Source organism: Paenibacillus hemerocallicola, from assembly GCF_006265175.1.
Classification (GTDB): Bacteria; Bacillota; Bacilli; order Paenibacillales; family NBRC-103111; genus Paenibacillus_AB; species Paenibacillus_AB hemerocallicola.
This window is the reverse complement of record NZ_VDCQ01000065.1, coordinates 1-48,044: the sequence shown is the minus strand read 5'-3', so window position 1 is coordinate 48,044 and position 48,044 is coordinate 1. Positions and strand designations below refer to the sequence as shown.

The window sequence follows — 48,044 nt, the reverse complement described above, 5'->3', positions numbered from 1 at the left end:
AAGGAGATTCCGATCCAAGCGTCTCTCTCACTTCCTTGGCTCTCGAAGCCATCAATGTGCCGCCCTTCGAATTTTCGATAAAAAATTCGAGCGAGGTCCAAAACTTGATCGCTTCCATTGCCGCCTCTTTATGCTCCGAAAGCGAAGTGATGCCGAAATAATTGGGAGAAACTTGCGAGCCGACTTCAGTCAGGCCGGGTAAAACCGGATATGAAACCATGTCCCAATCGAGCGCCGAAAACTCTTTCGTCAGTGCAAGCGGAGCGGCTGCCGTGTACAAAAGCATGGCAACGCTGCGCTCCTTGCTAAACGATGACCAATCCGGTATTTTCCCTATTTCCTTGTATGCTTTCGTAAATACGGGATTTAAAACTACGGTTTGGATCAGTGTCTGCCATTGCGCGCTTGTATGAATCGTCGGAGTTCGCTTGGTCCCGTCCACCAAGGGCAAAGAATAGGGATTCCAGCCGATCATCGCCCCCGTTCCATGGCTGCCGATACCGTAATATTGCACGCTGCCGTCCAAACGTGTCATTCTGTTCGCCAAATCGAGCGTTTCCGCCCATGACATCCCGTCTTTCGGGTAGGACACTCCGAACATATCGAAAAGCGTCTTGTTATAGTAGAGCAGCAGGCTGTTCATCTTGACCGGCAGGCCGTAAAGCTTTCCATCGAACATCTGCCTCATCGATTCGATGGCCGTCGGCTCCAGATGGCCGATATCGACGTTATGTTTGCGGATCAAGTCGCTCATGTCATACTTCAGATCGTAATCGAGCAGCGTCTCCTCGAAACCTCCCCGCGAATTGGTGTACAAATCGAACTTGACGCCGGCCGCCAGCAGTTCGGGAATCGTCGTGCCGTCGGCCTTCGATGTTTGAATGTACCGCAAATCGAGATGAGGGTATTTTTTGCGCAGCGGTTCCAAATAAACCACTTCCATCTCTTCTAGAGGGGAAATGGACACCAACGTTAACGGAACCCGTTCCGCCGGATTTTCCTTAGCCGTTTGAGGAACATCGGCTTCCTCTATCGGCCCTCCGCTGCAAGCGCCAACAATAGCGGCTGTCCCTGCTAGAAGGATTAGCAACCTTGCTCTCTGTTTGAACATATGGACACCCTCGCATTTTATTATTCTGGTTTAACCCCCGCATCCTTCAACATGCGCTCGGGTTGCATTCGAGAAGCGGCGATTCGCTGATCGATTAACTTGGTTGGATGTGTGATTAATGCGTCCCGCTCTTATAGATCCCCATATCCCATACGTTTCCTCTCGAGTTGCCATCGTAATCGGATGAAATATCAATGGACTGTCCATCCATCAACACAAACTCCGGGATGGCTTTGCCAGCACCTATGGCTGGGCTTCCCGCTTCCAGATGCCAATTCCCTTCGGCCAAGTCGGAAAAATCCGGATCTGCATATACGCCGTTCAGTTCTTGCCCGGCAGGCAAGCTCGTGTTGTTGTAATAGAGGTTATAGTCGTGTACCAAGTTAACCGGCTGCTTGGTACCAGCCGCGATGACGGCCTTGTCCGTTGTATTCATGATGATATTGTTCATGAACACCGGATTTAAGTTGTCCGGGTCCCAATCCCAACCGACCTGAGGCAGAGTGCTTCGAGGGCTGTACAAGAAAATGCCGTTCCTTGTGCCGATCACAATATTGTTGTAAGCCGCGCTGTCCTTTGAGCCCACGAAGCCAATGCCGTTGTTGATACTGGGTATCCCGTTCCGTGTTTCGGCCACAACGACATTATTGTACACGACCATATTCCAGGCTTCGTAACCGTTTACGCTGGGATCGCGAGCCGAGTCATGGCCGGTAGATCCGCCCATGTAAATTGCTCCTTCCGCCATGTTCACGTTATGGTTATGGACATAGTTGTTGTACACCTCAATATCCGACGAACCGCCTTTGGCCAATAGCCCGACGCGTCCAACGTCATAAATCTCATTGTTTCGAATGGTGCTGGATTGGACGTTGACAAAATCGATGCCTTCGTGACCCATATCGTAAATGAGGTTTCCATCGACCAAATAATCGGAAACGAGATACCCTTTTACCCCTTCTTCAAAAGCGTTGTGAATTTTATTGCCAATAACATGAACGTGATTAGCCCCTTCTCGCACCTGGATGAAAATATCAGACGTATTCGTTCCCCGCTGATCTTGCGTCATTTCAAAATCTTGCAGCGTAATATAAGGAGTGCCGGTCAAGATAACTTTGGGGGATGGTAAATTCCGAAACTGAATGACCGCTTTATGTTTGTTGCGTGCCTTGAATACAATTCGTTCGTCTGCGGTGCCGCCTTGCTTGAAAACGGCCGGGCTAAACTCGATATAGTCGCCGTCCTCAAATATAACCGTGTTCCCTCGCTGCGCCAGCCGGGCCGCTTTAGCCATCGTCTTCCACGGCTTATCTTCGGTTCCGGGGTTCATATCGGAGCCCCTCGGGGAAACATAGTATGTCTCGCCCGGCACGGTGCCGGGATCGGGTTCGCCCGCCCCCGCGGGCGCATCGATTTTCGCTACACTTATATCGTCGATCTGTATATCCGACTGGTAAAGCGCTGCTGCAATTCCTCCGTTCTGCAGTTGCCCGTCTGACCCGGCCAACTCCAGCTTGCCGTTTAAGTAAACCTGAATGGCAGTTCCATTTATAACCAAACGTACATCGGTCCATTCCCCGATTGACGGATGCCATTCCTTCTCCTCCAGCGGGGTGACGACGCCGGCAACCTTTTTTTTCAGTCCGATGTAGCCTTTCTCCGGACGGATCTCCAACAAGTAATAGTTATTGACATCGGTGTACCGGGCATACAACGATAACCAGCCTGACGGATTATAAGACTGAACGAACTTCACCCTTGTGTCCATCCGATAACTTACCCAACCCATAGACCCTGCGTAAGAGCGGGATATGCCGCTGCTTGAAGATGCATTCGGGTCGGTAAATACGCGATTGCCTCCCGGTGTTTCTTCTACTATCCCCATTGTTCCCGTCTGCACGGTCCAAGCGCCGCCTCCACTTTCAAACTGCTCTGTGAACAAAATCTCTCCCACCTTCGGTACTGTATTTGCATAAATCCCCATATGCACAGGTGCTGTTCGGACATTCCCGTTAGCATCCAGGTCGACGTCCAGCGTCTCACCGTAAAAACCGGTAACGTTCAGAGCAGTTCCTGCACCGGCAGCCGGGCTGTCTTCCCGCAGATACCAGTCATGGTACGGATCAGTCAGCAGCGGATCCCCGTAGATCCCATTTGACTCGACCGGAGCATTCGCACAGTTGTAGTACAAGTTGTAATCGTGCGCAGAATCGATTGGCGGGTTTACCGTGTGAATGGCATTCCCGGTGCAGCCCGAAAAAATATTGTTGGCAAATGTCGAAGAAGTCGGGACCGGCGCCCATCCTGTTGTCGCCCCGCCCCCATTGGAGTAGCTGACCCCGTATTTGGCATCGACGACGATGTTATGATAAACAGCGCTGTCCACGCTCCCGATAAACGCGAACGCAGTATCGATCAGCCCCGGCTGTTCCGCAACCAAGGTGTTGTTCCAGGCAACCGCATAATAAGCTTGGTACCCGTACGTGTCATACGCTACTGAAGGGGGATAACTTCCGCCTAAAATAATGCCGTTCCTCATCAATTTGTCGATGGCACGTATGCGGTTATTGGAGATTTGGGCGCTGCGTGTGCCTGCCGGCACCAGAATGGCGGCACTGACCTCGCGAATCTCGTTGTCTGCGATGACTGGCCGATCGATATTCGCCAAAACGACGCCGAAGTTGACAAAATCGTATATTTCGTTGCCGACCACCTCAATCCGCTCGCCTTTTAAGGCTTGCACAGCCTTGCCGCCGGCACCGTGAATGGAATTACCGCTGACGATACAGTGAGAGCAGTCGCTCATGTCGATGAATACATCCCCGCTTGTTGTTCCACTGACTTCCTGGGTTATTTCAAAATCGAAGATGGAGATGTACTGCTTATTCGTCAACACGATTTTGGATGTTGTATTCAAATTGGAAAATAACAGTTTCGCCTTCTGTTTATTCCTTGCTTTGATCGTAATCGGTGCATGTTCCGCTCCGTTATTCGTAAACCTGGTCTGAGTGCTCACGTAAACGCCATCCTCAAAGATCGCGGTATCGCCGGCCTGTAGCGTTGCCGCAGCCTTTTTAAGCGTTTTCCATGGCGCCGTTTCCGTACCCGGGTTGGCATCGTTGCCAGCGGGAGCGACATAGTACGTATTGCCAGCCGCGTAGACTTCCCGGGTATCGGCGATTGTCATGCTTGCCAGCATGACGACCACGAATGCAAACAGAAGTACACATCCGGCTTGAAAGATTCTGTTTCGAAATTCCTTCATTCTACCAGCCTCCCTATGTAAGACTATTGATTCTTTTTGTATTCCTCGATCGCGATGTTCGCTTGATCCTCCGCTTGCAGCAAAGCGCTGTTGATGTCCAGTTTTCCTACATTTGTTTGTGTGAAGAAAGTACTGTACGTGTTTACGATCTTGGCATCATAAGGCGTTCTTTCCGGAATCGGTGCGAAATCATTGTAAAATACAGCTTTCATATTCCGGTCCCGGTAAGGAGACTCCTTGCCAAACTCCCGTTTGACTTGTTCCTTGTTCAGGACGGGCATAATGCCTTTGCGCGCCAGACTGGATTGGAATTCGTCGGAAACCATAAACTTGAGCACTTCCATCGCAGCGTCTTTCTGTTTGGCCATCTTCGTAATCCCGAAATAAGACGGGTACGATTGCGAGCCAATCCCGGGTTTAACCGTGGGCAGGGAGACGATATCCCAGTTTACTGCTTTCAGTTGTTCTTCCCATACATAGATCAGACTCGACAGGTACATCATCATGGCAGCGTTTTGATCTTTGACAAAAGCATTATTATTGTTAGGAACAGTTCCGGTTTGGGTCAACAGATTCGTATAACCAGACTCGGTTGTCGGACTCTTGAAGTAGGTTTCGTAGAACGTTTTCCAGCGCTCATCTTTATAAATGGTTGGTTTGTCTGTTTTGGCATCGATATTGGGGATCGACATCGGGTTCATGCGAATCGTGTGTGACGGAGAATGAACAAATCCCAAATACTGTCGGTTGCCGTCGTTGCGAGAAAGCCGAAGCGACAGCTTGACCATCTCTTCCCACGTCATGCCGTCTTTCGGGTATTCAACCCCAAATTTATCGAATATATCCTTGTTGTAATACAAAACCAGATTATTCGTTTGTACCGGGAGCCCGAATAGTTTGCCTCCCGAAGCCTGCCTCATCGCTTCGATGATCGTCGGCTCAAAACGTTTCAGATCGACCTGATGCTTGTTGATCAGCTCAGACATGTCGTATTCAATGCCGTAAGGAAAAGCCCATTCCTCGAAATTGCCGATCGACTGGAAGAAAATATCAAACCGCGTTTTGTTGGCAAGCAATTCATCCAGGTTGGTTCCTTGCGTTCTCGTGATATACTTGATGGAATAGTCAGGAAACTTCTGACGAATCAGGTCACCATACCGATAATCAAAGCTTGCTTCGGAGTCGCCGTTATTGGTGTAAAACACGATTTCCACAGGATCCCCTTTTTCGTTTTTGGGGCCGGGAGAATCCGGGGATGTTCGGGAGCCGTTGTCGGCATCTGCCTGTTCGGTTTGTGAACCGTTTCCTTCCGCTACGGTATGCGGTTTTCCGTTACAAGCCCCCAGCAAGGGTGTCAACGTCAGCAAAAACAAGAGGCACTTCAGAAAAGCGGCCTTTTCTTTCAACTTGGAACACCATCCTTTTTGTAATCGTGATAGATATCAATCGTAATGTTAGCGCTTACAATTTGAATTGCATGTTTTATTTTTTCCTCCGAAAGTTCAAAAACTAACGTTGTGTCGAACAGCGCTTTTCAGAAAGCGTTCCTGTAGGAAGCAACACTGGCTCATTTCTTTCCGCTTCCTCCCCCCTTTCTTTTGTTCAGCCCAATCAGCTCTAAGTTTTATGCAGAATAACAACGACAATCTTGACTCTCATTGAGAGTATATAGTATATTTCTGACCAAATATATGAATATTCCTGTTGAATACATACACAATTGTGTTAAGATTAGCTCATTTAACAAGCGATTTGATGAACTAAAAAAAGGAGATGCTGATTGCGACGTGAACCTGCTCCTCGCAGACAGCAGCCATATTGTCATGATTACATTATCGGGCTTTAATGGATCCAATATCGCGGATCTAGCCAGAAACGGCAATGATCATTACTTCACGGTTAATTCCTGCGGATATGAAAAGTTCATGACGAAAAATGTCAAGAAGCTGAGGGAAAATGGACGGCCAGATTTTCAAGTGATTTATATGCTGAAAGGAACGGGCCATTTTTGGATAGATGGCCGGCAGACCGAGGTAACGAAGGGGCAGATTGTGCTATTCCATCCGGATGAAAGACAAGAGTATGCCTATGCTGGCAAGAATTCTCCGGAGCTGTACTGGATTCATTTTTCCGGATACGGAGCGCTCCAGTGGCTGGAAAGAGTTGGACTTTCCAAAAAACGGATTTATCATGTCGGGAAAGATCCGCAGGCAATCGAGCTGTACAAAAAAATCATGGTTGAACTTCAAATCAAAGCGCCACTGTTTCAATCCGCGGTCGATTCGTACACCATGTCGTTGATGTCGTTATTCGGAAGAAAGGCGAGTCTCATGCAGAAGCCGGAAGCTTATGTAAAGGACCCATCCATCTTGCAAATTATGACTGAAATGCATGCAGATTGCACCAAGAAATGGACCGTAGCGGACATTGCAAAACAATGCGGTTTGAGTCCGAACCGAGTCATGCATAAATTCAAAGAGCAAACCGGCAGTTCGGTCATTGGTTACTTGACCCGTATCCGGATGGATAAAGCCAAGGACATGCTATTGAACACCTCATTGAGCATTAAGGAAATTTCTCATCTCATCGGATACGACAACCAGCTCTATTTCAGTCGATTGTTCCATAAAACGGAGAGCATGTCCCCGAGAGACTACAGGGCAGGGGAGTTCAGACAACTCTAGAAACGTGCTGTTGGCATTCCTGGCATTAGACGCGCGGTGAAAAACATACATTGATGATGTCTTAGAAAAAAGGAGCTGCCTTGTAGCAAGCTCCTCTACTATCGTACCTTTCTTCATGGGGATCTCCTCTCGGAATTGTGCAACAGATCGGAACTCGTTATAAATCCGCGTATGCCGCGGATCCGTAAAGATATATGTTCTCGTCCTCCTGCAACGTTGCTGATGCGCCACTCCCCTCAACGTTCCATCGCGTTCAACAAATCCATCTTCGCCCCTTCGCTGTGCGCGTGAACGACCTGCACCAGCGCCTCGGCATCCTGATTTTGCATGGCGTCGATCATCTGCCCATGCTGGCTGATCATATCGGCCAGACGCTCGCTGCCATACCCGTGCTTTTTCCGCAGCGAACCGATTAACCCGACATATTTCTCATAAATTTGCATACCTTCCGGATTGTTGCTGTTCTCATAGATCTCTAAGTGGAACTGCCTGTCAAGCTTGACCAGTTCTTCGGGCAAGACGCCTTCGCCAATCATCGACTTCATCTGCCTGTTCAGCTCCTTCAACCGATTCAGACCGGACAACGTCAGATTTGGCATGCTTTGCCTGGCCAGAAGCCCTTCCACAACCCCGCGAATCTCGTAAATATTGGCCACATATTGCGGGGTTAACGACAGAACTCTTGCGCCTTTATGGGGAAGCAGTTCAATAAACCCTTCCCCTTGCAAGATTTGAAACGCTTCCCGTACCGGCATTTGGCTGACGCCGTATTTTTGCACGATTTCCGCGATGGTGATGCGCGAGCCCGCCGGAATTTCCCCGGAAAGAATGCTCTCTTTGATCCATTCCTTCACCTGCGTATAAGCGGTCACCTTTGAGCTATTTGTCACATTCGCACCTCCATTTTCAAATCATCAAGACCGCATGCCTTCCTCTTTCTCGTACAGGGCCACAGCGATCTGCTGCGGCGCCAACGAATGAGGCATGGCGGCAGCCGCTTCCTGGGTGGTGGATACCTCGATCAATCGGTAGCCTGCGGCCTCGATCCGAACATCCGCAGCGCGGGGGGTATCGTTCCATAAGGCGATCGCGAGCAAGCGATCCTTATGGTAAGCTTTGGCGATGATCGCCGGATTCCGGTTGACGATGCCCTCGACGTCCCGGAACTCGCCGTAACCGAGCACATGCCAGTACTTGGCGCGAAGCTCCGTCACTTGTTTCGCATATTGGCGATCGTCCGCATAATGGTCCGCCAGCAATTCGTTCCGGTCGTCCTCGTAACGGATTTCAAGCTCGTACCGCAGGCCGAATGCGAACGCGTAATTCGCCACGCGAGGCGCGATGTACGGAAACGGGTTTCGGATCGTCACAACCGTCTCCGGGAAGCAGTATCGGAACAATTCCGGGTAATTGATCTTCTCGGCAATCTCGCCGTTCGTTTCCGTATCCAGGCGATTGGACTCTCTCGACGGAGCGGCCGACATGCCGTGGAGACAATCCACATAGCCGGAATAGAGGTCCGTCACATGTTCCGTGAAAAACGCATATTCGCTGTCGATGGCCTTGGTGCGGGATTGAATGCCTTCGAGCAGTTGCATTCTGCCTTGGGACATGGACAGCGAAGGCTTGCCTTGCGCATGCGGATGCCGATCGTCAAAGCAAGGATAAGCCGGCATGCCGCCAATCTGGTCGAACAATACGCCATCTGCGCCGAAAGCAGCGATAAAGTCCACCTTGTCCTTCATCAACTCCTGCCACTCCGGACAAGACGGGCACGAGATCGAGAAAGATTTGCTCGTATAGTTGGCCTGGAAGGAACTATGATGCGACTTATTGTAAAATTCAAAGTACGGTGCATTCCAGCGGCTTTTGGACTCGAGCCGATCCCCGCCGTTTTTGTAAAAATCGGACGAGATGTCGATCAGATGTCCTTGCTGATACAACGTGATCTTGCCGCCGGCGTCCTGCACGGCCTTGATGTTCGACCTGAGCGCCTCGGCGCCGCCCAGCGATTCGCCTGCCTGAACATGCGGATATTGATTGTCATGGCCGCTGTCGTACCATCCGAACAATCCGAGTGTATCGCAGCCGTGCGCCCGGGCGATGTCGTACAAGCGGGGCAATTCGTCGTATTTCCACATTTCGGTCCCGTACTGCTGCTTGTTAATAACGAGAAAATATCCTTTCATATCCTGGACCCACTGCGGCTTCTCGGTTCGATAGCGCCAAGTGCCGGACCATGCCGCATATTCCCGGGCGCTGTGGTGCCAGCTGCCCGTGTACAGCTTCAGAATGGAACGGGGCGACGTCCAGGTTTCATTCTGCTTCACGAAAGGCATTTTCTCAAATGTAAGGGTGATCGCGCCGGGGTCGCGCCTGCTTCCCATGACGAGCAGCTCGGATGTATAAAAGTCGGAGTCGCGGCCCGAGAGGAACAGCGTTTGATCCCCGTCGACCAGCGCCATCCACTGCATGCTTCCGCCGTGCGGATGACCGCCGGGGTAATTCAGTCGCACGGTGTTGGCATGCTTCCCGCGGGTTTTCGGCATATCCGACAAGTACTTGCCGATATTCGTTATTTTCTGGCCGCATTGCTGCGGCCACAGCAACGCCGGTTTCCCGCCCGCCAGCGAATGAATGACGCCGATATTCGGATATTCGAAGTCGGTAATCAGGACATCTTCGCGGTTGTCGATTTCCGCTCCGAATGCCAAATCTTCACCCTGCAAAGCTACGTGCAGCTTGATGCCGATATTCGCGGTGAAGCCGCGAACCTGTAGCGTGTCGGCGGCAAATACGAGACGGTCGCCCTTGTGCTCCACGCGAAAGGACTGATCGTTGGCGTAGACGGGATTCTCCCAATCTTCGCCTCTTTTAAATACGAGCTTGAAGCTTCCGTCGGATGGCGAGGCGATCACGTTGCCTGCGCCGCTTTGGCGGTTGGAAAGCCGGATCAGTCTTCCCCAATCGTCAAATGCTGCGCATAGATAATCGTTCTTCAATTCGTACATTATGCATCACATCCTTCTAGGAGTCTATCCGATGAACCGTTGTTGGCGTAAAACTCGATGCCACTCGGTATCAAACTGGCGAATTTCGCCTGTTTGATACCGTTTTGACGTCGCATATCCCCGTTACGTTACTCCGTCGGACAGACTCCTAGAAGTAAGGCAGCGTTTCCGGCGGGCGGATATCGGTCAATTCGCCGTTGTAATGCCGCAGTTCTTTCGGTTCGTAAGGATATTTGCGCGCGGCGTCCTCATGAAGCTCGATGCCTAACCCCGGACGATCGGGGATGTGCATGTAGCCATCCTCGAATACAAGCTGTTCGTTCGTAATTTCTCGGCGCCACGGCACATCCGTCTCCATAATCTCCAAATAAAAAAAGTTCGGCGTGCAGGCCGCAAGCTGCAGCGTTGTCGCGTTGGCGATCGGTCCGCTCGGATTATGCGGCGCGAATGGAATATAGTAGCTTTCCGCCATCGAGGCGATTTTACGGCATTCGAGCAATCCGCCGGCATGGCTGACGTCGGGCTGGATGAAATCGAGCGCCCGTTTTTCCAATACTTCCCGGAACGCTTGCCGGGTATACAACCGTTCTCCGCCTGCGATCGCCACGTTGGACTTCAGTTTCACCTGGGTCATCGCGTCCAGATTGTCGGGCGGAATCGGCTCTTCGAACCATACCGGCTTGAACGGCTCGATCTCGCGCGCGATCTGGATGGCGGCAGGCACGTTGAAGCGCCCGTGTCCTTCGATGAACAAGTCGACATCCGGTCCGACGGCGGAGCGCACGGCGTCGATGCAGGTTAACGCCTTGTCCAGCTCCGCATTGGAAATCGTCATGTACGCTTGGCCGAACGGGTCCCATTTCAAGCCCCTGAAGCCCCGCTTCACCGCCCTTTGCGCCGATGCGGCGAACTGCTCCGGCTTGGAGGCGCCGGCAAACCAGCCGTTGGCGTATACTTTCACCTTATCGTGGTACTTCCCGCCCAGCAGGCGATGCACCGGGACACCGAGCGCCTTGCCGTTAATATCCCATAGGCAGGTCTCGACCGCGCTCAGGGCGGACATCAGAACGGCGCCTCCCCGCCAGTAGGCGTCGCGGTACATATGATGGTAGTGAAGCTCGATTCGGGTCGGGTCTTTGCCGATCAAATACCGCTTCAGATGCTCGACCGCGCCGGCAACGGCATGCTCCTTGTACTCCAGCGTCGCTTCTCCCACGCCACTAATCCCTTCGTCCGTCGTCACCTTGACGAAGGTCCAGTTTGTACGGTAACAAAAAACCGTATAAATCTCCACATCCGTAATTTTCAAAAAGATCCCCTCGCGATCTGTAAGTGATCTATCTGTAATAAAGTCCTCCGTTGACGTCAATCGTAACGCCCGTCAAGTAGCGCGCTTCGTCGCTGGCGAGGAAGATGACGGCCGCCGCAACATCGTCCGCCGTTCCAAGCCCGAGCGGGACGGTGCCGGCCAGCTGCTCCAACCGGGACGCCCCATGCGTGCTCCGGAGCAGCTCCGTATCGATGATGCCCGGAGCTACCGCGTTCACGGTGATGCCGTGAGGCGCGGCCGTGCGCGCCAACGACTTGGAGAAGCCGAGCATGCCGCTCTTCGTTGCCGCATAATGAACGTGTCCGTATACCGCTCCCTGATGGGCCACGACCGAGCTGATCTGGATAATTCGCCCGGTCGACCGCGGGATCATTCGTTCCATGGCGCACTTCGCACAGAGGAAGCTGCTGGTCAAGTTCGTATCGATAATATGGCGCCAGCTTGCCAAGTCCGTCTCAAGAATCGATTCCGATCGGGAGGTCCCTGCATTGTTGACCAAAATATCCAGCTTGCCGAATTGCCGGTCGATCCGATCGAACATACTTCCGACGTCTTCCTCGATCGTAACGTCCGCTTGAATGAAAGCCGCCCTTCTCCCGAGGCGTTCGATTTGCTTCACCGTCGCTTCCGGCTCGTCCTCGTCAGTATAGGAATTGAGGATGATATCCGCGCCCGCGCGCGCCAGTCCCAGGGCAATGCCTTTCCCGATGCCTTTGCTTGAGCCGGTCACGAGCGCCGTTTTCCCCTTTAGCTCGAACAAACCGTATGCCCTCCCCCGTACCATTTCGATACAATCCTTATGATTGTATACCATTTATTCTAATTTGCAATTCAATCATTCCATGGCGGCTTCCGGATTTTCGATTGGCTGGAAATTGCCTCAACTACTGTTACTCAAGTCCGTTTACGCTCAAATCCAACGCTTTTGTCGTGGGGAACGGAGAAGGCGTTTGGTACGGCTCTACGAGCCATAGGGTGAACCCGTACGGCTCCAGAACCGTGGCAATGTCAACGCCCTTCTCGGACCCCCTCACCCATTCATTCCAGCGGTTGGTCAATCCCAGCTCGGTACAGACGGGTCCTGTCAAACGGTTGTTATACAGGGCGTCTACCCGATATTCGGTAATCGTAACTTTGTCGTGCGGAATGTCGCGCAGCATCAGATCGACCGCCATCGGCTTGTCGCTCGGATTCGTAGCGAGCATGGCGTATCCCGTGGCGTCTCCGGTAGCGATGACGCGATGCCGGTGCTCGCCCAGCATCTCCAGCTGGTCCGTCTTGAGCATGTGCAGCAAACGCATCGCGTTGCCGTTGGGCGTGGAGGCAAATTGACCGTCCTCCAGCAGCAGGTACTGGGTGAACGACATTTGATAGGACGGGTTATGGAACGTGCACCAAGGAAAAATATGCATGCCGGGCAGATCGGTGGACAAAAAGATCGCCGACAAAACGCCCGAAGCGTTCTTCAAACTATCCGTCCATACGCCCGTCGTCTGGGTGAAGCCATATTCATCCACGAAAATCGGAAGATCGGGCAGGCCCAGTTCCTTGATCCAGGCATGATGCATCTCGTAAAAGACCTTCATCCGCTTAGGATGGCCGTTGTAGTCGTGCATGGAATAAAAATCGATTTTCCGCCGCTCATCCTTATCGTTGGCCAACTGCTGCAAAAACTGGCGCCATAAGTGCGGGCGATCCATTACCGCGTTCATTGCGATCCCGCCGATTTCCAGCGGAATCTCGTACCGATGGCGTTCGTTCAATCTCCTAACGGCGCGACAGGCTCGGGTATACAGCTTGTAATAATGTTCGGTGTCGATGCCGCCGAAGCATACGTAGTCACTCTCGTTGCAAGGCTCGATATAGCGGACGTTGGGGTACAGGTCTTTGTAATACTCGATCACCCGTTCAACCACTTCTTCGTATTTATCGAGAGAGACGATCCCCAGCTGCGTTTCTTTTTCATACCTGCGGAGGTTCAGCAAAATTTCCTCGCAATGCTCGCTGTGGGCAGCCAGATAGGTTTGGATGCGCACCTCGGACGGGACGGTTGACCCCCAGTCGTATTCATGATGATGAGGATCGTCTTTGTACCGGTTGACGCCGATTTGATAGTTCCAGAAATATTCGTCCGTACGGTAATCCCAAACTTCGTCGAGCGTCACCCAGCAGCGCATAATCTTGGGACGGCTGTGCTTCTCGGACCAAAATGCCGGGAAATCAGCCGGAGGCGCGAAGCGCAATGTCGAATTTTGATACCGCTCCACGCGCGGCCATGTTCTTACCGCCTTTGATGCATTGATTTTCACCTTTGTTCTCATCGTTCTCCTCCTCGGCATATGGCAGTCCAGAACTGCGCGCTTTCCCCTTTTTTCAAGCGAATATAACCGTCCCGGCGGTTTAGACCGTTAACCGGGCCGCTCTGGGGCTCAATGCATAAGAAGTCTTGATCGCCGCCTCCGTTGAACAGCACCCACTGCGTGAAGTTATCGGATGCGCGGTAGCCGTAATCGCCGATTAGCGCCAGATGTCCGGCCGCCGTATAGAAGCCGGAGATCGGCAGTCCGCGGGGACGGCATCCCTGCCGGTATTCTTGCTCCTGTTCGGTCAGCTCCAGCAATCTCCCTGTCGGAATATGTCTTTCATTCGTTTCCCACCGCTTCCCGATCGGCACGCTGAACGTTTCGGGCTGAAGAAACGCGGTATGGAAGCCAAGCATGACGGGAATATCGGCATTCGAACAATTGGCGATATCGACCTGTTGGTAAAATCCTTGCTCATCCAGCTTGCTCGTTACCGTCATTCGAAAGCGGAACGGATACCGCTCACCGTCGTTTTCATACACAGAGGTCGCCTGGCTTTCGCTTAACTGCTTGAGCAGAAACGGAGCATCCGCCATAAAACCGTGAATATGGTTGCGATGCCGCGGTTCATTGATCTGCAGCCGGTAAGCTCGACCGTCAAAAGCAAACGTTCCGCCTTCGGTTCGATTGGGCGGCATCAATAGCGGCATCCCATACAGGTACGGGGCCGCTCTAAGCTGCTCCAGCGTTTCGGGGAAACGAAGCAAATCTTTGTCCCCGTGCCGAAGACGAACGGTATTGGCGCCGAAGCTTGGGAGAATGACGGCGCTCCAGTCCCGGTAAGTCAAATGCACGCTATGCTCCAACATCTGCTATCACATCCTGTAAGCATCGGGTTCTCTAGAAGTATTATAACTCTAGTGATTATATCAATTTAGTTAGATTATATACAATTTCTTAATTTGTATCAAAGATTAATTTATTGTATAAATGCAATAGGGCCACATTGACCCAAAACGGTCTTGAAAAATAATACAATTACAAAGGGTGAGACGTTTGAAACGAAAAAAAGGAATGTATGCTCTGACGATCATGACGCTGGCCGCAAGCTTACTGACAGCTTGTTCCGGGGGCAAAAGCGAACCGGAGGTCGGCGGGAACGCAGCGGCGCCCGCGCCGTCGAACGAACCGGTCGAACTTTCGTTCTGGCTTTATGTCGGCTCCATTACGGATAACGAAAGGTTTATGAATGCGTTCGGCGACAAAATCAAAGAAAAGTTTCCGAATGTCACTCCGAAGTTTATCGCGCCGGGGAAAGGGGTTAATCTCAAGTCGCTGATCGAGTCGCAGCAGCCGATCGATATTATTTACGACGCTTACGGCCAGCTGCATCAAAATTTGCTCGAATACGGGATGCAGTACGACATATCCGAGCTGCTCAAAACGTACAAATACGATTTGTCCAAGCTGGAGCCTACATCCGTAGCGGCCATGCAGGAGCTAGCCAAAGGCGGCATGTACGGCCTGCCGGTGTCGGTCGACTCCGTCAACATTTTGTACAACAAAGGGCTGTTCGACCGGTTCGGCGTTCCGTATCCGACGGACAACATGTCCTGGGAAGAGATGTACGACTTGACGAAAAAATTAGCCCGCGTCGAAAACGGAGTCAGATATATGGGACTGGGGATGTCGCCGATGCATGTAACGATTGCGGATCAGACCGGCCCCGAATTTATCGATGCGGCTAAAAGTCAGGGGCTGCTTTCTTCGGATACATTCAAAAAAATGTTCAAAACGCTGACCGACTTCTATATGATTGCGAACAATCATGTCGACAACACGTCTTGGAACTACAGCTCGATGCAGCTGGATCTGTTCAAAAAGCAGCAAATTGCGATGCTGCTCACTGTCAGCGCTACCGGACCGCGCATTATTGCCGATAATGTGCCGGGGCTGGAATGGGACGTAGCGGCGTACCCGCACTATAAGGAGATGAAGACGGTCGGTCCGCAGCTTAATCCCGGATATTTCTTAGTCCCCGTTACGAGCAAGCATAAGGATATGGCGTTTCAAGTAGCCGCTTACGTGACATCGGATGAGTTCCAGAAGCACCTGGCGCGCAAAGGGTATTCGCCGATCCTGAAAGATCCCGCGGTCTGGGCTGAATACGGCAAAGACTTGCCATTCATGCAAGGGAAAAACGTGAAGGCGATGATTCCGGACAACTCTGCTCCGATTGTGCCGGCAACCCCGTTTCACGCGATCGCCAAAAATGAGCTGCCCACCATCATCCAAGACTATCTTTTGAACGGAAAAGACATGAATACGACGCTGCGCGAGGCGGACGATCGGATTAACCAGAAAATCACCGAGAAAATGGCGCAATCGAAATAGTGAGGCACGAAACGGATAAGGGGGCATACAGGCTTGGCAGAATCGGTTTTGTCAAAGCCCTGTATGCCCCCTCTTCTTTAGAATGCGGCAACACTACCCGAGCGTTGCAATGGTCGGCGACGGGGTCAACGATGTACCAACGCTTGCCGCCTCCAGCGTGGGCAACGCCATGGGCGGCGCGGGCACCGACACGGCGTTGCTCAATGGACCAGCCTCAAGGAAGATATTATAGGTTATGAGGAGGCTCTGCGTGACTTCCTTGCCGCTATGGACAATGTTGGAGAAATCTCTGTCGAGGCTGTCGGGGAATACTTCTCGGTAGCCCAGCTCGCTACAGAACGGAATGAAGACCCAATCGAATATGTCGTCTCCATGCTGCTGCAACGTCTGGAGGTTCCGCAGGACTTTGGAGGACCGCTGATTATGATTGGCCTTATGCAAGCAGTCGGAAGGCTTGTCGGAAGCTGGAAACACATTCACAATACATACAACGTCGCATAACACAAAAGCGCCCATCTCAAGGACGCTTTTGTTATGGCGAACAGCTGTAATGCGATCAGCATGGATGTTCAATATCTATTGCACTAACGTCTCCGTTAGTTGAATCCCGACTTTGAAAAATACTTTCCTTCCCTTTGAATCGTTCCGCTCTATTTTTGAGCCTATTTACGCTTTTAGACGATTTATGTCTTGTCTAGGGGAAAACCCAAACATTCGGGAATAGACGTAAACCGGCTGCAAGCGCGATGCAGCCGGTTTACGATAACACGTTACATGTATTTTTTTCTGCTGCCATACTTAGAAGCTCCCAGCTTGGCTGCATGAATCCCCACAATGATTAGCCACGCAATGTCGGCCAAGATTAAGAATCGTCCAAACAAACCGGCCAAAACCTCAGGCCCAAATTGCCCATCTTGCGGAATTTGAATCACAAATACGAGCATCGCGACGATTGCAATAACCGAACTGGTGAGCAGCACTCTCTTCATAGGTCTCCAAGCATCAAGTCGACATAACGAAAGACTAATCAACAATGCGGCTACCGGCGTGTAGTCCAGCATCGCTCCAATAGAGTGCATGCTGCCGCTAAACGTTGCATCATCCGGACTAACGGAGATGGGATCGGTCACGAAGATTGCCGCGATTATAACGCCAATTGCACTGATTCCAAGAATGACAAGACCCATGTATCCCGTAACCGTACGAATATGCGGGAAAATCGTAATCGCCACACTGATTTGAGCAATAGCCAGCAATCCAAAAGCCATGTGCATCATCCAACCAAAGTTGCCAAGAGCATATTCGCTGATAAAACGCCATGTCGGATCAAATTCAGGCTGCAGAAGATGTAGGCTACAAAGGAGAAGCACGAACAATGCTCCTGAGAAGATCGACACAAGCGCGAATCTGGAGGCAGTCACCGTTAAAGGTGTTGCAATGACCAACTGTTTAGCCAATGCCCATCCCTCCTGCTTGCGAGACTCTCGTCATCGTCGATTCATATCCTCCCCCTCCGGGATAATGCCACGCCCCCGCATTGGAGTTTCCATCAGAACTGAATACCCCTTTAAAGTAAGAAGAAGATCCTTTGTGTCCAGCCCAAATGACGAGCGAATCCCCTTCAAATTCATAAACATAATCGAAGGTATTACCTAACGTATCGTAATATCGAGACCGAATATCCGTGCTCGTGCTTTCGCCGAAGGGTTTTAAATGCCCAATCATCTCAATTCCTTTCACTTCTTGTCCATTTTGGGAAAGATGGACGCGTTGAATCAAAAAGTGCCCGCCTTCCATCCACTCATAGGTTACCGTTCCTTCTGCTCCGCCGCTGATTTGCCAAGTACCGACTAGGCGATTCAGCGTTTGAAGATCAGTCATATTCCAATTCTCCTTATCGTTCGAAATCCACTACAGCTTTTGCCACTACATCAGGCCCCATTATAACTGCGGAATGGTCTTGACCGGTGAGTGAATGAGTTGCAGCTTTTGGCAGAAGCTCGACAAGCGCGCGTGCCGAGTCATGGAAAAGCGGTTCGCTGTTTTCTCCTGTCATTATCAAAGTAGGAATAGTAATGTTCCATCTGCCAGCTTGCAGCGGGTTCCCGGATTGTGTTGTTCCCATAATCATTCCATCGTAAGCAAGCGTATGTGCCAAGGACTCCATCTTGTTCCAGGAAGGATCGGCCTTCATGTAGCCGATGTATTCTCCAGGAATGCCTAGAGCCTCGGATGCGAAATATTCGACTGCTTCAGATCTCTTCCCGGCTTCGATTAGTGAATTCAAATGTTCTACGTAGTCACCAGGCACGGGCTTACGGCTGTCGTTGATAATGAACGGCGGTTCGTACAAATAGAGCTTCGCGACTGAATCCCCTAGTAAGTTTGCCGCCTCGAGCGCCAACACGGCTCCGGACGAGCTTCCGAACAGGAAAGCTTGTCCGCCGGCGGCTGCAATTAAAGCCTCGATATCTTCCACTTCTCGTGCGGCTTCGTACGGCGCGGTATCCGTACTACGTCCACGTCCGCGACGATCGTAATTGTATACGGTGAAATTTGCCGACAAGTGCTCGGCTAACGGTGAAGCATCCTGATGGTCAGCCGCTGCCGATGAAACCATGATGAGGGCTGGACCGGTCCCTTGTTTGGTATAAGCAATCTGTGTCCCATCTTTTGAGATAACGGTCTCCATCGTTTCATTGCCACCCATTAAGGTTTCTAAGTATTCTTCCAGTCGATCATAGGCATCGGTGAACCCTTCAATCATACCCATTGCTTCTGCGTTGTCCAATTGTTCGTTGGTAGCGAATCGCGTCACGATGCTAATCCGCGTTCCTCCGCTTTTTTCCTCGAACAACACTGTCGTGTACATTTCACTGCCCGAAACCACATTCCACTCGCTGTCAGCAAAAGTGTCTGTGTATACCAGTTTGCGCGGTGCCTCTACTTCTTCATATACGGCTCTGCAATAAGCCTCTTCGCCGCTATTGTCAAACGCTTTGAGACTATACCGCCACACTCCGCCTGGCCGCACATCCATTTCATATACGGTTGTCGTCCAGCCTTTTGGCCCCCACCATTTTGTAATATGTTTAGGCTCCGTCCAGCCTTCCCATGCAAGCCGGGCAGGCATCGCAACATTACGTTCGACAGTGAGTTCTCTACGCTCGCGGTTTTTACGAACGGTTGTTTTTCTTTTCATCTACAGTCATCCTTTTCAGGTAGTTTTCAAGGGAATCCAGCCTCTTGTTCCAGACGTCGCGGTAATTCAACATGTAGCTCGCGATAAAACTGTTGATACCTGTCATAAATCCTCCTTCTTCTTGTAATCCAGCATATACTCCTCAAAATTGTCGAGACGTTCTTCCCATAGAATGCTGAAGGAATCAAACCATTCATCCAACTCCTGAAACGGCCCGGCTTCGAGGCTGTATATTCGCAGCTGTGCTTTGCTGCGTGAGCGCACCATCCCGGCCTCGCTCAAGATGCGCAAATGACGGGATACGTGCGGCTGGCTGATACCTAGGGCTTGGACGATTTCTCCAACTGATTTGGGCCCATTTCTTAGCAACTCAACGATGTTGAATCGATTGGGTTCGGCAAGAGTTAGTAACGTTAACTGCATGGTTGCTGATCTCATGACCTTAATATATATCAAGGTGTATATACATGTCAATGTATATACTAGATTTAACTTTCACTTTTACAGGGATAACTATGGTACTCCTGATTTGAATACATTAGACCATGCAGTAAGTAAACAAAAAACCAGACCTCACGAGGTTTGGTTTTTCCATGGTGGACATGGAGGCGAGGGGAGTCGTCTCCTACTATATACAAACATTGTTGTAACTATCGTATCCGTTAGGTTAATGGCAAAAAATTGCTATGCCTTCTAGCCTTGTTTAATAAGCTTCATACAAATCTCAACTTTGTTTAGGATATCCTCTTCCCCACGCGCGACGAGCTTCGCGATGAGAGCGGCCTATGCCGATCTTATATCCACCTTTGAAACGATTGATTGACCATTTTAACATGGTTGGTTTTGGACCATTCCCACAAATCCGCCACGCCTGGATCCGGATCTTCCGCCGAAAACCTAAAAGCCATTTTAAGGGGAACGATTCGTTTGCCATGGGGCAATATACCGATTACGGCCCGAAATAGCCCATTTTCTTAATAACTTTAATTTCTGCCGCACTAATCGTGTATCCGTTGAGCAGGATTGTCCCTTCGCGCAGATACAACTCCGTTGGGTTTCTTGAAGACATTGAGCAGGGCTCGAAACAAGGTTACGAACATGAAGAGCTTCGGGTCGGGCGGCTGCTCAGGATAATGCCCTTTAGTTCAATCAGAGTCTTGATTCGATAGCTGGCCTGTGAGAAGTCATGTGTTTTTGTGAAGTCGTTATGGACAATAGCACAGTCGATACCAGCCGCCACGGCTGAGTTCAACCCTCTGTTTGAATCCTCTACGACCAGGGTCTCTTCTTTGGTAGCTCCGAAGCGTTTTAGGCCGGTCAAGTATGGTTCCGGGTGCGGCTTGGTGCGCTCGTAGTCTTCGCGAACAAGGACGAATTCCATGAATTGTCTAATCTGGCGCTTTTCATGAATAAGTTGAAAATCCGCACGTTTTGCAGTCGTCACGATGGCCATGCGGACGTACTTTGACAGTTCGGCTAGAGTTTCAACTACGCCTTCAATCTCTATGGCTTCTGTTCTTAGATATTCCTGATAATAGACGTTGCGGACCTCACGCTGCTTGCTGATGGTCTGTTCATCAATACCTGCCGCCCTAGCTTGGGACCAAGTGCCCAATGGCTGGGTCATGTCGCGGAGGTATTGATCTTTATCCAAGGTAAATCCAATGTCAGCCAGAGCGCATTCTCCCGCTTTGTAATACCAGAATTCAGTATCAACCAGAACACCATCATGATCGAAGAGTACGTACTTTTTCATAGCTTCGTTCTCCTTTGTCAGCTGCGGCATCCATAAGCGTATTCAAACTGTCTGCGAGTTGGTGCACCGAAATTTCGAATTACGCCCTGTCTGGTTAATGTCGCTTAGATAAGATAAGCATTTAAATTCTTTTTAAGCCGCTCCTTTACAGGATGCGTGCCGTCGACGGCAAATTCCTTGCCGGTGATCATTTCGAAGAGGCGGATATAGCGATGCGACAGTTCGATGACAAGGTCATCAGGTGCGACCGGCAGGATTTTATCTTTATAAGGGTCGCAATGCTCCCTGAACCAAAGTCGCAGGAATTCTTTGTCGATATTCTCCGGTTCTTTGCCCTCGGCTAACCTCGATTCGAATGTCTCTTTAATCCAGTAGCGGGAAGAATCGGGTGTATGTATCTCGTCGATGAGAAGAATCTCTCCTTTGTCATCAATACCGAATTCATATTTGGTATCTACAAGGATTAATCCGTTCCTAGCTGCGATCTCTGTGCCCCTGGCAAAGAGCGAGAACACGATTTTTTGCAAATACCCCCAGGTCTCTTTGTCGATTAGGCCTTGGTCAACGATTTCGGCAGCCGAAATCGATTCGTCATGTGCTGCTGATTTCTTTGCCGGAGTCAGGATCGGTTTCTCGAACTTCTGATTTCTCTTCATTCCATCGGGTAGGATATTGCCACATATGTCTCGGATACCTTGTGAGTATTGGACCCAAGCCGAGGTATCAGTCGAACCCGTAAGATAGGCTCGCATTACGAATTCGACCGGAAATACCTTGCATTTTTTTCCTATAGTAACATTCGGGTCCGGGATTTTTATAACGTGGTTACTTACTATATCCGAGGTATTTTCAAACCAAAAAGCGCTAAGCTGGTTTAATACTTGGCCTTTAAACGGAATGTTGGCAAGAATCCTGTCAAATGCGCTTTGGCGGTCTGTGGTGATAAGGATTAGAGAATCACCCAGATCATATGTGTCGCGAACTTTATCTCTCCTGAACCCGGGTACATTCAGAAATGAGGTGTCATCGAGACAGTTCATTAGGTTTTTTTGAATAGTATCTTTAGATATCATGCAAGCCTCCTTGATTTATAATGGATTTGAGTTTTCAGGTGTTTTTCAAGTAGCAACTTCTGGTTATCGTAAAATAATCTTCTTTGTTTGAACAGAGATCACAGGGTACTCCTTCTTTGGCTTTTAAAGTTCTTAACCAAGATACAGCTTCGTAAAAACCAACAAAATCTAATGTCGTCATCTAGTCGAACAGAATATAAGCCATCTTCATGCATATGCACCTGACCTTTCAATAATTGAAATAAAAAAAGCATCTGATCTAAGATCAAATACTTTGCCCAGGCGTACGGCTTATGAAATATGTGCTCCCCCGTAGTTACCTACGTTACGCCAGTCACACATATTTTAATACAATCCAATAATATCAGACAATTCCATTATTTCCAATACTGTTTTTGTTTATATTTACATTGTGCTTATTGGTGCTAACCTGCCCGTTAGTTGAAAAGGGCCTTACGGCCCCTAAAAATAGCTCCTATACAATTCCCTTCGTCGTTCTCCTCGTAACTGAGCATAGATCTGTGTAGTGGATGCTTTCTCGTGGCCCAACATCCCTTGGATAAAATCCAACGGTGCATCATTATCAAGCAAATGACAGGCATAGGTATGACGGAAACAATGAGGGGGTACGTTTACGGCAACCTTTCCACGGGTTGCGAGCTTTTTTATCGAAAATCGTATTGTGGGAATTGTCATTCGTCGAACAGGGGAGTTTCCGTCACAAAGAGGGCTTTACAAGAATCCTTCCTTGCCAAAATAATGGTTCTCGTCGTTAGCGTATCCGATAGTTAAATGGATCATTTATGATGGGCTTAATAAATCAGGTCATCTCTAGTTTCTATCCCATGCAATTCGCAATAAACTCTATACTTATTTAGCGAGTTTTATCACTGATTACAATAAGGGAATTCATTAAAAGCACCTTCATTCCATTTAGTTAGGTCATTTTATTCGATAACAGCCACCATTTCCCCTTTATTTCCAATTCTTGCACCATGTTTTACTGCCTGTTGCTTCAATAGAAACAGCAGCCGTTTTTTTCGGCTGCTGTCGTGTTGCTTTGAACTAACGTACCCGTTAGGATGACTTAAGACAAGAGCCTTACAATTGTTTAATGCCTACATACTTGCCATACAGCCTGAAAATACAGAAAATACCGTACCCCAGCAGGCCTCCAGAGGTATTCAGGATCAGATCATCCACATCGAAATTTCCGATGGAAAAAAAGACCTGCAAGCATTCCAAGAGTAAGCTTATTCCCAGTGATCGGATAAATACTCCACTAAGCGAAATCATTTTGCTTTTAGACAATAATACAATAAAAATTCCATACGGCATGAATGCCAAGATATTCCCGACCAAATTGATTACTTCATGGCTTGACGGACTTAGAACGGTATCGGAAATTGTTTTAAGCGGAATAAAATTACCATACAGCATCCGGTGCATACTATACTCAGGTTTCTCTAGATTTTTCTGCAGTCGATACCACAGAAAGTCCATATCAATCGAGCCGTACTTAAATAAAATGATTCTAAATAAGGTAAACATATACAAGGCAAATAGTCCTGGCACCACAATGCGATTCATTAGTTTCGTTAGTTTCATTTTTCTCGTCCTCGTTTTTGAGTCATGCAGGGTCGTGCTATTGGAAATAGGATATTAAGAGATGTCGCATTTTTCACCATCTACAATTGTCGAAATGGTCTATTGCTGCTTCAGATCATCAGCATCGACCATAGTTGAAAAGTGGTCCGCCAAGCTTCGAGACAATCGAATCGTGCTATCCTTCAACTACATCCTTTAACCAGTTCCTTATGCTGAATCAGACAGATCAATCCGATGCGACACCCTCCTGATGTTCAAACTAAATATTACTTATTGTCAATAACAGATTTCCCTGATAAATCTGATTGATTGTCACATGTATCATTCGTTTTTCGTTGCTTTGGCTATCGTTTATTAAAAATTTTTATTGCGCTAAAGTTCGCCGTTAGCATAATGAGAGAACCTTATTTTTTCTCTAGTAAGACCCACGTAATCTCAGGTCCATCTCCTACTAGGGTTATCATTCGCTCCTCCTAGACCTTAAATGTTTTCCTTTATCCAAGAACGCAACTTATCAGCATAGAAAGAGCGTTCATCTGGATCGGACTGAGAACCCTTTGTCAGATAAAGTTGATCATTCACATATCTAGGGTAAACATGGAGATGATAATGCCACACGTCTTGATTGCCAGCAGGCTCATTATGTTGCCGCGTAGAAATCCCATCACATCCATATGTACTTTTCATTGCAAACGCTGTAAGCTGAGCCGCGCGGTGAATTTCAACAGCGTAATCCGCAGGGAGTTCAAAGATGTTCTCGAAATGTTGATTAGGAACAACAAGAACATGTCCTTTATTGTTTGGCCACCATTTGCTCGCTATAAATGCCGTTACCTTTTCATTCTGATAGATGATATCCCTTTGTTTTGTTCCCTGGTTAGGTCGATCGATACCCGAAACACGACAAAATGGACATTCGTATCCTTCGGGCTTATGTGAAAATGATGCTGTCATCTTTCTCATTCAAAATTCAACTCCTTTCATATTTCTCCAACCAGCTATTAGACGCAGGCAACTTCTGTTCGTTACGTTATTCTGGCCCGTTAGTTTAGCCCGCCGCGCTTGAACCCCCCACTAGAAACTCATGTACACATACAACGGCGCTACCGGACGCGTCGGCTTACCTGTTTCGTACGCGGAAACTTGTCGGCAAATGTTACCGGTGAACTGGAAATATCAGTTCATAGACTCTGTCGAAATCGTCTCGCATCCGTTGAATAATGCAAAATTTTGAAAACAATTGTTCAAGGCTGTTCGCAATTGCTTTGTTGGCTTTATGTCGTTCTCGTTTTAACAACGAGCGTCCCGGCTTTTCGCTCCGCGATTACCTCGGCTCGTCCGATGAGGCTTTCTCCGTATATTAGAGGCAACACATAATAGCCGAATTTCCGTTTGATTGCAGGCGTGTAAATCTCCCATGTGTAATCGAATCCAAACAATTCGTTGATCAGTTTTCTGTCCCATATGAAATTATCTAGTGGGGCAATCAGCTCGCAGCGCCATTTCGGCGCCGGATTTTGCAGAACGGCTTCAATAAGCGGCAAGTCCTCCGCGCGGCAGTACAGTATATCCTTCATTTGTTCCACGGCAACAGCAACAATGCGAGCTTCGTGCAACAGTTGGCGGAAAACCTCGTTGCGCTGCTCCGCTTTCAATCCCCATATGTTCAGCCAGGCATCGGATGCGCGATTCCATAAAAGGCCAACAGCGCCGATTCGACGCAGTACCCGCCACTTGTGATGCTCAAGCTCGCCCTCCAGCGGCTCCGGCGCATTCAGCAGATTTGGCTGAATGTACTTCCCGGCGATATCGTAATATTTACGCGTTCCTTTTTTGTGATGTATAATCAACTCGCCTGTCGAGTACATCTGCTCCAGCACCGATCGGGATGAATTGTTTCCGCCGCTCCAGTGGATGGCCGATTGCCAAGCGAAATTTCCATCCAATTTTAGATCATCCGAACTTAGCGCTCCGTGATTTTGGATGTGAGCCCGTACTTGCTCTATCAACGCTTCCATTTCGGGATAGCGCTTGGCATGTTGTCGGGCGGCCTGCCTGTACCGCTCAAAATACGGCCAGTCCTCGACAGGGATAATGGCCAAATTCTTGTCGGGATAATCGACAAGGCTTCTATCTTGATACAGCAACTCGGCGAGCATGTTCTTGGTAAACCCTTTGATTCGCGACTGCAACACCAGTTCGGCGTTTTTTCCGCAAACATCGATGGGATCGTATTGAATACAGCCGACTTGTCGCACAAAATCCAATACTCCCTGCTTTCCGGTAAATTGATATTCGCCCAACAGCCCGTGCTTCAATAGCAGAAATTGCCGTGCCTGGCGGTTCGTCAATTGGATCATGTACACATCGGCTCCTTAACGAAACAAACGGGAGCCGCTTGCACATGATGATGGATGGCGAGGGTGCTTATCTCCATAAAGTTACTATTTGCTTCTCTCCATAATGATGGTATCCATTGGGGAGCTTCATTAGCAAACCCCTTTCCTAATTTTCCAATAACCGAAAATTGCTCTTTTTCAATGATTTCAACCACGCCTATTCCCCCTATCCGTTGGAAAATACAAAAAAACAAACATATGTTCCCATAAAATGTTACCATTGTCTCGAGCATAAAAACAAGAGCTATTGAAAAATAGCTGCCCGTTAGGTGAGAAAAGGCTGCCATCATGCCGGCAGCCTTTGAAGGTGTTTATTGAGCAAACGTTACCCGTTAGTTTAGTCATTTTTTGCAGGCATAGATTCGACTGAATAGTGCATAACCACTTCTTCATTGTGAATCTTATCTGTTTTATGGAAGGGGTACTCCAATTCAATGTTCCTGAGTTTTTCACTACTTCACCCTTAAATCTTTTTTAATCAGAGCAATACGGTATCTCTGGCTCAATTATCCTCCGCTACTTCATACCATAGGCAGCCGAGTGCCGGCTGCCATTGAGTTTCATTGAACTATAGTCCTCCGTTAGGAGTTCAATGAATCATCTGATTAGAGTTGCCGCTTTGTCTCTAGGAGTTGATGCTTTTTAAGTCCCCAGCATGCCCAGAATAAATTCTAAAGACGCTCGTTTCACGAAAGCGATGTGGGGTAAACTTGTTCACTTGAAACAATACCCCTCAAGGGTCGCAACAAGTAAAGATGGAATGTCTATTTCATCCTTAATATAGCTTCCTCCTGGGATATAAATCCCTTTGGAGGACAATCGTTCGATTTGAGACGCTAATCGTGTGGAAAAACCGGGGGAGAGTAGTTCGGGGTTTAGGGCCACTATAAATAGGCCTACACCAGGCGAGTTTCTCCCTTCATCAAAGGATGGAGCATCAAGCGACCAATTTGCGCCCGTCGTACCTGCGGCGAGTATTTCAACCATGAGAGCTATATTGGCACCACGTGATCCCCCAAAAGCAAGCAAAGCCCCCTTGAGCGCTTCACGTGAATCATTTGTACTTTGCCCCCTCCCATCGATGGCCCAGCCTTCGGGAATTATCTCTCCCCGTTCTGCCGCTTTCCGTATATTGACAAACGCTGTGGCGCTAGATGCCTGATCAAAAACCAAGGGAGCCCTGTTATCGACAGGCGCGGCAAATGCGAGAGGATTGGTGCCATAGACAGCCTCCTTACTTTGTCCCGCAGCCATTAAAGCAGGTCCATTGCTTGTAGCCAAAGCTACCAATCCTTTATGGGCAAGCCGCCTGACATAATAGCCCAGCTCTCCAGCAGTATAGCTGTTCTTTAACGAAAATACGGTTACGCCATAAGCGCTTGCCCGTGTTTGCAGTTCCTCGAAAGCGCGATCGAAACCAAGTTGGGCGATACCACCCTTGGCGTCGGCCTGAATGAGAGTAGGGGTTGGATAGAAAAGCGCTGGCTCTTCTGTACCAGAAATGCGTCCGCATAAAAAGCCTTCCAGATAGTCGGGAAGATGAGCAAATCCAACCGAACTCCGACCTGAACATTCTGCATCGACAGTTGCTTCAGCAAGAGAAATTGCCACCGCCATGCTTGCACCAGCAGCAACACACACGCGAATAGCCAATTCCCTTGCGCTATTAAGATCGTATCGCATTGGCTATAATCCTGAAACTCGAATGAATTTGTGGCTTTATTATGGTGGGCAATATTGCGAACGGTCTAATCATTCTTTTCTTGTTTCCCTTCAGCATTTCGTCACGCTCCCGGTCGAACGCAAGTTGACATTACCATAAGCAAATGTATCTCCAGCATCAATTTCAACGATGTCATGGAGCAAAATCATCTTAAAGACCTTTAACATATCCAAATTACTCTCATTGGCATATTCGGAAAATACCATTGCACCTACAGCCATATGCCATGTATGTTCTGCACTGTTCTCTTTCCTTGAAGCATCCATTAGAATAGTATTCCTCAGTATCTGCTTCATTTTGTCAATTTCTACAATAAACTCTATTTGTTTATTAAACCTTTCAATATCCATTTAGTTACCTTCCTATTATTGTTTTGGTTTGTAATATTTTAACATATAGATTTAGGTTTGTTTGCACGAATCTGCCCGTTAGGTGAACAAAGGCAGCCGATCATTCTTGCCGGCTGCCGTCGTGTTGTCTTTATTCAGCTATCGCGTCCCGCTAGTTCAATGGTTTTCAACGTTTAAAAGGAGCTTCTACGTGATCACTAAGTAAATCTTTATAGGCGTTCACTTTACGAAAAGTGTTTCCCATCATTTCACGACTGCGATAATTCCGTAATTCATCCAAATCAAATTCTGCGATGAAAAGCCCTTCCGTCTTCTCGTCTGCCAACATCAAGGTGTTATCGATCGAACGACCATCGCTATCCCAAACGATTGGGCTAAACGCACATGAATACCCAGCATTGTCTCCAGGTGGATTCGCCATAACGATCCCAACCATGTTTTCAAACGCTCTTGTGGAAAGTGCCTGCAATCTGGGCTTCATGGTTCCGCAATCATTGGGAACCAAGATGATCTCTGCGCCTTTTAACATGAGAATCCTTGCGCTTTCGGGGTACTCCCGATCGTAACAAATCATGATGCCGATCTTGACGCCGTCAAAATCGCATACCTTGAACTCTGTTCCGCTCTCAAGCATTCGTTCAGCAGCAAAATCGCAAGTATGCACTTTACGCGCGCAACGTCGTACTGTTATCGTCGATGGCTGCAGCATACCATGCCTTGAACTCTGGGTGACACTCGATCTCATTTTCCGGGAGTTCAGTTTCAACAATATCGGGAAAAGCGTATGCCGTTATCCAACATTCAGGGAATAAAACGATATCCGCCCCAAGCTCCCTTGCTTCTTTTACATACCGCAGTCCAATCTCGATATTTAGCTTTTGATCGGGAATGCTGCAATTGTATTGCACCGTCACAATAGTAAAGGTTTTCAATCGTCACACCGCCTATAGCCCCTAAAAGTACCGTCTATATAATTCCCGTCGGCGTTCCCCGCGTAGCTGAGTGTAGATCTAACTAATTAACGATGGAAACTCCGACTTTGCGCCTTCGCTCCAGTTCCCGTTCAAGGCTTTCCTTTCCTCTATCCATCGCCCAGTAATGGTTCGACTGAAACATCGGCTTCATAATCGGAGACAAATATTTGAGTATCGGCTTTTCGGCGTTCACATACCAATCGAATTGTACGTTTACATATTCCCCCTCCTGCTCAAACCTCCATGTTCCGTGGCCGACCATATCACCTGAAGCCTTCAATGACAAGGAGTGCGGCGCATGTTCGGTCGTTTTGTACGATTTCCAGCGCAGCTTGTACGGCAGCTTAGCCTTTGAAAGGATAGCGTACACCTCGTTGCCCGTCTCCTCGTCCGTTCCTGCCTCCTGTATATTCAAGTACACATCGGGCCACCAACGCTGGTAATCCTTGAAATTTGAACAAATCTCATAAACTTCCCAAATGTCTCCCTTGATCCGCCAATTCGTAGGCATAAAATATTGGTTCGCGGCCATAATTTCCTCCAGTGTCCATTTATAAAAAAATCGTATTTAGCCAAAAAATATTCCCAAACATAGCTCCGAAAGCAATCGGATTTCATCCGCTAACTCCACGCCAAGTTCCGCCACAAGTCGCGCTGCATATGCATTCTGTTAATATGGCATTTATATTCCACTTTTTTTCTGCGTTACTTCCAATTATAACCTATATCTTAAATTTTGTGATTAAAACTATGCTGCCCGCTAGTTCAGCGAAGGCTGCCAATATGCACCGGCAGCCTGCTGTCAGGGTGCTTTCGTCCCTCTTAGCGAAGTGAATCCTGGCTACATCAACTGATTATCTATGTAGTTCATTCTCATCTAAACCAACCCCATGTTATAATTTGGAAGGAAGAGGGGGATTATTGTTGGAGCAAAACAATAAATTTGATGCAGACTGGGATCTTGTTAATAAATTGGATAGATTGGCTATCGGCTACTTAAAGGATGGTTTAAGTCCAACAGAAACACAATTGTTAATTCTCAATTCTGAATTATTTAAAGAATGGAAATCGACTGAAAGATGCTTTGATGTTCATTTTCATAACATTTCACGTTTTGAAGATATATTGTCAAACGTAGAATTTGATAATTATGTAAACATGCTGAAAAGAATTGCTTTCGAAACGATGCAGGATAAGGCTATCTCATATGAAAATGAGTTATATACAAATTATTACGGGCCGATCGTACATGATATTAATTCAGGTCAAACATATGACAGGCTTTTTCATCAGGTGGGCATAAATATTCCCCCATATGAATTAGGAATCGAAATAGGTCGATTTTGTAAGTTGATGAAATTTGACAAGCCGATTGGCTCATTGGAATTCTTGGCATTGTTTACAAACAACGCAAGTGGACTTCCTAACATTGAAATAGAAAAATTACAAGAAATATCGGTAAAAGCATCTATACTTGAGGAATTCAAAAATGTATTTATATTAAAATATAAAAATTAACTTTTTCTGCGGACAATATTGAGAATACCTAAGCCATAAGAATTAAGAATAATATCAACCTCTCTTCAACGGTGATTTGACGAATAAGACATCAACCATCCTGCCAATAGTTGAATAGGGGCAACACGGCCCCGGGCAGTGGACAAGAACATATATCCTTAAAATAAAAAATCCGCGAACTACGCGAATTCCAAAGCATACAAGTTCTTGTCCCTCGACGAGGGCCGCATCCACTTTTCGTTCGATCTTCCCGGTTCGGACGCGGTCTGGGCATTGGCCATAGGCTCGGATGGCCATGTGTATTTCTCGGGCACAAGCGATGGCAAACTGTCGGCTATCTTGCAATATTAGGATACCGTGCCGGCGGCATCGATCCAAGCGGTACCGTTCCACCAGATCGGTTTGCCGAGCGTATTGTCAAACCACGACATATGAACGTACCGGCCTGTTACGGGTCTCTCCGACGAAGGACCATACATGGATGCCTCAGAATAATAAGGCAAAAACTCGCCATCCGCCACACTATAGTGGGACTGAATCCCGTTCAACACCTGTTTTCCGACAACACTCGATATTGCCGGGAGCGAACAGTTCGTGCATTTGACAGGAAGATGCACGTAACCCGACAGAACGTTTCGATCAAGCGCGATGCCGGAGAAAACGGACCACCCTATGTTATTGCTGGTCATCCCGATCGCCGCGTTCATATTGTTAGACGAATCGCCAATTATATTGCCTATCACGATCAGGTTGCGAGACACTTGTTGTAAAGTTAACGCAGTTATCGAAATCCCTCTTGAAAAATTGCTTAGTGCCGTAGGAGAATGGATTCGATTGTCCAGAAGATAACACCATTCGCTTGCGTACATCGTAATTCCGCTTCCGCCTTGAGCGTTTCCAAACCGGTAAATATGGTTGTTTTGAGCAGTGGCATAAGAAGCGGTGTGGAGCTGGATTCCCATCCCCGATCCGCTAATTCGATTTTCCCGGACAAATAGGGGCACATTGCATTTATCGAGATGAATTCCGATCGTATTGGATACGGGATTGCCCTCGACAAACCCGTTCTCGTATACGTCGTTATCCGCAATTACAATATCGGAGTACTTGCCGCCAGCGGAATTATTTATCTCCTTGACCAGCAGTCCTTTGGAAGAGGCAGGCGCCGTCCGGTGATTATTTCGATAAATGCTGTTGCTCCGGAACGCAATGTGCTCCACGATCGTAGTGGCGGAATTGGCCCATCCGATGATCTGTCCTCCTACGTTGTTATCATGAAGGATGTTGTTTTCCACTGCAACGTTTCTCACGATCCATTGCTCGCCCGGATTGATGCCACGATTCGGCTCAATATCGATCCCGGCCCCTAATGTCGATACCCATGCATGATGGCCGTGAATTTCATTATTTTTGATCCATACGCCGTCGGCATGAATAATCGAAATCCCGTTACGTCCGTTATTTTGAATTTCATTGTCGACAATCGTGATTTGCCGGTTTACATTTCCCTCTCCCACCACGAAAAACTGTCCAGCTACCGCAGCTCCGTCCCCGCTTGCGCTTGTTAGCTTGCACCCTCGAATCGTCACGTTTCGGGAGTTGATTAATTTAATGGCATGATGGCTTTCGGCCATATCGAAAGGATTGCTGTTGTCGCTCGATTGATTTTCCCGATTCCCGTCTAAAGTCAAACCTGTAATGGTTACATTTTGCTTGCCGTCGAGTTGAACCATCGTGCAGTTCGAGTTCGCTTTCAAGCATATGGATGCATGGCCGATACCGATCACGATGATGTTCGATGGCAGTTCAATCGTACTCGAAATCAAATAGCTCGCTGCTGGTTTCGGTATGACGAGTATCCCGTTCTCAGCGGCAGTGACGGCAGCTTGAATCGCCGAAGTGTCGTCAGTCGCGCCATCGCCGCAAGCATTGTAAGGAGCGGCTGTCACATCGACAATGAAGCTGCCGATGGGCGGTATGGTTCCGTACACATTTTCGGTAACAGTCCCCCTCCATTCGGCAAATCCCACATTTTGATTCAGTAAGGTTGTCCCCGCAATGGTCGCGGCTCCTCCGGCAGCCAAGTAAGACAGCAGTTTCCTTCTGGTCAACCGGCTGTGTCCGGTTACGCGAACCTGTTCATCCCTAACCGTGTCAAGCGACTCTTTCTCCACAAACTTCACTCCCTACTATTCGTATGATTCACGTAAGAATGCAAAGTCGTAACGTCCCGATTTCAAACCGAGCTCGACAGTGTCGCCATTCCATGCGCAGGACGTTACGCCTTCAATGCCCTCGCATGAATTACCACACACCCGTATCACTTCGCCCGATTCTTCAATTCGCAAAGCTTGGGCGCCGAAGCCCGGCTCGATGATTAGCCTGCCGGCCATGCCAATCGGAATCGAAACATGGATACGTAATTGTACCTTATCGCGGCACTGGCGCTCCCAGCGAATAAACAGCTCCCCGTACACGGTTGTGACGGTTGCCTCCGCAAATGTGAGATCATCCGGCATATAAGGCCGCAGTTCCACATCGCGAAAACCCGGCGAACGCTGCCGGATTCCGGCCACATATTCCTGCAGCAGCCGCAGCGGATAGCTGTTCCAGGCATGACAATGGGAATTTATATCGTCCCAGCCTTCCCACATCGTTTTTGCGCCGCTGCGGATCATATATCCCCAGCCGGGATAATCCGGGCTGGCGATCATACGGTAAGCCTTCTCCTGCTTCCCCCCTTCGAACAACGCTCGAAGAAGCGGCAGTGACAAAACGGTCCGGCTCTCCCATTTCATCTCGGCTATCGTCTCCAGCGCGCTGCTCACCGCCTCCTCCGGAACGAGCCTTGCATATACGGCCAAACCGTTTACCCCTTGATGATAGTTTGGAGATTGGAATCCGTCGCGGAACAAGCCGGTCTCCCGGTCGAATAAAGCCTCAACGATGGAAACGCGCAGCTTTCCGGCCATCCGCTCGTACGACTGTGCTTCTATCGGCTTCCCAAGCACGAGGGCCATGTCCGCCATCGCCTCTGTCGCTTGAACGAGCTTGATGTTCTGAACGGTTAGAAACGGCGCTGTCTGTTGGACGGTTGAATACGGCCAGTCGCTGATTTGCCACGGGCGATCGGCTGGCACAAGTCCCGTTTTTTCATCCAATCCAGCCCAATAATGATCGACCATCCGCTTGGCGGTCTCAAAACAAGCGGCAATTATTCTTATATCCCCATAGGTATAGTATGTTTTCCACAAAAGCGTACAATAGTGCAAATCCCATTCGGGAATTTGCTTGTTGAAGGCAGGGTTGTCGAAGTTGGTCGGATACACGTACGGAAACGACCCATCCTCTAATTGTCCGTCCGCAAAATCAACAAGCGTCTTTGTCAAAATAGGCCGCGCATCAAAGTTGTACAAAAGCGTCTCCGCTTGCAGATCGACATCCGCTAAATATTGCGCTTGCTCCCGATGGGGACAATCGGTCGCCTGACCTAGCGTATTGTTCTTGAGCGTTTGGATACACGCTTCTGCCATCTCGTTCAGCAGCTCGTTTGAGCAGCGGAACGAGCCATGCTCCCTCATCGCCGTATGCGCAGATGCGATCCACAGATCGGCGCCTGGAACAAGCCGGTCCGTATGATGCGTCGCCTCCACATAACGAAATGCTTTGTAAGATAAATCCGGCTGCCATACTTGAGGCTCTTCTACTCCAACTGTGTAGCGGTCGTAATAATGATCGGACTTCTCGTTGCAAACATTATGCTTAACGAAGCCTTGCTCGTCCAACTGTTCGGCATACCGAAGCTGCACGGTCGCTCCGACTGTTCCCGCAAGACGTAATCGTGGCCAACCGGACACGATCTTGCCGGCATCGAACACTTGGCGAACCGTTTGGCGCTCCGAGCCCGGCTTCTGTGCTTCTCCGGACACCGCGTCACAATACAATTCGGCGGGTACGATCAGTTCCTCGATTTCCCCCTCCGGCAATTCTTGACCAACCATCGGCCAATCTCCGATTCTTGAATCCGCCGGCACCGCCTTTTCGCACTTGTCCGACTCGAAACCGACACGCATCCAGCCATGATCCAGCTTTCCGGCGTCGAAGTCTTCGATCGCGGATATTCGCCTGTTTTGCTGGTAGGGCGTACCAATCCGATGTGGAGCATCACGAATCGTTTCCCATGTCGTATCGGTTTTGAAGACATCCGTCGCTCCATCCGTGCAGACCACATGCAACTGCAGCCGAAATCCTGGCACCCCATTCACGTAATTTTGCCCGCTGCCGCCCAAATAGTGCGCCACAGCGGCGATACAGTTTGGGCCAGCCGCCAATAATGAAGTCACATCGTAGGCGGTATAATATTTGCGTCTCCACGGATTCGTCGGAGCGGGGGTGACATACCCGCCGACTTTTCCCCCGTTCAGATAAAAATTGGCTGAATTGTGCGCGGAAACAAATAATCTGGCCGTACGAATGCTACCTCGGATGTTAAGTTCTTTGCGGAAATAGGCGAAGTCATTGCATACGACCTCCGGATGGCTCCAAATCCATTCGGACTGCCACTCGTGCGTAAGCAATCCGGTGCCGAATCGGGCTGGAACACTTTCCGACATCTGTTCCCTGTCCCATACCCTGACACGCCACCAATAAAGAGACGCACTTTCCAAGGCCGGCCCCGAATATGTCGCATACGTCTCTTGAAGTTCGACCTTGCCGCTATCCCAAACCGTCCTAGCTCCTTCATGCACAGGTGATTCCTTGTCAAATAATTGAACCTGGTAAGCTGTCCATTCCTTCGCCCGGCCTTCGCCTAGTAATCGCCAGCTAAACACGATGTCGCCCGGATTCGCAGACATCGGCTCGGCAGTGCCATTTACGCGAAGATCGATTATTTGAAACATCAGCTCCACTTCCTATCTCCGTTAATCGTCTCTATCTAGATTCTATTTGTTCATCTGGGCCATGTCGGCCAGCTTCTTCTGTGCCTGCTCGCCCGCTTGTCTCAAGCCTGTATTGATGTCAATTTTGCCCGTTTGCAGTTGAATGCCCATCGACCCGTAAATGGTAACCAGTTCGGCATCATAAGTCCCTTTCGGAAGGAAAGACGCAAATTTGTTATAGTACGCTGCCTGCCAATTCTTATCCTTGTACGACGTTCCTTGTCCCAGCTGCTTCCGTACGGCATCGTCGGTCAGAACGGTCATATCGCCTCTCAGCGCCAACTCGGCCTGATATTCGTCGGAAACGATATATTTCAAAACTTCCATGGCCGCATCTTTATTTTTGGCCATATTCGTGATGCCATAATAGCTCGGGTAGGATTGCGACCCGATTCCCGGGCGGTCGCTGAATACCGGGAGCGACACGACATCATAGTTCACCTGATCTCCCCATGCCCCCATTAAACCTTGGATGTACACGTACATCGCGACATTTTTCGATTTGACAAATTCGTTGCTGCCCGGAATTTTACCGGTCGACTGCAAATACTGCGCATAACCGGGCTCCTGAACCGGATCAAGGAATAATGTTTGGAAAAATCGGCTCCAGCGGCTGTCCTGATTAATGGTAGGCGTATTGGTTTTCAAGTCTGCATTCGGAATGGAGAGCTGGTTCATTCGGATCGTATGAAGCGGCGAATGCGTAAACCCGAAATATTGCGTCCCCTGGTCGGTGCGGGATAGTTTCTTGGATAGTTCGCTTGTTTGCTCCCAAGTCATTCCGTCCTTCGGATACGGGACACCGAACTTATCGAACAAGTCCTTGTTGTAATATAAAAGCAAGTTGTTCGTTATGACAGGAAGCGCATACATTTTGCCATTGGATGTTTGCTTGAGCGCATCGATGACGGTCGGCTCGAATCGATTCAGATCCACCTTATGCTTCGCGATCAACTCGGACATGTCATATTCAATGCGATTCGGGAACACATGCCCCTCATAATTGCCGATCGTCTGGTAGAAAATATCGAATCGCGTCCCCGACGCCAGCAGCTCCTCTATCGAGTTGCCTTTCGTCGATTGAATGTACTTGATCGTATAGTCCGGAAACTTTTTGCGCAAAGAGGTGCCCAGCCTTTGGTCAAAGCCTTCTACGGAATCATTGTTAGTCGAATAAAAAACAATTTCGACCGGTTCTTTCGGAGCATTGGATCGATTTTCGTCCTTTTGACCCTCTCCACTCTGCGTTCCAGCTTGACTGCAAGCGGTTATACTCCCGACCACTACCAACATTGCGATTGTTTTACGGAGTAACAGTTTCATTTCCGATAAGCGCCCCCTTCATTATTTATAAATCGTTTTTCTGTACGCCCCTGGCGGGCATCCGACAATACGATGGAACAAGCGGCTAAAAAAGGCCGGGTCCTCGTAGCCGACCATGGAAGCTACATTAATCACTTTTTCTGCCTGATCCTCAAGCAGATACTTCGCCTTCTCAATCCGAATCTGATGGAGCAGCTCGATTACACTCATGCCCATTTGCTCCTTCATGAGCCTGTTCAGCTTTCGTTCACTGATGTTGAATACGTTTACCAAAGACGTCAACGTTATTTTTTCCCCGTAATTCCTTTCCAGAAATCCGCGTATCCGTCTCGCCATCACTTCTCGCTCGCCGTAATTAACGTTGTGTCCTTTCGTTTGGTGCAGATTGTAAATACGCGATAAAAAAATTTGCAGCTCGATCATCTTTAATCGAATGATCGCATCGAAGCCCGGAGTCCGATGCTCGAATTCGGCCATCATGCTATCCATAATGACCAGCATCGTTGCCGCGTACGGACCGCTCAAATTAAGCCGATGGTGGAAGCGCTCTTCTTTATTGAGAAAAGGCTGCACGTAGAAAAAATCCATTGACCTCGATATGCCAAGTTCACGCAGCAGTCCCTCCTGGATGAGCGAAGGCATAAACAGACAGTTAATAATTTCGATCTGCTGCTCGTCCTCGTAGTCGTACGCATGCACCTCTCCGGGATTGATGATGAATACATCGCCGGCGCGAATGACGTATCGCTCGCCCTCAAAGCAATGCATCGCTTCTCCCCTCACGACATATACGAGCTCTACAAACTCGTGGCTATGTTCGATTGGAGTTGCGTTTCGATTTTGGGCGAACCGTTTCATCCAGAACGGAAACTCTTGGCCCATGAATTTGCTGCTTTTCAAATGCTTCTCCATTTCCTTTTCTTTCTCACCCCCGAAACATCGGATATATTGCATTTCCAGCTCTATTATATATGGCCGGATCGATAGGCTTCATTGCTCATTCCGTCATCAGGATGGTCAATTCCGCCAATGATCGATGGCAATCTGCATCCATCATCGACCGTGAGAGTGGCGAGATTATTACAATGTACGTTTTTGTTGGCGTGCTTTCCTACAGCGGGGCTTGCCACACAATTCGGTTATGAATATAAGTTCTTGTCCAGATACGGCAAAGGATATATGTTCTTGTCCTGAGCCGAGGACAAGAACATATATCCTTAAAATAAAAAAACGCCATCTATGCGGATTCTTAAGCATGCATGTTCTTGTCCCTCGACAAATTGTATGTTTTTTCTCATATTTTGTTACACAATATATAGGTTTTATTTCGATCATCAAATAAATAAGAGTTCTTAAAGTCCCTGCTTGTTCAATGACTAACCCCAGATCAAATGATTTGATTTGGGGTTGTTTTGTATCATTATTGCTTTAATTTTGTTTCGCAGGACCCGACGTAGTGGTCTGCGTTATTGAACTAACGTCTCCGTTAGCGTAACAAATGTGTGTGCATCGGCTTGGTTGAATCATTCATTAATGTCGCGTTTAACGTGAGTTTCCCCCCAGCCTGATAGCGAGCTCATAATAGGAATCAGGGTTTTGCCGTAATCACTAAGAGAATATTCAACTTTAGGAGGAATTTGCGGAAATACGGTTCTAATGATGACACCGTTATCTTCCAGCTCCCGAAGTTGTTGTGTGAGTACTTTTCGTGTTACTTGCGGCAAAGCGTTTTGTAATTTTCCAAAACGTTTGGTTCCGCCGATCAGGTGCCGGAAGATATGAGGTTTCCACTTCCCGCCGATTACGGCCAGAGCGGCTTCGACAGGACAATAACTTTTCTCCTCGTCCATATTCATTCAATCCTCCTACTGTATCTTAATGGATACCATGTTACTCCAAAGTGCGTTCTTGTGAGCATGCTGCTCAAGAAATTATAATTCAAGCAACAAACGCAAGACAAGCCGAGCTTGCATTGTTGAAGGAGAGTATTGAAGAGAATCTTAGAGACAAAGGAGAGATTTTAAAAATGTCAAAAATATTGATGAAGGCCGTACGCGTTAATGAATATGGTGACTCAGGTGTACTGAAATTGGAAGATGTGGAACGTCCGGAGCCGCAATCTGGGGAAGTTCTTGTCCGTGTTGCATATGCGGCAGTGATTCCACTGGATTGGAAGATACGCAGTGGAATACTGAAGGATGTATTTCCCCAGACGCTGCCTTATACTCCAGGAGCAGTTGTATCCGGCATTATTGAGTCCGTAGGAGACGATGTAACGGAATTTGAAGCAAGAGATCATGTCTTCGGCAAAATGAAACAATCCTATTCAGAGTATGGGATCGTGTCAGTCTCTGAACCCTATTCATTATTAAACGGGTTATTGCATGTGCCGGAAAATCTCAAGCTTGAAGATGCTGCGACGATTGGAGCTGGCGCCGAATCAGCTTGGAAAGCTTTGTTCACAGAAGGAAACCTGAAATCTGGGCAGACCGTTCTGATACATGCTGCGGCTGGTGGGGTAGGACTATTTGCTGTTCAGCTTGCGAAATGGAAGGGAGCCAAGGTGATCGGCACCGCTTCAATCGAAAATCTCGATTATGTGAAATCATTGGGCGCGGATCAGGTGATCGACTATAGGACAACTCCGTTCGAAGAAGTCGTAAAAGATGTCGATCTGGTAGTAGATACAGTCGGAGGAAGTACGCAAGATCGTTCATGGTCGGTATTGAAACCGGGAGGATGCATCGTCTCATTAGCGCAGCCGCTCTCCCAAGAGAAAGCACGCGAATTCGGGGTTACAGCCAAACATAGCACCGCGGCTCCTACGTATGATGATAATAAAGCGATAGCACAATTGCTCGCGGATGGCGTAATCAAAGCGGAAATTGACAGCGTATACCCGCTGAGCGAGGTAAAGGAGGCACACTTGCGAAGCGAAGGCAGGCATAGTCGTGGAAGAATACTATTGAGCGCCAACCCCATTTAATGTAATTTGCAAAAAAACGCCAAACCTATGGCGGCATTAATTGGTAATTGGCGGACACCTACAAAGAATGTTTGGCCAACAGGGCAGCGATACGGTCCATAGGATATAAGGATGTTTCTGATATTCTCTTTTTTCAGCCCGCCAGCTCTTCGAATTCACCTTGACCAGACTGACGGCTGGCATGCCTTTAGAAGGTGTATACTAGCTATTCCTGCGAGATACTTCGTGATGAACCCAGTTATGTGCGTATTCGTTCCCGTTGGTAGACTGAGGGCGTTGATCTAACGCGGTTTCGAGTTTGAAAATCGTCAACTTTTGAAAAATAAGTTTTAGACTGATCCATAAAATGCAGCAGCGGCAGACCAAGACTTGATAAATATAGTCTTAGACTGCCGCTGTTATTTCATTCAACTAACGTACCCGTTAGTTGAACAAGTTGGTACTGGAATTGTCTGAATATATACTATCAAGAAACTCGATTGAGACGCGTTCAGCTTCCATTTTAGGTACAATCTCTGAAGCTGTACGTAATCGTTGATATATCTTAATCGTGTTTTTTAGCGCGTGGTAGCAACTTTCGAAGCTGTGGAAAGGAATCGTTCCTTTAAGTTCTTCCAGTTCTTTTGAAGCGTATTTCTCGAGCTTTCGAACCCCTCGCGGAGAATGGCCGTTGCGAATGAGAACCAACGGCCCTAACACAGCATTTCGAATAAATGTTAGGTGATCGATCAGTTCGAACAACTCGCCCCTCCCTAATTTAGTCGCACCATAATGCACCCATACCCAGAAACGATCCTCAATCCATTGAGGATCAGGGAAAGGGAAAGTCAGGGTTGTTTTGCTGAGTATCGTTGTAATATCAGAACCTCTCTCCCAAAGAATCAGCGGGTTCTCGATTCGTATTTTGAGCTCCTCCACTTGAACAAACTTAAGATCGACATGAAGAGGTGCTGGGCCATATAAACAAATAAGCAATCTGGGTTCTCCGACATGCTCGCCGGTGAATGCCGAAAGTAAGTTACCGAGCCCTTCTGCGATACGGAGTCGTTGTTCCATGATCTCATTTCGAAAAGCGTAATTGTAGACGATTATTAAATCCAGATCACTGTACTCATCCATTGCTCCGTGTATCATGGAACCGCCTGCAAGGAGACCTGTAAGTCGATAATCTTGTCTTACATACTCTATTGCCTGTTCAATGAACCGTTCGTGTACAGGTAACTTCAATGCCATACACTCCTTAAATTGTGACCCAAAAATTGGGTATTACACAAAAATAACATTTACAATAAGTAACGTCAAATAGTATGTGAGCCCATATTCGATTACTGCACTATCCTGCCCGTTCGCACAGCAAAGCCGCCGATCGATCCGCCGGCAGCTCAATTGTTGAATCATTACACTATCATTACCCGCTAGGTGAGTAAAGGCAGCCGATCGTTTCGACTCTCCTACTTCCGACAACGTGTTTAGCCGAAACGCATGCGAATGATGCGATTGTGCAAAAAGAAACCCGCAGGCCAACAGACCGCGGGCTCAATTTTACATTTCGATTACACTCCAAAGCTTTCGACTCGTCGAACCCATAGACCCAATTGGCCATGAAAGGGAGGGTCACCTTATTAAAGGACATCGAGATGAGGCCTTTCCGGTGATTTAACTATCGTATCCTTTAGCTTAACAATCAGTTTGAAATTCACTTTCCTAAAAAGGTTCTGACAACACGCACTATTATTGTGATACCGCATGCTGCAAATAAAACAAAACCTATATAACGGAACACAGTCTCAACATGATCTAAAATGCCACTCCAAAAAACGAAATGCGGTATAGGCATTAGTAGCAGAACGCTTCCGACTACAAAGCCGTAGAAAAAGATCCGAGTGTTATCATTACTCATTTTCATAGCCACCTTCCCAAGAGATTGTAGCTGAAGTTGTTGAATTATCGTATCCGTTAGCGCAACGGAGGTCATGGTTTATTCGCGGGCGGTGAGGCCGTTTCGCGCTTGTCGGCATATGCCGCCTGAACCGACTGTTTTAATTCGCCATAGAGCGGATCCTTTTTCTCTATACGCCGCTCCAGTTTGTCTTTGCGATCAAGATTATATTTGCCCTGATGGAACGCCACGGTTCGGAAGCTGTCATGCTCAGGTGCTTCCGCTAAATAGAGCAAATAGGATGTACCCGAAACCAGCTTCGAATAATAGTTGCCATTGTAAACCGTTTGCTTCGGAAACATCGCCCGTCCTTTCATCCAATATTGTTCTAACACCGTTATCTTTTCGCCGGGCTGCAACGATCCGCTCTCATCCTTTAGTACCTCTTCGATCGTTACTTTCGTTTTTGTATAGTGATCATACGGAAGGTCGTAAGGCGCGGCATCAGCGGTTGCTGACGCTTTGACAATGACCGGGGAAGCTTCAGCAAGCTCTGCCGCCGTCTGAAACCGCTCATAGTCGATCTCTTTTAGATACGTATACCCGAACAAGTGATGCATGGAGTACACCACAACGACCACAAATGCGATTAGGTTGGTGACCAGAATGCCTACAGCGCCCCAGAACATTCGCTCTTTCTGATAACGCACCCACCTTTTCCACATGCTGAATCCCCCCCCCTCCTTCCCCTTCTTGAAAGGCGCGCTCGAATGAGTCCAGGCTATAAACTGAATATGGTTTTATGTTTGGATGTTTACTTATAAAAATCAGCGATTTCCATCGCCACGCTATCGTGCCCGTTAGTGTAGCGAGGCTGCCGATCGTTCTTTTACTAATGTGAAGCTCTAATAATACATACATCACCGTACTATCTGCCGTTACTGGAAATAATTTGATTTACTGTTCGTAACGCAGAAGAGATCGCACCTTCAATCCAACCGGGAAAAAGACTTGTATTATCGCCAGCAAAGTAAATTCTACCCTGTTCGGAAGACAGTATTGGGAGCATTCGAATCATCTGTTTCGGCTTATACCAAGCATACGCACCGCGGGAGTAAGGATTATGATCCCAAGAAAAGACCGTCCCACCTTCATAATTATTCGACAATTCAGGAAGCACCTGTTTGATTTCTGATACAGCTGAATTAATATTACCAGCTCTAGATATTTCTCGTGCCGATTCACCGGAGGAGTAGGAACAAATTAACCCCCTCCTTGATGTCGTTTGAGTGAAGGTAGCATCAAGCAACCATCCAATTTTCAGATCTGTATTTACTGTAGCAAAGGAACTTAAGTTATGCCAGAATCTAGTTCGGCTTTGTATGACGGTACGCGTAACGGAGGTAGAAAGTTGATTTTGAATAACATCATTTTTTTCTTTGCTAAGTGGCGGAGAAAAATCAATTGTACGCAGCACTGTAGAGGGAATGGCCACAACGACCCGATCACAGCAGATAGTGAAAACTTCGCCGGAATTATTAAATTGGATAGTTACTCCTTTATTACTTTGTTCAATATGCGTCACAGCACATCCATAACTGATATTAGAGCCAATTGTAAGGGCAAGCTTTTTCGGTAATTGATCCATTCCACCTACTATAGTCTGTGTACTTCTTTCGGAACTGGTCATTTTTAGGTCAAGCAGTCGCTGAAATGCAGATACTTTGCGAATACCATCACCTAACATCTGCATATATCCAATTTCAAACAGCTTAATCGCACCCGAAGATGCTCCTTGACCTTTAAGATATTCTTCCATTGTCATTGAATCGAGCTGTAGCGCTTGTTTTGTGGGCCAGCCCGGCAAAAAAGGATTACCCGTTGCTGTAAGCCCCGGCTTAAGATACTTTTCCAAGATTCCCGCATATCCTAAAATTCTTTCCTCGGCTGTAAGTGAAACAGGCCATTGTGCAGGTTCATCCGGAGAATCTAATATTAATCTCCCGTTGATATATGACAAACTTCTATTGGGGACTGGTAAATTTACTAATTGAACCCCGACTTGCTGGGCATAACTCAATGTGAGAAAATGATGCGCTCCAATGAAGGCAGCCCCCATTTCACAAAACATTCCGTCGGCAAATTGATCCCGCATTGTGTATATGCGACCACCCGGTTGACTATTTGCCTCTAATAATCGCACGTTATATCCTTGTTTCATAAGCTCCAAAGTGCATACCAACCCCGCCATCCCTGCCCCAATAACTACAATACGCTCAGGAAAACGACCTATCACCATAAGTCCGATTCCTCCAAATCTTACTTTATATACATCATGCTTTTTTATAATTCTTTAGTTCATTGGCACTTCTTATTATCCTATGCTGTCCGTTAGTTGAGCGAGGCAGCCGATCGATTCGGGCCTGTTGACAAAAGCCAATTTTGCGAAAATTGACTTTTAGAAACCCAGTGTTTATGCGGGTTTTCAAACGTCAATTTCTTTAAAAAGGTAATTTGTCAACAGGCCCCGATTCGCCGGCTGCCTCGTTATGTCGTAGTATTGAGCGGCGGCTTCGATAAGACAACCGCCGCTGCATACCTAGAAATAACGACGATACCGTTCTCGTCGATGGCATTAACCCCAATCTTCCCTCGACTTGCAAGCCTTTGAAAGAAAAAGCCGCGATTTACGCGGCAATGAGCGGGACAATGTTCATCTTTGAAACGCTTGCAGCGGCCCGGCATATGGCGCATGTTCGAATCGACATGGGTTCTCCGTTACCCGCGGGTCCTGCTGCTTGTGCAGCACCTCCATCAGCTCCACGTTCAGCTTCTTCTTGATGTCCGAATATTCCGGCCTGTCAGCCACATTCTCCATATAAAAAGGATCCTTCCGCAAATCGTACAGTTCCTCATACGGGCGTTTACCGAAGCCCAAACGGAACAGCGGCTTGATCTCCTCTTCATTTCGGTGATGAATCATCCATGCTTTAGTTGGGCTAGCATCCATTTCGGCGTAGGCGACTCCGGTTTTCCAATGCAAGTCCTCGTAGGAGGGAGGCACGGTATTCGGATTGTCCAAGCCGCGGGGAGCGCCCATTGGCCAGCGGTCCGGCTCAAAATTGATGATGTACAGATATTCCTCAGTCCGAATGGCCCGCTGCGGATAAGGCAACTCGCCTTTGCGAGCGGAGCTGACATGCCTCTCCCGGCCGGTCACGACAAAGGTGCGCCCCGGGTCCACCTGACCGCTTATCTCGCTCAGCAGAACCGGCAGCAGGCTGCGTCCCGTCATCGATTCTGGAACCGGCATCCCCGCCGCCTCCAGGAAGGTCGGCGCCAGATCCATCAGGTTCACGAAGTCGTCGATGATCCGTCCCGGCTGGATATGACCCGGCCAACGCATAGCGAGTGCGACCTCGCAGCCGATATTGTACAGATTGCATTTGCCTCGCGGCATTCCGGGAATCCCGTGGTCCCCGCTCACGACGATCAGCGTCTCGTCGAGCTCGCCTAACTCCTCCAGCCGCTGCAGAATAATGCCTAGTCCGGTATCCAGCGCTTGGCATTCGCCCAAATAATCGCAAACATCCTCTCGAACCTCCGGAACGTCCGGCAAAAATGCGGGCAGCCGGCCCATGAGATCGTCTGGATTCAGCCCCCACAGCGCCTTGCCGGAACCCTGCTCCCACGTACGATGGGTATTGGTCGGACCCCACCAATAGCAAAACGGCTTTCCCTCCGGCCGGGATTCCATGAAAGAGTCAAAGTTCATTCGAACTTCGTCTAGAAGCTCTCGCTTGGCTGCTTCTATCCCGATCTCCTGCGCGCGCTTGGTGGCATGGTGAGAAAACTTGCCGAAGTTGGCGCCACCCGTTACATACGCGGTTCGCTTCCCGCCATACGGAGCATTGGCGGTTTTCCCGGGAGACCACACTTTGTAAGTGTGGCCGATGTGGTAGCCGTTTTTCTCCAGCTCAAGCGGATAAGTCGGAATCGTTTCGTCCCAGACGGCCCCGAGCAGAATGGCGCCGAGACCAGTCTGCCAAAAATATTGGCCGGACAGCAAGGAACTGCGGCAAGGTGTGCAGCTCGGCGCCGGAACGGAAGCATTCATAAAGAGCGCGCCTTCTCGGGCGATCCGATCGAAACTCGGAGTGGAGATAAGCTTATTGATAGAATCAGGTCCTTCGTGCTCGGCATAAATGCTGGCATAGCGTCCCCAGTCGTCGGCGAAAGCAAACAAGATATTCAAATCGAAATCACCTTTCCTTAGAAAGATTTTTACGTCTCCTCGGCAAAATAATCATTCAAAATCCTTACCTATACCACTCACCCACTAGTACAAGCATATTTATAGATTCATCCAGAAATACATTCTACAGTTATTTCCAAAATCCTTTGTCTTCTTCATTAGAGTGACTATTAAGCACTTCTGCCCGTTCCAAGCTACACGGGGGCTTGGCCCCTCCCGTGACCGGACGTACACCGGCTAGATGATGCGTGCTTCTTGGCACGCAGGTGAGAAAAGGCAGCCGATCTTTCCTGACCGGCCGCCTTCGTGTCTAATTGAGCTCTCGTTCCCCGTTAGCGTGATGGGATAGATTTTGTTTCATGAGTAGAGCGATTTTTTGCTCATCTGTGCTGCTGTTCTTCTCTAGTTGTTGAATGACGAGTTCCTGTCGTTGTTTTGAATGGTTTTGGCTTAATTTAGCTTTTCCTTCAATACTGCTTATTTTTATCTTAAAAGCCTGTATTCCTTTACTCATTCCATTGAGGAATTCTTGGTCTACATCCTGTAACTTGTAGGAACTATCCGCTGCTTCATACTTTAAAACCATGTCATTTAATGTAGTCATTAACTCATTTTCATCCTCAATGAATTCGACTTCCCCATATACATGTACGGTCACGTAATTCCATGTTGGCACGGATCTATTTGTTTCATACCAAGAGGAAGAAATGTAACAGTGAGGACCATGAAACACGGCCAAAACATCTTGATTTCTAATATCCTTCCATTGAGGATTTGGGCGGGCAAAGTGTCCATATAAGTATTGATGTCTAGGGTCAATAATTAATGGCAAGTGAGTTGCGTAAGGTTTGCCTTCATGTTGCGAAAACAGAGTAGCAAGCTGCTTTCTCTTATTATATTGTAGGCAATTGTTTCATCCGTAATTTTAAAATGCGAAGGTATATACATTGGTTCTCTCCCCCCGGAATACCTTAAATAATAAACAGAAAATTGGACCTGTAAAGATCCAATTTGTTTAAATTTATGTGGATCAATTCTTATAGTACATCTCTTCAACTACCCTGCCCGTTACTTCAATGAAAAAAGGGAGCAGTTGCCGCGGCGACCTGCTCCCGTCTATTTCCACTATCGTATCCGTTAGCGGAATGACCTGTCTGTAATCTATGGTACAGTTCACCGCGCTGTCCGAAATGGCAAGTTTTGACATCTAGACCCTCTTATTATAGATTATTATTGACATAATCATTTTATATATAGAAGTTGGGAGACTGGTAATGAAAACTACACATTCGACACCAAAACATAAGGTTATCATTCTGGTAACAGGGATGTCAGGTACAGGGAAAACATCAGCTCTGAACGAACTGGCTCGCAGAGGCCATCGAGTTGTCGACACGGATTACGATGGGTGGAGCGAGTATGGGGATGATTCCGGGTGGTTATGGCGCGAGGATCGCATCGAGAAGCTGCTCGCGGAACACACTGAAGGCGCTTTATTCATATCTGGCACTGTATCCAACCAGGTGAATTTTTACCCGAATTTCGATGCAATCGTGCTGCTGAGCGCCCCTCTGGAAGTCATCCTCGATCGTGTGGCTTCCCGTAGGACAAACGATTACGGTAAAACATCCGAAGAGCATGAAGAGATTATCCACTATGTCAAAACCGTTGAGCCTTTATTGCGATCCGGAGCTACTTATGAAATTGATACCCAGAAGCCTCTTGACCAAGTTGCAACAGAGCTGGAGATGATTGCCAACAAACAGACTTTCTAATGCAAAAATCTTGCCGTTACTTGTGGTACGGTTCTCCGTGCTGTCTGTAACGGCAAGTTTTAGGGCCATCCTTTTACCGGATGGCCCTTTCTTTGATCTCACTTTGTTCAACTAACGTACACCGTTAGCACAATGGCTTGGGATGGAATCGAACCGCCGACACAAGGATTTTCAGTCCTTTGCTC

38 protein-coding genes, 2 pseudogenes and 1 riboswitch are annotated in these 48,044 nt (G+C 48.3%); of the genes and pseudogenes, 5 read left to right on the top strand and 35 right to left on the bottom strand.

Going from position 1 to position 48,044, the window contains the following annotated elements; all coding sequences use genetic code 11:
• The 3 genes from FE784_RS32405 to FE784_RS32395 all read right to left on the bottom strand — a co-directional run.
• Positions 1-1,111 (bottom strand): ABC transporter substrate-binding protein (locus tag FE784_RS32405; RefSeq protein WP_218103847.1); only part of this gene is annotated, 1,111 nt, incomplete at its 3' end.
• Between the two features lie 115 nt (positions 1,112-1,226).
• Complete coding sequence (locus tag FE784_RS32400; RefSeq protein WP_139606398.1) at positions 1,227-4,376, bottom strand: right-handed parallel beta-helix repeat-containing protein; 3,150 nt, start codon at positions 4,374-4,376, stop codon at positions 1,227-1,229.
• A 23-nt stretch (positions 4,377-4,399) separates the two neighbouring features.
• Positions 4,400-5,782: an ABC transporter substrate-binding protein gene (locus tag FE784_RS32395; RefSeq protein WP_139606397.1), complete on the bottom strand. Its 1,383-nt coding sequence runs from the start codon at positions 5,780-5,782 to the stop codon at positions 4,400-4,402.
• Positions 5,783-6,067: 285 nt separating this feature from the next.
• On the opposite strand from FE784_RS32395, the gene FE784_RS32390 reads away from it, so the two are divergent.
• Positions 6,068-7,060, top strand: a complete 993-nt coding sequence (locus FE784_RS32390) for an AraC family transcriptional regulator (RefSeq protein ID WP_139606396.1) — start codon at positions 6,068-6,070, stop codon at positions 7,058-7,060.
• A 236-nt stretch (positions 7,061-7,296) separates the two neighbouring features.
• Here the strand turns inward: FE784_RS32390 and FE784_RS32385 are convergent, their stop codons facing one another.
• The 6 genes from FE784_RS32385 to FE784_RS32360 all read right to left on the bottom strand — a co-directional run bounded on the left by FE784_RS32385 (position 7,297) and on the right by FE784_RS32360 (position 14,573).
• The gene (locus tag FE784_RS32385; RefSeq protein ID WP_139606395.1) at positions 7,297-7,950 is read right to left on the bottom strand and encodes a GntR family transcriptional regulator; all 654 of its coding nucleotides are present in this window, start codon (positions 7,948-7,950) and stop codon (positions 7,297-7,299) included.
• A gap of 24 nt (positions 7,951-7,974) precedes the next feature.
• Positions 7,975-10,071: a DUF6259 domain-containing protein gene (locus FE784_RS32380; RefSeq protein ID WP_139606394.1), complete on the bottom strand. Its 2,097-nt coding sequence runs from the start codon at positions 10,069-10,071 to the stop codon at positions 7,975-7,977.
• A gap of 148 nt (positions 10,072-10,219) precedes the next feature.
• Positions 10,220-11,380 carry a galactonate dehydratase gene (dgoD, locus tag FE784_RS32375; protein WP_139606393.1) on the bottom strand — a complete coding sequence of 387 codons (1,161 nt, stop codon included), beginning with the start codon at positions 11,378-11,380 and terminating at the stop codon, positions 10,220-10,222.
• Positions 11,381-11,408: 28 nt separating this feature from the next.
• Positions 11,409-12,161, bottom strand: a complete 753-nt coding sequence (locus FE784_RS32370) for an SDR family NAD(P)-dependent oxidoreductase (RefSeq protein WP_139606392.1) — start codon at positions 12,159-12,161, stop codon at positions 11,409-11,411.
• Positions 12,162-12,291: 130 nt separating this feature from the next.
• Positions 12,292-13,722, bottom strand: coding sequence for a glycoside hydrolase family protein (locus FE784_RS32365; RefSeq protein WP_139606391.1), 1,431 nt, complete (start codon positions 13,720-13,722; stop codon positions 12,292-12,294).
• A complete protein-coding gene (locus FE784_RS32360) occupies positions 13,719-14,573 on the bottom strand; it encodes an aldose 1-epimerase (protein WP_139606390.1) in 855 nt (284 codons plus the stop codon). Before FE784_RS32360 ends, FE784_RS32365 begins: the two co-directional genes overlap by 4 nt.
• Positions 14,574-14,760: 187 nt before the next feature.
• Between FE784_RS32360 and FE784_RS32355 the strand changes: the two genes are divergently transcribed.
• Positions 14,761-16,098, top strand: a complete 1,338-nt coding sequence (locus FE784_RS32355) for an ABC transporter substrate-binding protein (protein WP_139606389.1) — start codon at positions 14,761-14,763, stop codon at positions 16,096-16,098.
• A gap of 93 nt (positions 16,099-16,191) precedes the next feature.
• Here FE784_RS32355 and FE784_RS32350 read toward each other — a convergent pair whose 3' ends face one another.
• From FE784_RS32350 to FE784_RS32265, 16 genes and pseudogenes are all read right to left on the bottom strand, one after another.
• Positions 16,192-16,671 (bottom strand): hypothetical protein, encoded by a 480-nt coding sequence (locus FE784_RS32350; RefSeq protein WP_139606388.1) that lies wholly within the window; start codon positions 16,669-16,671, stop codon positions 16,192-16,194.
• A 197-nt stretch (positions 16,672-16,868) separates the two neighbouring features.
• Positions 16,869-17,555 (bottom strand): DUF998 domain-containing protein, encoded by a 687-nt coding sequence (locus FE784_RS32345; protein WP_139606387.1) that lies wholly within the window; start codon positions 17,553-17,555, stop codon positions 16,869-16,871.
• Complete coding sequence (locus tag FE784_RS32340; protein ID WP_139606386.1) at positions 17,548-17,979, bottom strand: hypothetical protein; 432 nt, start codon at positions 17,977-17,979, stop codon at positions 17,548-17,550. The genes FE784_RS32345 and FE784_RS32340 overlap by 8 nt, the downstream gene beginning before the upstream one ends.
• Positions 17,980-17,992: 13 nt before the next feature.
• Positions 17,993-19,300, bottom strand: a complete 1,308-nt coding sequence (locus FE784_RS42190) for an alpha/beta fold hydrolase (protein ID WP_246132291.1) — start codon at positions 19,298-19,300, stop codon at positions 17,993-17,995.
• 102 nt (positions 19,301-19,402) lie between these two features.
• Positions 19,403-19,723 carry an ArsR/SmtB family transcription factor gene (locus tag FE784_RS32325; RefSeq protein ID WP_139606385.1) on the bottom strand — a complete coding sequence of 107 codons (321 nt, stop codon included), beginning with the start codon at positions 19,721-19,723 and terminating at the stop codon, positions 19,403-19,405.
• Between the two features lie 667 nt (positions 19,724-20,390).
• Positions 20,391-21,056, bottom strand: a complete 666-nt coding sequence (locus FE784_RS32320) for an HAD family hydrolase (RefSeq protein ID WP_139606384.1) — start codon at positions 21,054-21,056, stop codon at positions 20,391-20,393.
• Between the two features lie 104 nt (positions 21,057-21,160).
• The gene (locus FE784_RS32315) at positions 21,161-22,129 is read right to left on the bottom strand and encodes a phosphoribosylaminoimidazolesuccinocarboxamide synthase (protein ID WP_139606383.1); all 969 of its coding nucleotides are present in this window, start codon (positions 22,127-22,129) and stop codon (positions 21,161-21,163) included.
• 269 nt (positions 22,130-22,398) lie between these two features.
• Positions 22,399-22,477: riboswitch (ZMP/ZTP riboswitch) on the bottom strand.
• Between the two features lie 114 nt (positions 22,478-22,591).
• A complete protein-coding gene (locus FE784_RS32310) occupies positions 22,592-22,825 on the bottom strand; it encodes a tyrosine-type recombinase/integrase (protein WP_139606382.1) in 234 nt (77 codons plus the stop codon).
• 405 nt (positions 22,826-23,230) lie between these two features.
• A complete protein-coding gene (locus tag FE784_RS32305) occupies positions 23,231-23,737 on the bottom strand; it encodes a VanZ family protein (RefSeq protein WP_139606381.1) in 507 nt (168 codons plus the stop codon).
• Between the two features lie 480 nt (positions 23,738-24,217).
• Positions 24,218-24,700 carry an HIT family protein gene (locus FE784_RS32300; protein ID WP_246132290.1) on the bottom strand — a complete coding sequence of 161 codons (483 nt, stop codon included), beginning with the start codon at positions 24,698-24,700 and terminating at the stop codon, positions 24,218-24,220.
• Positions 24,701-25,011: 311 nt separating this feature from the next.
• Entirely contained in the window at positions 25,012-26,040 is a 1,029-nt protein-coding gene (locus FE784_RS32295) for a winged helix-turn-helix domain-containing protein (protein ID WP_246132289.1), read from the bottom strand.
• A 53-nt stretch (positions 26,041-26,093) separates the two neighbouring features.
• Positions 26,094-26,291 carry a hypothetical protein gene (locus FE784_RS32290; RefSeq protein ID WP_139606380.1) on the bottom strand — a complete coding sequence of 66 codons (198 nt, stop codon included), beginning with the start codon at positions 26,289-26,291 and terminating at the stop codon, positions 26,094-26,096.
• Between the two features lie 559 nt (positions 26,292-26,850).
• Entirely contained in the window at positions 26,851-27,819 is a 969-nt protein-coding gene (locus FE784_RS32285; RefSeq protein ID WP_139606379.1) for an Ldh family oxidoreductase, read from the bottom strand.
• A gap of 90 nt (positions 27,820-27,909) precedes the next feature.
• Positions 27,910-28,209, bottom strand: coding sequence for an HD domain-containing protein (locus FE784_RS32280; protein WP_139606378.1), 300 nt, complete (start codon positions 28,207-28,209; stop codon positions 27,910-27,912).
• 166 nt (positions 28,210-28,375) lie between these two features.
• Positions 28,376-29,141, bottom strand: a pseudogene (locus tag FE784_RS32275) (carbon-nitrogen hydrolase family protein).
• 82 nt (positions 29,142-29,223) lie between these two features.
• Positions 29,224-29,715 (bottom strand): SRPBCC family protein, encoded by a 492-nt coding sequence (locus FE784_RS32265; RefSeq protein ID WP_139606375.1) that lies wholly within the window; start codon positions 29,713-29,715, stop codon positions 29,224-29,226.
• A gap of 392 nt (positions 29,716-30,107) precedes the next feature.
• On the opposite strand from FE784_RS32265, the gene FE784_RS32260 reads away from it, so the two are divergent.
• A complete protein-coding gene (locus FE784_RS32260) occupies positions 30,108-30,701 on the top strand; it encodes a hypothetical protein (protein ID WP_139606374.1) in 594 nt (197 codons plus the stop codon).
• 347 nt (positions 30,702-31,048) lie between these two features.
• Here the strand turns inward: FE784_RS32260 and FE784_RS32255 are convergent, their stop codons facing one another.
• From FE784_RS32255 to FE784_RS32235, 5 genes are all read right to left on the bottom strand, one after another.
• Complete coding sequence (locus FE784_RS32255; protein WP_176706672.1) at positions 31,049-32,875, bottom strand: right-handed parallel beta-helix repeat-containing protein; 1,827 nt, start codon at positions 32,873-32,875, stop codon at positions 31,049-31,051.
• Between the two features lie 15 nt (positions 32,876-32,890).
• A complete protein-coding gene (locus FE784_RS32250; protein WP_139606372.1) occupies positions 32,891-35,602 on the bottom strand; it encodes a family 78 glycoside hydrolase catalytic domain in 2,712 nt (903 codons plus the stop codon).
• A gap of 42 nt (positions 35,603-35,644) precedes the next feature.
• Complete coding sequence (locus FE784_RS32245; protein ID WP_176706671.1) at positions 35,645-36,763, bottom strand: ABC transporter substrate-binding protein; 1,119 nt, start codon at positions 36,761-36,763, stop codon at positions 35,645-35,647.
• A 222-nt stretch (positions 36,764-36,985) separates the two neighbouring features.
• Positions 36,986-37,876, bottom strand: coding sequence for an AraC family transcriptional regulator (locus FE784_RS32240; protein ID WP_176706670.1), 891 nt, complete (start codon positions 37,874-37,876; stop codon positions 36,986-36,988).
• A gap of 611 nt (positions 37,877-38,487) precedes the next feature.
• On the bottom strand, positions 38,488-38,814 hold the full coding sequence (locus FE784_RS32235) for a winged helix-turn-helix transcriptional regulator (RefSeq protein WP_139606411.1): 327 nt from the start codon (positions 38,812-38,814) through the stop codon (positions 38,488-38,490).
• Between the two features lie 176 nt (positions 38,815-38,990).
• Here FE784_RS32235 and FE784_RS32230 point away from each other — a divergent pair, with 176 nt between their 5' ends.
• Entirely contained in the window at positions 38,991-39,950 is a 960-nt protein-coding gene (locus tag FE784_RS32230) for an NADP-dependent oxidoreductase (protein WP_139606369.1), read from the top strand.
• A gap of 423 nt (positions 39,951-40,373) precedes the next feature.
• On the opposite strand, the gene FE784_RS32225 is transcribed toward FE784_RS32230, so the two are convergent.
• The 5 genes and pseudogenes from FE784_RS32225 to FE784_RS32205 all read right to left on the bottom strand — a co-directional run bounded on the left by FE784_RS32225 (position 40,374) and on the right by FE784_RS32205 (position 47,032).
• Positions 40,374-41,177 carry an oxalate:formate antiporter gene (locus tag FE784_RS32225; RefSeq protein WP_139606368.1) on the bottom strand — a complete coding sequence of 268 codons (804 nt, stop codon included), beginning with the start codon at positions 41,175-41,177 and terminating at the stop codon, positions 40,374-40,376.
• A gap of 744 nt (positions 41,178-41,921) precedes the next feature.
• Positions 41,922-42,554, bottom strand: a complete 633-nt coding sequence (locus FE784_RS32220; protein ID WP_139606367.1) for a hypothetical protein — start codon at positions 42,552-42,554, stop codon at positions 41,922-41,924.
• 203 nt (positions 42,555-42,757) lie between these two features.
• The gene (locus FE784_RS32215) at positions 42,758-44,128 is read right to left on the bottom strand and encodes a flavin monoamine oxidase family protein (RefSeq protein WP_139606366.1); all 1,371 of its coding nucleotides are present in this window, start codon (positions 44,126-44,128) and stop codon (positions 42,758-42,760) included.
• Positions 44,129-44,542: 414 nt separating this feature from the next.
• On the bottom strand, positions 44,543-46,084 hold the full coding sequence (locus FE784_RS32210) for a sulfatase family protein (protein WP_218103846.1): 1,542 nt from the start codon (positions 46,082-46,084) through the stop codon (positions 44,543-44,545).
• Positions 46,085-46,394: 310 nt separating this feature from the next.
• Positions 46,395-47,032, bottom strand: a pseudogene (locus FE784_RS32205) (FMN-binding negative transcriptional regulator).
• A 326-nt stretch (positions 47,033-47,358) separates the two neighbouring features.
• On the opposite strand from FE784_RS32205, the gene FE784_RS32200 reads away from it, so the two are divergent.
• Positions 47,359-47,859, top strand: coding sequence for an AAA family ATPase (locus FE784_RS32200; protein WP_218103845.1), 501 nt, complete (start codon positions 47,359-47,361; stop codon positions 47,857-47,859).
• Positions 47,860-48,044: the final 185 nt, after the last annotated feature.

Bases quoted from the DNA above. Each gene is read 5' to 3' on its own strand.
- FE784_RS32360 (WP_139606390.1), bottom strand. From the start codon at position 14,573: ATGTTGGAGCATAGCGTGCATTTGACTTACCGGGACTGGAGCGCCGTC.
- FE784_RS32250 (WP_139606372.1), bottom strand. From the start codon at position 35,602: ATGTTTCAAATAATCGATCTTCGCGTAAATGGCACTGCCGAGCCGATG.
- FE784_RS32215 (WP_139606366.1), bottom strand. From the start codon at position 44,128: ATGGTGATAGGTCGTTTTCCTGAGCGTATTGTAGTTATTGGGGCAGGG.
- FE784_RS32310 (WP_139606382.1), bottom strand. From the start codon at position 22,825: ATGACAATTCCCACAATACGATTTTCGATAAAAAAGCTCGCAACCCGT.
- FE784_RS32235 (WP_139606411.1), bottom strand. From the start codon at position 38,814: ATGGACGAGGAGAAAAGTTATTGTCCTGTCGAAGCCGCTCTGGCCGTA.
- FE784_RS32320 (WP_139606384.1), bottom strand. From the start codon at position 21,056: ATGAAAAAGTACGTACTCTTCGATCATGATGGTGTTCTGGTTGATACT.
- FE784_RS32285 (WP_139606379.1), bottom strand. From the start codon at position 27,819: ATGCGATACGATCTTAATAGCGCAAGGGAATTGGCTATTCGCGTGTGT.
- FE784_RS32325 (WP_139606385.1), bottom strand. From the start codon at position 19,723: ATGCAGTTAACGTTACTAACTCTTGCCGAACCCAATCGATTCAACATC.
- FE784_RS32390 (WP_139606396.1), top strand. From the start codon at position 6,068: ATGAATATTCCTGTTGAATACATACACAATTGTGTTAAGATTAGCTCA.
- FE784_RS32340 (WP_139606386.1), bottom strand. From the start codon at position 17,979: ATGACTGATCTTCAAACGCTGAATCGCCTAGTCGGTACTTGGCAAATC.
- FE784_RS32200 (WP_218103845.1), top strand. From the start codon at position 47,359: ATGAAAACTACACATTCGACACCAAAACATAAGGTTATCATTCTGGTA.
- FE784_RS32240 (WP_176706670.1), bottom strand. From the start codon at position 37,876: ATGGAGAAGCATTTGAAAAGCAGCAAATTCATGGGCCAAGAGTTTCCG.
- FE784_RS32365 (WP_139606391.1), bottom strand. From the start codon at position 13,722: ATGAGAACAAAGGTGAAAATCAATGCATCAAAGGCGGTAAGAACATGG.
- FE784_RS32265 (WP_139606375.1), bottom strand. From the start codon at position 29,715: ATGGCCGCGAACCAATATTTTATGCCTACGAATTGGCGGATCAAGGGA.
- FE784_RS32400 (WP_139606398.1), bottom strand. From the start codon at position 4,376: ATGAAGGAATTTCGAAACAGAATCTTTCAAGCCGGATGTGTACTTCTG.
- FE784_RS32300 (WP_246132290.1), bottom strand. From the start codon at position 24,700: ATGAGAAAGATGACAGCATCATTTTCACATAAGCCCGAAGGATACGAA.
- FE784_RS32220 (WP_139606367.1), bottom strand. From the start codon at position 42,554: ATGTGGAAAAGGTGGGTGCGTTATCAGAAAGAGCGAATGTTCTGGGGC.
- FE784_RS32315 (WP_139606383.1), bottom strand. From the start codon at position 22,129: ATGATATCTAAAGATACTATTCAAAAAAACCTAATGAACTGTCTCGAT.
- FE784_RS42190 (WP_246132291.1), bottom strand. From the start codon at position 19,300: ATGAAAAGAAAAACAACCGTTCGTAAAAACCGCGAGCGTAGAGAACTC.
- FE784_RS32305 (WP_139606381.1), bottom strand. From the start codon at position 23,737: ATGAAACTAACGAAACTAATGAATCGCATTGTGGTGCCAGGACTATTT.
- FE784_RS32380 (WP_139606394.1), bottom strand. From the start codon at position 10,071: ATGTACGAATTGAAGAACGATTATCTATGCGCAGCATTTGACGATTGG.
- FE784_RS32280 (WP_139606378.1), bottom strand. From the start codon at position 28,209: ATGGATATTGAAAGGTTTAATAAACAAATAGAGTTTATTGTAGAAATT.
- FE784_RS32230 (WP_139606369.1), top strand. From the start codon at position 38,991: ATGTCAAAAATATTGATGAAGGCCGTACGCGTTAATGAATATGGTGAC.